Here is a 57,671-nt window from a genome sequence, read left to right on the forward strand (position 1 = left end):
AGAACGGTTTCCGCTGTTTACGTCTATAACGTGAAGAGCTTCAGTATGTTCGATAATAAGATAGGCGCCTTTACTCATGGAAACGGTACGTCCAAATGAAGTTTTGATTTGTCTCTCTATATTGTATTTCTCGAAAATTGGAGTGTCATTTGATTGATAAAACTTTACAATCGATTGTTTTGAAGGTGCAATTTCTTGCAGATATTCCTTCGTTTGATGGTACAACTCTTCGTCATCTATCTGAATACCGCTGAAGGTATCATTAAATACATCTCTTAATATTGAAGAAGCTCTGTTAAGCTCTCCTAATACTTTTGATGGATGATGAGCAGTTGGTAATTTTTTACACATTGCAGTCCATCTGCCAAGCAGGTTCTGCAAATCTTTTTCTAATTCGGCTACGTTTTTGCCTTCGGCTACTGTGCGAACAATAACACCAAATCCTTTAGGTTTGATCGATAGAACAAGTTTTTTTAGACGATCCTTTTCTTTTTTGTCTTCTATTTTTTGAGAAATAGAAACACGGTCAGAAAATGGAACGAGAACAATAAATCTTCCTGCCAATGAAAGCTCAGCGCTTATCCTTGGACCTTTGGTCGATATAGGTTCTTTAACAACTTGAACTAAAACAGATTGATTGGCACTTAAAATATCAGTAATGATGCCATCTTTGTCAATCTCTTTTTCAAACTGAAAGGTTTTTAGGGAGAAATCTTTTATTTTACCTGCGCTTACAAGTTTTATGAATTTCAGTTGGGAAGCTAAGTTAGGTCCTAAATCGTGATAATGTAAAAAGGCATCTTTTTCGAAGCCCACATTTACAAAAGCAGCATTAAGTCCAGCGACTGGTTTTCGTATTTTGGCAATAAAAATATCGCCAACCTGAAAGTTGCTTTTCTCTTCTTCCTTGTGTAATTCAATTAGTTTTCCATCTTTTAATAAGGCAAAATCTACGGCTTCAGAACTAGATCTAATGATTAATTCTTTATTCACACTGTAAATTTTTATCTGTTTTTTCAGAAAATAGAAAAAAGAGAGAAGAGTATAGATTCAAAAAAATCTAAAATCTTAAGTCTAAAGTCTAAAATCTTATCTACAGATGGATTAAACAATATTTTTAACAGGTATTGAACCCGGGGAAAATCAGCTGGCAGTTTGCAGTTGTAAGTAATCAGGGAACTGAATACTAAAATCTGATGACTGAACACTAATTTTCAATTTCAATGAACGTTTAAAAAGAAAAAAGTAGTTTAAAACTACTTTTTCTTTTTGTGACGGTTAGCTCTCGCTCTTTTTTTACGTTTGTGAGTAGCTACCTTATGTCTCTTTCTTTTTTTACCACTTGGCATATCGTGTCGATTTTATGATTAATTAATAGTATTATTTTGCTTCGTTGTTTGTTTTAACTCCTTCTACAAATACTTTTGCAGGTTTAAACGCAGGAATGTTGTGTGCAGGAATTTTAATAGTTGTGTTTTTTGAAATGTTTCTTCCTGTCTTTTCAGCTCTAGTTTTTACGATAAAACTTCCAAAACCTCTTAGGTAAACATTGTCTCCAGTTTCTAGTGAAGTTTTAACTTCTTCCATAAAAGTTTCTACTGTTGCTTGAACATCTCCTTTTTCAAGACCTAGTTTCTCTGAAATTTTCGCTACGATATCTGCTTTCGTCATTTTCTTTCCTATTTTATTTTATAAATGATGTACTATTTTTTTGAGTTTGCAAATATAGGAATTAAAAAAATAATTAATCAAGCTAATTCGTTAAATTTTAATTACATAAACATTTACTTTTGTTTTCTAAGTATTTTACAATGGATTTTCATAACATATTGATAAGTTGGTATTTACAGAACAAGCGTGATTTGCCGTGGCGAAATACGACCGATCCTTACCTAATTTGGCTCTCAGAAATTATGCTTCAGCAAACGCGAGTTGCTCAGGGAATGCCTTATTTTTTCAATTTTACGCAAGAATTTCCTACAGTGTTTGATTTGGCAAATGCCTCAGAAGAACAGGTTTTGAAACTTTGGCAGGGATTAGGATACTATTCTCGTGCCCGAAATCTTCATAAAACGGCTCAATATGTGGCAAATGAGTTAAATGGTGTTTTTCCGGAAAATTATGCAGGGTTACTAAAATTAAAAGGTGTTGGTGAATATACTGCTGCCGCAATTGCTTCTTTTTCTTATAATGAAGCTGTTCCTGTCGTTGACGGAAATGTTTTTAGAGTGCTTTCGAGATATTTTGATATTGAATTGGATATTGGTCTGCTGGCAACAAAAAAGGAATTTACGGAACTGGCTTATGAATTAATGCCAAAAGATAACCCGGCAATCTTTAATCAGGCAATAATGGAATTTGGAGCTCTGCAATGCGCGCCTAAAAGCCCAAATTGCATGATTTGTGTTTTTAACGAAAGTTGTGCTGCTTTGCAAAAAAAGAAAGTAGATGCTTTGCCAGTGAAATCAAAAAAGATAAAAGTCACGAATCGTTTCTTTAATTATTTGGTTTTAGAAGATGCTTTGGGGAATACCTTAATACAGAAAAGAACAGCAAAAGGAATTTGGCACAACCTATATGAATTTCCTCTTTTTGAAACAGACGAAATTGTTGGTTTTGATGTTGTCTCAAAAGCGGTTCAGTTTGATGTTTTTTCTTCCTATACTATTATAGGTATAGAGGAATGTGCGGAAACAACTGTTATTCATAAACTTTCGCATCAACATCTTCATATTCAGTTCTGGAAAGTTAAAATTAAAGAAAAAATAGTGAATGGCGTGAATACCAGTGTTTTAAAGACTTTTCCTTTTCCAATTGTCATTTATAATTTTATAGAAAAGCAGGAAATAATTTGCTAAAAAAATGTATCTTTGGGATAAATACCACTAAAACTATGAACGGAACTTTAAATAAGGTGATGCTGATTGGCCATTTGGGCGATGATGTGAAAATGCATTATTTTGATGGAGGAAACTGCATCGGTCGTTTTCAGTTGGCTACAAATGAAGTATATATCAATAAAACAACCAACGAAAAAATAACTTCAACAGAATGGCATAATTTAGTTGTGCGCAATAAAGCTGCTGAAATCTGTGAGAAATATTTATCTAAAGGTGATAAAATATATGTTGAAGGACGTATAAAATCCCGTCAATGGCAAGCCGAAGATGGGACCACGAAATATACAACCGAAATTCAGGTAACTGAGTTTACTTTCTTGACTACCAAAAAAGAAACAGGAAATCATAAGCCACATCAGGATCAGGAATCCGCAAAAAATACTAACTTTGATGCGTCGAACGAAAGCTTGCCTATAAACGACTTGCCTTTCTGATTGTTTAACTAATCTTTTTTAATTTGGACCCAGAGCCCAGTTTATTTTTTACTACAACTTTAGACATCAATTTAATTATTGGTTTTGTCGGAATATTTATTTTGCTGTTTTTATCGGCAATTGTTTCAGGTGCCGAGGTAGCACTTTTTTCTTTATCTCAAAAAGATATTGATGAAACCTTACAGGACAATCTTCCAAAAGGAAAAATCATTTCTAATCTTTTAGATAAACCCAAAAAACTTTTAGCGACCTTATTGGTAGCCAATAACTTTTTAAACATTGGCGTTGTAATCTTGTTCTCTTTTATAGGGCAAAATATTTTTGATGATATTAGTTCGCCAGTTTTAAAGTTTATTTTAGAAGTAATTCTCGTTACGTTTTTGATTTTATTCTTTGCAGAAGTTTTGCCTAAAGTTTATGCGAGCCGAAACAATATAAAATTTGCAAAATGGGTGGCTTATCCAATTTCCTTTTTAGATAAATTACTATCTCCAATTAGCTTGCCGATGCGCAGTGTTACGTTATATTTGCAGCATAAATTGGGGAAACAGAAAAACAGTTTTTCAATAAATCAGCTTTCTCAGGCGCTTGAGCTTACAGATTCTGAAGGGACATCAAAAGATGAACAAAAAATATTAGAAGGAATTGTTTCCTTTGGAAATACGGATACAAAACAAGTTATGAGTCCGAGGATTGATGTTTTTGGTTTGGAAATATCAGAATCATTTGAAACAATTTATCCCAAGATAATCGAAAAAGGATTTTCAAGAATTCCCGTTTATCGTGACAATATTGATCAGATTGAAGGCGTTTTATTCGTTAAAGATTTATTGCCGCATATTGATAAGAAAGAATTTGACTGGACAACTTTAATGAGAGAAGCTTTTTTTGTTCCTGAGAATAAAAAACTGGATAATTTATTGAAGGATTTTCAGAGTCTTAAAAGTCATTTGGCGATTGTAGTTGATGAATACGGCGGAACATCAGGATTAGTTTCATTGGAAGATGTTATTGAAGAAATAGTAGGGGATATTAGTGATGAGTTTGATGATGAGAATTTGAACTTCTCACAAATTGATGAAAAGAATTTCCTTTTTGAAGGAAAAATTAACATGAAAGATTTTTACAGAATTGTTGATGTTAATGAAGATGTTTTTGAATCACATAAAGGAGAAGCTGAAACATTAGCTGGTTTTATATTAGAAATTCTAGGTAATTTTCCTAAAAAAGATCAAAAAATTGCTTTTGAAAGCTGCGTTTTTACGATAGAAACAGTTGACAAAAAGCGAGTAAAACAAATAAAAGTAACAATAGAATAAAATGTTTAAAAGAATAATTTCAATAACAACCATTTTGCTGACATTAACAGTTGTAAGTTGTAAAGATGATGTCCTGCCTAAGCCATCGAGTTATTTGCGTTTAGATTATCCAGAAGCAAATTATGTTAATTTTGAAAATAATTGCCCATTTTCTTTTGAAATGAATGAGGATGCTATTATTAAAGGAGAGAAGAATTGCGGCTTCGCAATTACGTATCCAAAAATGAAAGCTACAATTTACCTGACTTATAAACCGGTAAATGGTGATATCGAAAAATTACTGAAAGATGCTCAAAAACTAACTTATGAGCACGTCATTAAAGCAGATGATATTTTAGAACAGCCGTATTTAAATCCGGACAAAAAGGTTTACGGGATGTTTTATCAGGTGGATGGAAACGCTGCAACAAACTCACAATTTTATGTGACTGACAGTACAAAGCATTTTATAACAGGCTCGGTTTATTTTTATGCTAAACCTAATTTTGATTCGGTTATGCCGGCAGCGAGTTATATCAAAAATGATATGCAGCGATTGATGGAAACATTGAAATGGAAATAAAAAAAAATCTAATTTGGGTTCTTTTTTTATGATGTAATTTTTTTGAGTACTTAAACGAGATTCTCGAGCAAGCGAAAGTCTTTCGATATTTCTAAACTCTATTTATATTAAAGCCAAACACCCGCTGTGCTTCTTTTTAGAGTAGTTTTATTTTTCTTTGTGAATCACTGAAGTATGTACGAAGTCATCAAAAGTATTTCGGATCTGTCATCCAGGTTATTTCATCATCTTCATGAAATATTAGACAAAGAATTATCTTTTTTTCACCCTTCTCATTAACAATGAACCAATCTGTGGTATCAATTGTTAAATCAAGAAATGTTGTTTCTTCTTCTTGTTCAGCTAAATACATATCATCCTCTTCAACTCCTTCGCCTAATAAAATGCTATATTTTATAGAGAATTTTATATAGTCTGCCAAATGTTTATTTTCAGATGGCTCAGCCAAATAATCAAACTTAAACGAAATATCGCCAGAGCTTCTCATATCCCAGTTGGTTTCAACAATCGATCCGATATGGAGTTCTTTCCAATACAATTCGGATTTCTTCATTTCTTTTGTTTTCTAACAAATATAAATAAAAAGGCGCCTATATTGAGCGCCTTTTGTAATTCTTGAATTTAGAAGTTACGATTTAATATTCGAAACTTTATACGTTTTTCCATCTCCGGTTGCCTGAACAACTTTTGTTAAGTTTTCCTGGTTTTGAACCGTTTTGTCAAATACAACAGTAGCTGTTTTTTTGTCAAAATCAACTGTTGCTTTTTCTACTCCATCAAGATTAGTTAGTTCTTTTTCGATTGTTTTTGCACATCCCATTGCGCAAGTCATTCCTTCGATTTCGAAACTGGCAGTTTGTACATTTTCAGCAGCAATTGCTTTGTGTTCTTTTGGAGCTGTTTCTATAGCTTTGATATTCGCTAAATTTTTATCTTCTTCTTTTTTACAGCTTACCAATACTAAACCAGCGATTGCTAATGTTGCTATTATTTTTGTGAATTTCATTCTATATAGATTTTAAATTTGTCAATAAGTTCGTTGCAAAATTAATAAAATTCGAGAGGCTGGTTCGTAAAATTATTACAAATTTGCAGTAAAATACATTTTATGGATGCAAAACAATTAAAGTGGGCTTATTTATTGGTTCTTTCGCTAATTTGGGGAAGCTCTTTTATTTTAATTAAAAGAGGATTAGTTGGATTAACGGCGGTTCAGGTTGGTTCATTCCGAATTATTTTTGCAGCCTTATTTCTATTGATTATCGGCTTTAAAAGCTTGAAGAAAATTTCCCGCCGTCAATGGAAACTTGTTGCTATAACATCGCTTTTCGGAACTTTTACACCAGCATACCTTTTTGCTATTGCAGAGACTGAGGTTGATAGTTCAATTGTGGCTATTTTAAATTCGCTTACACCTTTAAATACTTTGGTGTTAGGAATTCTTATTTTCGGAATTCAGTTTCAAAAACGCCAGGTTCTAGGTGTTTTTGTTGGGTTGGTTGGGTGTTTGCTACTAGTTTTAAGTGGCGCGTCGGCACATCCGGGGCAGAATTATTACTATGTCCTTTTGGTTGTAATTGCAACACTTTGTTATGCTATAAATGTCAATTTAATTAAGAAGTATTTGTCCGATTTAAATTCATTAAGTATTACGACAGGAAACTTCGCGGTTTTGCTTTTACCAGCGTTAATCATTTTAAGTACAACCGATATTCCGCAAAGAATAAATTTTGACGCCACACAGCATTCGATTTTCTTTGTAATGATTTTAGGGGTTTTAGGAACCGGAATCGCGAATGTTCTATTCTTTAAACTGATTCAAATGTCATCACCTGTATTCGCAACATCAGTAACGTATTTAATTCCCATAGTGGCTTTTTTCTGGGGATTATTAGATAATGAAATGCTAACATCAATTCAGTTTTTTGGTGCCTTTATTATTTTGATTGGCGTTTATTTGTCTGCTAAAAAATAAATAAGCTTTGCCAAAGTTTCAAACTTTGGCAAAGCTTATAGCTTATAAAAAATCTTAGTATCTCAGCACCTTAGTACCTTAGAATCTTTCTTAAAGAAAATCTGCATCAGAAACTCCTTCATTAATCTTAATATCAGTCATCTTAATATCCAATTCGAAACCAACATTCTGAATTAAATTAAAAGGAACTTTTATACCTTTAACTTCTTTATAATCATTGAAGTTTGTTATTTGAGTTGATGATTTTCCATCTTGCTCTCGAACTTTAGATTCGGCTACTTTTAAACCTGATTTAACATCATAGAAATAAGTGGTTTTTCCGTCTTTTATAGCATAAGCATCGCTACCGTTAATTGGTTCGATTGTGTCAACTTTAAGATCAGTTCTTTTTTGTAATTGCAATTCTTCAAATGGAGCAGCGTTTGCTTTCATTTCAGTAAGATCATTACCTTCAAGATTTTTGCGTTGTCCTTGTTGTTCGATATAAGCACCTTTTTCATTTACAACCTGTTTCATTAAATTCATGGTTCCCATTGCAAGCGAAACCATCATTTTTCCTTTTGAATCTAATTTGGAAGTAAAAGTCAAAGGCCCTGGAGCTTGTGGAACAGTAGTTGTTCCGTTCATTGCTAATGTTTTTACAGCTGACACTGCTTTTTCTCCACCAATAGCCTTAAGATAATTTTCAAAAACTGTTTTTGCGGTAATTCCAGCTGGAGCTTCTTTTTTGGTAACTGGTTTTTCAACCGGATTTCCGTATTTATCAAAATAGAAAATCGGAATTTGAAGTTTTTCCAAACCTGAAATAACATCAGAACCTTTTCCGGCAATTACAATTCGCATATGATCCAAAAGGAAATATTTATTTGCGACACGATAAATGTCATCTGGTGTAACATTATTTATGGTCTGAATGTATTTTTCGTAGAAATCGGCCGGAAGTTTCTCAGTTTCGATATTTAGTGCGTAACGCGCAACAGCCTGAGGTTTTTCAACCTGCATTACAAAACGTCCAATGTAACCTGCTTTTACATTTTTTAAAACATCTTCAGAAACTTTTTGAGTTCTGATTCTCTTAATTTCTTCTACAAATTGAACCACAGCACTATCTGTCACGGTATTTCTAACGGCAGATGAAGCTTTGAATTTGGTTACATATTTTCCGCTTCCAATACTTGAACTTGCACCGTATGTCCAGGCATGTTTTTCACGTAAATTCATGTTTAAATAACTATTGAAATCGCCACCCAAAATTTGATTTGCAATTACAGCTGGGAAAAAATCAGGATCGCTCATTTTTAAATTTACTGTATTTACCAGTGAAATTTCAGATTGAACCGCATTTGGGACATCAACAAAATCAATTTGAAGTTTAGAAACATTCACAGGATCCGGATAAGTATTTTTTGGAGCCGCTTGTTTTTTCCAGCCGCCAAAAAGTTTTTCTACAGCTTCCTTTGTTTCTTTAAATTTAATGTCTCCGATAATTACCAAATAAGCATTTTCAGGAACGAAATAAGTAGCGTAGTTTGCCTGAACATCCTCAAGTGTAACATTTTTCACTGTTTCTTCAGAAAGATATTCACCGGCAGGATGATTTTTTCCAAAAGCTAAAACATCGACAACACGATTGGCAATAGCAGGAACACTTTTTTCGTCGGCTTTAAGGCCTTCTAGTAATTTTGCTTTTTCTTTATCAAATTCTACCTGAGTAAAATTTGGCTGTAAAGCGCCTTCTGCCAAAAGTTCTAGAACACGTCCTGAATATTTAGAAAGCGAACTTGCGAATGCGCCTTGAGAGGTGAAATTGATGTTAGCACCATAAAAATCAATTTCCTCGTTAAAAGCTTCTTTTGTGGTTTTTTTAGTGCCATTCCCAATCAAACTGCTGGTTAGTTCATCAACACCTTTTTTGCTTCCTTCTGTAAAAGGAGCGTTATCTAAAGTAAGATTGAAACTTACTCTCGGCAGTTTATGATTTTCAACTATCAAGACCTTCATGCCATTTGCCAAAACAAAAGCTTGCGGTTTTTTGATGTTGACTACTGGCGAATTGCCTGGTTTTGGTTGTGGACGATTTTGTGCTTGCATAATTCCAGTTAGGAATAAAAGGATTAAAACTGTATGTATTTTTTTCATGACTTGGCGGCTCTTAATTTTGAACTTTTGTTGAAGGAATGTATTCTAAAACTAAACGTTGGTTTGGATTTAGGTACTTCTTAGCAACTTCTCTGATTTCTTCTCTTGTAATAGAATGATATAAATCAATTTCTGTATTGATCAAATTTACATCTCCATAAAGTAGGTAATAAGACGCCAGATTTTCAGCAATCCCTTCAACGGTTGCATTTGCGTTTACAAAGTTATTATCGAATTTATTCTGCAATTTTTCATAGTCTTTTTCAGAAATAAGATCTGTTTGAATTTTTACAATTTCTTCATCCATTTCTTTTAAGATGTCGGCCATGGTATAAGTTCCCATTGGCAGGCCGTATAATATGTACATTCCATAGTCTTCCTGGCTAAAGCCAACAGCACCAATTTGAAGTGCCATTTTTTTATCGTCAACTATTTTTTTGTACAATTTTGAACTTTTTCCATCACTCAAATAAGAAGAGATCAAATCTAAAACTCTTGCATCTCTTGTTTTCATTGATGGAGTTCTGTAAGAGGCAACTACCATCGGAATCTGAATATTCGGATCTTCGTAAGTTGCTTTTATTGTTTTATTGATAGGTTCTTCGACAAAAGTTTGTTTTTTAAGTACTTCACCCTTTGGAATTGGACCAAAATATTTCTGAATCCATTCTTTTGTTTTGGTTTTGTCAAAATCTCCGGCAACTACTAAAACGGCATTGTTTGGCGTATAGAATTTTTTATTAAAAGCCTGGAATTCTTCTAAAGTTGCAGCATCCAAATCTTTCATAGAACCAATAGTAGTCCAGCGGTAGGGATGATTTTTGAACATATTCTCTTTAACAATAGGCAAAATGTTTCCATAAGGCTGATTGTCGTAGCGCATTCTTTTTTCTTCTTTAACAACTTCATTCTGAGTATCGACCCCAATTTTGTTGATAATTGGATGCATTAATCTTTCAGATTCCATCCATAAACCCAATTCTAAGCTGTTTGATGGAAAAACTTCGTAATAATAAGTTCTGTCATCTGATGTATTGGCATTGTTAACGCCACCATTTGCGGTAACAATTTTCATCCATTCACCACGTTTTATATTTTGGGTTCCTTCAAATAATAAATGTTCAAAGAAGTGAGCAAAACCCGTTCGGTCAGGACGTTCGTCTTTTGAGCCAACATGATACATTACCGACGTAATGACAACAGGGGCAGAAGGATCGTTATGCAATATTACGTGCATGCCGTTATCCAGATTGTATTCTTCAAAAGCTACTTTTTGAGCATGAGCAACTCCGCCGAGCATTAATGCAGCACTTAACATCATTATTGAATTTTTCATAGAGATTAATAATTTATATTTACCTAAATAATAGGTAGCCAAGACTTGTTTATAGTTACATCAAAAATAAGTTTTTTTAATTATGAATTTAGAATCTGTCCCTGTTTTCATAATACTTTAACAGTCTTTTACTTTAAAAATGGTTTTTTATGCGGTTAAAACGCCTTGAAAAACAGACTTTAAGGTTAAATAAATATTTTTGAAATAAGAGATTGCACAGTAAATTATTAATTGTATATTTGCAACCTTAAAAATCAATAAATCAATTTGGTATGTATGCAATCGTAGAGATAGCAGGGCAACAATTTAAAGTAAGCAAAGACTTAAAGGTTTATGTTAACCGTTTGACTAATGAAGAAGGTTCAAAAGTTTCTTTTGACAAAGTTCTTTTATTAGACGATAATGGAAATGTAACTTTAGGCGCCCCAGCTATAGAAGGTGCTTCAGTAGAAGCTAAAGTGTTACAACACTTAAAAGGAGACAAAGTTATCGTTTTCAAAAAGAAAAGAAGAAAAGGATACAAAAAGAGAAATGGTCACAGACAATATCTTACTCAAATTGTAATTGAAGGTATTACTGCAGCAGGAGGAACTAAAAAAGCAGCAGCTAAAAAAGCGGTTGTGGCAGAAGAAGTAGCTACTGAAGAAGTAGAAGCTCCTAAAGCTAAAAAAGCAGCTCCAAAAGCAAAAAAAGAAGCTACTAAAGAATAATAACAATATTTAAACTCATACGTCATGGCTCACAAGAAAGGTGTCGGTAGTTCGAAGAATGGTAGAGAATCAGAATCAAAACGTCTAGGCGTTAAGATTTTTGGTGGACAAGCTGCTATTGCTGGGAACATCATCGTTAGACAAAGAGGTTCAAAACATAATCCAGGTGAGAATGTTTACATCAGTAAAGATCACACACTACACGCAAGAGTAGCTGGAGTTGTTAAGTTCCAAAAGAAAAAAGATAACAAATCTTATGTATCTATTCTTCCATTCGAAGCATAATCATTAGATTACTTATTATAAAAAACCCGTTCTGAAAAGATCGGGTTTTTTGTTTTACTATAAAATTGAAATTGATTTATCGGCGTATATAAACTAATAAACGGTAAAATTTATTCCTTTATTATAGAAGGTAGTATATAATCTACTATAATTTTATCTGCTTGAGAATGTCCATAAGGTTTGTTGTACGCTTTTGAAGTGATAATAACTACTAGCGGCAGATCATTAAAAATTATAAATTCATTTCCTCCATTACCAGCGCAATAGTAGGCTTCGTAATTTTTTTCTTCGGAAGTGAAGGTCCTGTTCCAAAACAAATAACCATAGAATTGATTCTCTCTTTCCGGGATTTGAATTTGATGTGTTAAAGTTTTTCGAACCCATTCAGTCGGAATAATTTGCTTATCATTCCAGACACCATTATTTTTATATAATTGAGCGTATTTTGCATAATCCAGTGAAGTCATTTGTAAGCTTCCAGCGGTATTGGCTACTTTTTGAGGTGTATATTGCCATTGATAATTTGTGATGTTTAGGGGTTTAAAAAGTTTATTATCTGCATATTTTTCCAATCCATCAGGAACAGATTTGTTTATAATGTCTCCTAATAAAATTGTACCAGCTGTAAAATAATCCCATTTGCCACCATTGGTTTTAGATTTGTCCATGCCTAAATCTAAAGTGAATTTTACCCAATTCTCTGTAGGATACATATTTTCTTCGTTTCCTGGCGAATCACCATCTTGATCAGAACCGTCGAATGCCGAGCTCATTGTGAGTAAATCTTTTATTTTCACACTATCCTTTTTGGCTTCATAATTTTCAAATTCCTTTAAATTATAGAATTTGTTTAAGGGCTCATTTTCGTTTTTTATATGACCGTCTTTTATGGCAATTCCCATTAATGTCGATGCAAAAGATTTTCCTGCTGAGCGAGTGTCATGCAAAGTATTTCTGTCTGCATCATTAAAATACTCTTCAAGTAAAAGCTTTTTATCATAAACGACAACAACACTTGTTATCTCCTTCAAACTATAATTTGCGATATCAGTATTCAGCTTTTCGATTTTCTTTTTATCAAAAGAGAAAGTTGAAATCTCCCAGTCGCTATTTGGCAATATTGGCTGAATTTCAATTTGTTTGGCTGTTAATTTAGGTGTTTTTATAATAAGCTGAATTTCTCCTTTTGCTATTAGATCTCCCGTTTTAACGTCATCTTTATCATTTTTAAGATAGGGACGAATTTCTATTTTTAGTTTGTGTGTACCTTCAATCAAAGCATTTTCGCCGCCATTAAGTTTAAATCTATCCCACATATACATCGCCCACCAGTCCTCTCCTTTTGAACTGGTAAGTGGAACTCTAAATGTTGTTGAAGTGTTTTTGTTTCCGCCTGATCCAAAATTGCATCCGTAATTAATGTTTTCTTTATAGATAAACTTGTTGTCGACATAAAAGGAAAACTGTAAGTTTCCTGTTTGTAAAAGCTTTTCTGCAGTTAAATCAGGATTTAATTGATGTAAATAATTCGTAACCGAATTATTCATGAAAACTCTGATGTTCAGGTCTGATTTACGTTGTAATTCGAAAGATTTTAGAAAATCAGATTCTTTATATTGATCTAAAGGAATGTTTCCATTCATAAAAGTAATTTTGCCGATATTGTTTTTATGTAGCTCGTTTACGATTCCATCGGTTTTAACCAGATCATTGTTTTGTGCCGAAATAATACTGGTCAAAAATAGTATTGATGCTAAAAAGATTCGTTTTATCATGTGATTTTTATAAAAGTTAAAATGTAAAACTACTGCACAGCAAATTCAAAAAATTGTACAGAATTAACATCTTGCTTATTTCTTGAAAAGTAATTTTTTATGTTCAGAAGGATTCAAACCGTTTATTTCTCTAAAAGATCTGGTTAGGTGACTTTGGTCAAAAAAGCCACATTCATAGGCAATTTCAGTAAGAGATTTATTGGGTAATGAAATTAAGGATAGTGCTTTTTCTACTTTTAATTTTCGGATGTATTCGCCCAAATTGCAATGAAAATATTTTGAAAAATCTCTTGAAAGATGAATGGGATGTATGTTTAATGCTTTAGATAAATAATCGAGTGTAATCGTTTCAGTAAATTGATCGTGAAGAATTTCGTCAATCATTACAACCCATTTTGGATTTTTATGTAAAATCGATTGAGAGTCTCCATTCAGTTTTGATAATATCTCGATTAATAAAGTTTGAGTAGAGAGATCAGAATGAATGTCATCAATCTTAGTTGCTCTAAAAATTTTATACATCAGTAGTTTAATATCTGGATTTATGACCGAGGTGCTACCTTGTAAATTATTGCTATTCATTGTCAAATCGTCAAACCATTGTTTTTCAATTTCAAGATGAAAACCTCGCGTAAAGCCTTCTGGTTTAATATTGTAATGTGCTTCCTCCCAATTGTGAAACAATAAACTTCCTGGTCCGCAATTGTAAACTTCTTTTTTATTTCCTTCAATAACATTTCCCTGAAGGATAAATGTAAAATAAGCATGCTCATGATAATGCCAGTCTACTTTGGGATGTGTATAAACGGTATCCGTTAATGTTATTCCATCAAGTAGAATTGTTTTGTTAGTCTGACCGTAAAACTCTCCTTTTTTTGAATGTTTCATGATTATGTTATTTATCGACTCTGTTTTGGATTTGAAAATCAAAGCTATAAATATAATTTGCAATAAAATAAAAAACCTGCTCATTATGAACAGGTTTCGATAATTTATTCTTCGGTATCTTTTGTCTCTTCCAAATCCTGAGATTTTCGTCCCACTTTTATTTTTGGATTATCCTGTGTTCCGGTAACGGTTAGCGGAATTCCAAAGATACCAAGAGGAGGTAAGCCAAGACGCATTTTTAAATTTAATTTTCCGTCTAAACTTGTTGTGCCTTCAATTCTTGGTCTGAAACCGGCAAACTTAAATTTAAAACGTTCAACCGTCATGATATTATTTTTGATTGTTGTTTTAATGTCAACTTTAGAAAGATCCGGATTTTTCATGGCCTCAGAACTTGTTTCCTTGCTTACGGCATTAAACATTTTTAACCCTCTTACTTTTACGTCTTTTACAGAAAGTGTTCCGCCTCCCGTTAATGAAGGATATACGGGTTCCATATTTCCGTTTAAACGACCTTTTAATTGATAATCTAAAGAAACAATTCCCTGTGCTTTTTCGGCAGCGCTGGCCATTTTTCTGAAAACTTCGATTTCGTTATAGGCTCTTTTTATGTCAAAATCAGAAGCTTTGATGTTATAATCGAAATTTGCTTTTTGAGGTGTTACTGCCTGATAATTGGCATTCATAACAACATTGCAGCCAATTAAATTAAAACCGGTATTCTGCATTGTCAATTTGCCTTTGTTCATGTTTAGGTTTCCTGTCGCATTTTTAAGAATCAATTTATCAAAATATACTTTTTGTGCATTTGCTATCAATTGTAAATTCAAATTAGACGGAATGATAATAACTCCTGTTTTTTTTGCTTCGGTTGGAGCCGGAGTTTCTGTTTTTGTTTGTGTAACTGATGTGTTTGCCGGTGTACTCGACATAAATTCATCAACATTAATATATTTGGCCGTAACTTTAAAAGAGCCTCTTAAAACGCCAGTATTTGTGGTTGCATAATTGAAAACATTTTGCAAATAACCATTCATTCTAAAATCAGATTGCCCGTAAGCAGCCAAAAAGTTATTGAATGACATTTTATCCTGATTGATTTTGAAAATCCCCTCCTTAATGATGAATTTCTTTGGAAGGTATTCTGATGTAATACCAATATTTCTCAGTTCTAGAGTTCCTTTGTTGTGTAATTTGCTGTAATTTCCTTTCTCGGCATCACTCTGTTTTCCTTTTAAAACTAAATCTGCTTTTACAAAACCATCTAAATCTAATCCTTTTTGAGAGAAAACTTTATAGATTTTGTTGACATCCAATTCTCCTTTTGCCTTAATATCATAAGTCAAATCATTAAAATTGCTTAAATCAGCTTCTACGAAAACCGGTTTTCCTTCAAATGTAAATTGCGTTGGTTTTAAGCTTACTTTCAAATCATCAAAAGTTCCTTTGTTGTTTTCAATTTTAGATTTAATGGTAATATTTGTAATTGGATTTGGGTAATAGGGGGTTTTTAAATAACCATTTTCTAAATCAATACTTCCTTTTGTAACTGGAAAAAGTCTGTTTTTAGCGTCAAATTTCCCGTTTGTTTTTATATCGCCAACTAAATTTCCTTTTAACTCTATATCTGGAATTCCAAGTGCTTTCATTAATTTTTCAAGATCAATTTGAGCTTTAAACTCTCCGTTAATATCTGGGGTGTTTACGCCTTGTACGTGAAATTTAGATTTTAAATAATCTTTGTTTATGTTTAAAGACAAATTTTTGGCGTCAACGATTACAAGATCCGGATTTAAAGAAGGAACTTTTGTTTTTACATCCAGATATAAGTTCGAAACAGGAAAAGCACTTTTATTATAATTCACAAACCCGCTATCAATTTTGACGTCTAAATTAAGATCTGGTGCTATTTTTTGCGAAGCAATATAGTCTCCTTTTAAAGTCAAAAGTAAGTTCGTGTTTCCTTTTAATTCGGTTTTAGATAACCAGGTTATATATTTTGGAGGGAAAGCCGTAAATACATCATTCAAGTGGCTGTTAGTCGATTTTATAACAAAATCCATATTGTATCCATCTTTCAAGAAGTCAAATTTACCTTTAAAATCGACTAAAAGCTGGTTGATTTTAAGGTTGTTTTGTTGGAAGAAAAAGGATAATGAATTTACATTTACTTTAGTAATTAAATCGGCATCTACTTTTTTGTTCATTAAATAAGGTTCGCCTTCGTAAATAATATTTAATTTTTCAATTTTAGCAACAGAATATAAATCGAAAACGGCTTTATCTAAATTTCCTTTTCCTTTATAATTAAATCCGAGTGCATCAAAATGAACTTTGGTTGATTGATCGTCGTAAATTATTTTACTGTTTAGAATCTCAATTCGCTCCAGTTTCAAGGTTGTTTCCGTGCTGTCTTTTGGGTTTGAAGCTTGGGATGAAGATTTGTAAATGTTGTAATTTGCTTCTCCGTTTGCATTGACTTTTACATTAATAAAGGAATCAGATAGGTAGATCTGGTCAATTTTCACTGTTTTACTAAAAACTAAACTGGCAACATTTATTCCAAAAGAAATCTCTTTTGCAGTAATGAATTTCTCGTTTTTGTAGGGAGCTGATCCGTTAAGGTTCAAGTCACTTAAAGTTAAAGTCAATGAAGGGAAATGATGAAAAAAGGAAACGGAAACATCTGAATAATTCAGTTCAGCGCTTAATTTTTCGTTGGCTGTTTTTTTAATCTGTTCTTTAATGGTGTCTGCAAAAATTATGGGTAGCAAGAAAAGTAATCCCAAGATAACGACGAAAGTTATTCCAAAATATTTGGCTATTTTTAATAAAACGGATTTCTTTTTACTTGCTGTCATAACAAATGGAGGTGTTTAAATAATAAGATAAGATTCGAATAAATAGTAATTATCCGTGAACTGTTTCGCTTTTTCCGTAATTCGTAATGATTGAGCCTTCATATTCTATCCACTCTTTCCAACGCTTATCAACATCAACATTATCTGCATACTTTCTTGCAAATCCTAAAAAGGTAGTATAATGTCCAGCTTCAGAAATCATTAAATCACGATAGAATTTGGCTAATTCTTCATCTTTTATATTTTCAGAAAGTACTTTAAAACGCTCACAGCTTCGAGCCTCAATCATTGCCGAAAACAATAAACGATCGCAAAGTGCGTCTTTTCGGCTTCCATCTTTCTTCATGAATTTAAAAAGCTCATTTACATAATGATCTTTTCTTTCGCGCCCCAGCGTAAGTCCTCTTTTCTTAATAATGTCGTGAACCATCTGCAAATGCTCTAGTTCTTCTCGTGCAATAACTAGCATTTCGGTTACTAATTCCTCTAATTCAGAATTATAAGTAACTAAACTGATTGCATTTGAAGCTGCTTTCTGCTCGCACCAGGCATGATCCGTCAAAATTTCTTCGATATTCGATTCTACGATATTTACCCAACGAGGGTCTGTAGCTAATTTTAATCCCAACATAATTTTATAGAAAAAGTATTCTGCAAAATTAGTGTTTTTTTATGACCGAAAGTCGGCAAATTTGGTGCAAATCCGCGCAAAATAGTATTATTTTGTAACTTGAAACAAATAAAATGAATCAGATCAAAAAACTTTTAATTATAGGTTTTGTTTGGCCCGAACCAAATTCGTCTGCAGCTGGTGGCAGAATGATGCAATTGATTTCTATTTTTAAGCAAAATGGATTTCAAATTACATTTTCAAGTCCGGCTATGGATAGTGATTTTATGGTCAATTTATCTGAATTTGGAGTAGAGAAAAAGTCAATTGAACTGAATAATTCGAGTTTTGATGATTTTGTAATTGAATTAAATCCGGATGTTGTTTTGTTTGATCGTTTTATGATTGAAGAGCAATTTGGCTGGCGTGTGGCTGAAAATTGTCCAAAAGCGATTCGATTATTAGATACTGAAGATTTACATTGTTTAAGAACCGCAAGACAAAAAGCTTTCAAAGAAAACAGAACTTTTGCATTGAATGATTTATTATCAGAAGAAGTAGCTAAACGTGAAATTGCCAGTATTTTAAGATGCGATCTCTCTTTTATTATTTCCGAATTTGAAATGAAAGTTTTGAAAGAGGTTTTTAAAATTGATTCGGATTTATTGTATTATTTGCCATTTTTGGTTTATGAAATGTCCGACTTGGATCTTTTGAAATTGCCTCTATTTGAAGAACGCAAAAATTTTGTTTTCATCGGAAATTTTCTTCATGAACCCAATTGGAATACCGTTCAATATTTAAAAGAATCGATTTGGCCTTTGATCAAAAAACAATTTCCAGAAGCTGTTTTAGAGGTTTATGGCGCTTATCCTTCGCAAAAAGTATTGCAATTGCATCAGCCTAAAAATGGTTTTTTTATCATGGGAAGAGCCGTTGATGCAAATGAAGTGGTAAAAAATGCCAGAATAGTTTTGGCGCCGATTCGTTTTGGGGCGGGCTTAAAAGGGAAATTATTAGAAGCCATGCAATGCGGTACGCCAAGTATAACCACAACAATTGGTTCGGAAGCGATGTACGCGAATTTACCCTGGAATGGTTTTATTGCAGATGATATTGAAACATTTGCGAAAAAGGCTGTTGAATTATATCATGATGAAAATTTGTGGAAACAAGCTCAAAAAAATGGAGTTGCAATCGTGAATGAGTGTTATCAGTTGAGTAAATATTCAACTGCTTTAATAACTAAAATTAATTCGCTGTTTAATGATTCTGAAAGTCACCGTCTGCAAAATTTTATGGGAGGTCTGCTGCAGCATCACACCTTAAAAAGTACCAAATACATGGCAAAATGGATTGAAGCTAAGAATAAAAATTAATCTGCCATTTTTCCAAATCCTACTGTTTCTCTGTACAATTGTGGCGAAACGTCAGCATTGGTTTTAAAAAATCGACTAAAGTAATGCTCGTCATCATAACCTAATTCATAAGCGATTTCTTTTACCGTTTTGTTAGTCATATACAATTCTCTTTTGGCTTCAATAATGATTCTTTCAGCAATTAAATCGGTCAGGGTTTTATTGAAATAATTTTTGGATAATTTGGCTAATGCTTTCGCCGAAATGTTGAGCATATCTGCATAATTCCCGGCAGAATGTTTGATTTTGAAATTGTCTTCGATAGCATCTTTTAAATTTTGAAGAATAAAAGGTTCTTTGGAATTTGGAACCGATTTCATTTCTTCTAATTGCTGATTTTTTAATCGGGAAGCTGTAATCAAAAAGATTTTCAAATAAGAAACCAGAGATTCATATTGCGCCAAATCAGTATTCTGAATTTCAGTTTTCATCTGATCCAAAACCATTTTAAAAGTAGTAGAAGCTTCATCAGTAATTTTGACAAATGGCGGCTGGTAGACATTATTAAATAAAACACCACTGCAGGAAACCTCTTTTTGATGCATGTGAATACAATAGAAATCCGGATGAAAGTGAATAGCAATTCCTTCAATTGGTTCACTTACACAAAGCATAAAAGGCTGATAAGGAGAGAAGGCAAGGAGGGAGTTTTCTTCAAAATGATGTTCAGCAAAATCGGCTTTTACCTTTCCTTTTCCTTTAGTAACCCAAATCAAAGAGAAAAAATTATTGCGTTGCAAATGATCGAAATGGCTGTTATCTCCAAAAGGAAGTAGTTTGAAAGCCAAATTACCAGTTTGCGGGTTTATTAATGTAAAAACATTTTGATTGCTCATAATCGATGACATTTTTAAACTATAAAGATAGTCATGAAAGAATTCACAACTATCTTTACAGCTTTGTTTTTTGGTGAGTTAGTTTTGTAATTCTAAACTTGGAACTGCCGGGAAATCAATTTCGGTATTGGCTGTGTTGTTGAAATAGTTGGTTAAAACATTCAAAGCGACATGAGCGACAGTTTCTGCAATTTCAGGATCTGAAACTCCTGCAATTTTTGCTGCATCTACATCTTCGTTGTTTACTAAACCATTTTTACTTACTAATGTTTTGGCGAATTGAAGAATGGCGTTGGTTTTGGTATCTGCAGAATTTCCTGTTCTTGCAGCTTGTAAAACTTGTTCGTCTGTTTTTAATAGTTTTCCTCCAATGAAAGTGTGAGCTGCAACACAGTAATCACATGAATTGCTTTCTGAAACTGCCAAAGCGATTAATTCTCCTGTTCTTGCACTTAATTTTCCGTGGCTCAAAGCACCGCTTAAGTTTAAATATCCTTCTAGTACTGCCGGAGAATTTCCCATTGTTCTCATCATGTTCGGAACAACTCCTAGTTTAGCTTGTACAGCGTTGAATAAATCTTTTGTTTTTCCTGTTACTTCTTCTGGGTTTAATGCTGTTAATCGTGTCATTTTATTTGATTTTTTATATTGTTATTTATTTGTTGTCTTTTGACATTACAAAGGTGCGACGATTACAGATTTTAGAGCATGGAGAATTAACGCTATGTAATGGACAATTTTCCCTGAGTTGCCCTGGATGAAAAAAATCTTAATTATAGGAGAAAATCAAGGATTTGAGTTTTATAGATGCGCAGTTTGTAATGGAAAATGTATTCGTTTTAGCCAGATTTTTAATTTTTTATCCGGGAGGGATTTTATGTTGGTAGAAAAAGAAAAAAGCATTTTTATTGTCCCGTTAGGGACTACAAAAATTTGCAATAACATGTAGTCCCTAACGGGACAAATAATCATAATACTTGACATTACTACCAACATAAAATCCCTCCGGGATAAAAAAATCCCCGATTATGTGAATAATCGGGGATGTAAACTATAAACTGTCACTGAAAACTGCGACTGAAAACTATTTTAATAAGTCTCCAACTGCCTGTACAGTTGTCGCATGGTACCCAGATTTTGCTTTTTCAAAAATCTGTTTGGCCCAAACTTTTCCTTCCGGAGTTTTCACCAACTCTTTATAAAGTGACATTAGTGATCCGGTTCTGCTTGTTGCAATCATAAATTGTTCAATCGCTGGATAAGCTGTTTTGTATTGATAACGTATTGCCTGAATAAACCATTGACGCTTAATCACGAAGTTTCCGTTTTTAGTAAAACTGAATTCAGTATCGATTGCGGTCATTTCTTCAATAGTAATATCAGCAGGTAAATAGTCTATAAAATGTTGTTTTTCTGTAGTTGATTTTATTTTATCGCTTAATCCTTTAACGCCGGTTGTTCTCCAGTTTTTCTGAATATTATCTATTGTTGTAAAATCTTCAGAAGAAACAGCAGTAATGTTTGATGGAATTCCTGGTTTGTAAATCCAGTCGTCTAATTTGATTTTTTCAGCCAGCGCTTTGTCATCTTTAATAAGATTTTCTTTTAGGTATTTTACGAAATCTTCTGTCGTAATAGATTGAAAAGCATGCGCATCAAAGTAGTTTTTAATAAACGGATCGAATTTTTCGCGACCAACAGCCGCTTCAATTACTTTTAAGAAGTTATATCCTTTTACATAAGGAATTTGACTGATTCCGTCATCAGGATTTCTTTTGGTAAGACTTACTTTTAATCTTGTGTCAGGATTCGTTGTGCCATATTCTGTAATATTATCATCTAAGTCTTTGCGAGTTAAAACATCTTGCATTTCAGCTTCTTTCTTTCCGAAAATTTCTTCTCCAATTCTATGCTCAACATAAGTCGTAAATCCTTCGTTTAACCAAATATCGTCCCAGGTTGCATTGGTAACTAAATTTCCGCTCCAGCTGTGGCCTAATTCATGGGCCAACAAACTTGTTAATGAACGGTCGCCGGCAATAACGCCCGGAGTCAAGAAAGTCAGGTTTGGATTTTCCATTCCGCCGTAAGGGAAACTTGGAGGTAAAACCAAAACATCATAACGTCCCCAACGGTATGGACCGTATAATTTTTCGGCTGCGCCAACCATTTTTCCTAATTCAGCAAATTCCCATGCTGCTTTTTTTAATAAAGAAGGTTCGGCATATACACCGGTTCTGTTATCGATAGCTTGAAATTCAATATCTCCAACTGCAATAGCCATCAAATAAGAAGGAATTGCTTTGTCTTGTTTAAAAGTATAAACTCCGGTATTATTCTTATTCTGTGGATTTACAGAAGCGCTCATTACGGCCATTAAATCTTTAGGAACCGTAACTTTTGCATTATAAGTAAAACGAATTCCCGGCGAATCCTGACAAGGAATCCACGTGCGTGACCAAATACTTTCTCCTTGAGAGAAAACAAATGGTTTCTTTTTATCTGCCGTTTGTTGCGGATTTAACCATTGTAAGGCTACTGCATCTTTTGTTGTGCTATAGTAAATGTTTACTTTGGTAGTGTTTGGTTCAATAGTAATATGAAGTGGTTTTCCGTGAAATTCAACTGCTGCACCCAACTCAAATTTGGTTTCCTTTTCTTCGTCTCCCAAAGTTACTTTAGTGATGTTTAATGTATTCTCATCGAAGATAATTTCATTTCCTTTACTTACATTGTCAATTGTCCACGAAGCTTTTCCTGAAATAGTTTGCGTATCAAAATCAACTTTGATGTCGAGATCTAAATGTTTTGCTACAGCAAGTTCTGGTTTAGAGAAAGTGTGTTCGTCTTTAACAACTGCTGGTTTTTCGGTTTGCTCTTTTTTCTGGCAGGCAATCGCTGTCAGGAATAAAGTTGCAAGGATTAGTTTTTTCATTTTATGAAGTATTGAATTTTGAGGATGAAATTAAATAAAAAATCCCGTTTTGAATAAACAAAACGGGATTTAAATATAAAATTAACAGCGACTATGCCAACATTGTAACCGGGCTTTCGATGTATTGTTTTAATGTTTGTAAGAACTGAGCGCCAGTTGCACCATCAATTGTTCTGTGATCACATGCTAATGATAACATCATTGTGTTTCCAACTACAATCTGACCGTTTTTAACTACTGGTTTCTCAACAATTGCACCTACAGAAAGGATAGCAGAGTTTGGTTGGTTGATAATTGAATTGAATTCAGTGATACCAAACATACCAAGGTTAGATACTGTAAAAGTACTTCCTTCCATTTCTTGTGGTCCAAGTTTTTTGTTTTTAGCTCTTCCTGCAAGATCTCTTACTGAAGCACCAATTTGAGATAAACTCATAGCATCTGTAAATTTCAATACAGGAACTACTAAACCGTCTTCAACTGCTACAGCAACTCCAATATTAACGTGGTGGTTGATGATGATAGCATCTTCTTTCCACTGAGAGTTAATTTTTGGATGTTTTTTCAAGGCTAAAGCACAAGCTTTAATTACCATATCGTTGAAAGATACTTTTGTATCAGGAACAGTATTGATTGTCGCTCTTGCGCCCATCGCTTCGTCCATGCTTACTTCGATCACCAAGTTGTAGTGAGGTGCAGTAAATAATGATTCGGCAAGACGTTTTGCGATAATTTTACGCATTTGAGAGTTTTTGATTTCTTCTGTGAAAACTTCTCCGGCAGGAACAAATACCTTTGGAGCAGCAGGAGCAGCAGCTTCTTGCGGTTTAGTAGCAGAAGTTGCAGCAGGCTGAGCTTGCGCAACTGGAGTAAAGTTTTCGATATCGCTTTTTACGATACGTCCGTTTTCTCCGGATCCTTTAACCTGAGTTAATTGGATTCCTTTATCAGAAGCGATTTTCTTCGCTAAAGGCGAAGCTAAAATTCTTCCTCCGTTTGATGAAGTTTCAGCAACAGCTTCAGTCGCTTTTTCAGCAGCAGGAGCAGCTTTTTCTTCAGTTGCAGGGGCGCTTGCAGTTGAAGTACCTCCGGCAGTATAGTTTTCGGCAATTCCGGAAATGTCAGTTCCGGCAGGTCCGATGATAGCTAATAAGCTGTCAACAGGAGCTGTATTTCCTTCCTGAATTCCGATGTATAATAATGTTCCGGCATTGAAAGACTCAAACTCCATAGTAGCTTTGTCAGTTTCAATTTCTGCTAAAATATCACCTTCAGCAACAGCATCACCTACTTTTTTCAACCAGGTTGCAACTGTCCCTTCTGTCATTGTATCACTCAAACGAGGCATAGTTACAACTATAACACCTTTTGGTAATTCAGTTGCAGCTTTTGCAGGAGCAGCAGTTTCAGTTTTTGCTTCAGCGGCCGGAGCAGCTTCAGCTTTTGGTGCTTCGGCAACAGGAGCGTCACCACCAGCTAATAAAGCTGAAATGTCTTCTCCTTCGTTTCCGATAATTGCTAATAATGAATCGACAGGAGCAGTTTCTCCAGCTTGAATTCCAATATGTAAAAGAGTCCCTTCGTTAAAAGATTCGAACTCCATTGTTGCTTTGTCTGTTTCAATTTCAGCAAGGATATCTCCTTCGCTAATTTTGTCGCCTACTTTTTTTAACCAAGTCGCTACCGTTCCTTCCGTCATAGTATCGCTCAAACGAGGCATTGTTACTTTTATCGCCATAATATATTATAGTTTATGAGGTGTGAATGGATAGTCTTCTTGTGCGTATACTACATCGTATAATTGTTGTAATTCAGGATATGGAGATTCTTCAGCGAATTTCACACACTCTTCAACCAAATCTTTAACTCTTTGGTCAATTACTTCAATTTCTTCTTCTGTAGCATATTTTTGATCCATAATTACATCTAAAACTTGTGTAATAGGGTCAATTTTTTTGTACTCTTCAACCTCTTCTTTAGAACGGTATAATTGGGCATCAGACATAGAGTGTCCTCTGTAACGGTACGTTTTCATTTCAAGGAAAGTTGGTCCGTCTCCACGACGAGCTCTTTCAATTGCTTCTGTCATCGCTTCAGCAACTTTCACAGGATTCATTCCGTCAACTGGTCCACAAGGCATTTCATACCCTAAACCAAGTTTCCAGATGTCAGTGTGATTTGCAGTTCTTTCAACAGAAGTTCCCATTGCATAACCATTGTTTTCAACGATAAATACAACTGGAAGTTTCCATAGCATAGCCATGTTGAAAGCTTCGTGTAATGAACCTTGTCTTGCAGCTCCATCACCAAAGTAAGTCATGGTAACACCGCCAGTTTCAAAATATTTATCAGCAAAAGCTAAACCAGCTCCTACCGGAATTTGTCCACCTACGATTCCGTGACCTCCGTAAAAACGGTGTTCTTTAGAGAAAATGTGCATAGAACCTCCCATACCTTTAGACGTTCCTGTTGCTTTTCCTAAAAGTTCAGCCATTACGCGTCTAGGATCAACTCCCATACCAATTGGCTGTACGTGGTTTCTGTAAGCAGTAATCATTTTGTCTTTGGTCAAATCCATAGCGTGCAAAGCGCCCGCTAATACAGCTTCCTGACCATTATATAAGTGTAGAAAACCTCTAACTTTTTGTTGAATGTATAATGCTGCAAGTTTGTCTTCAAACTTTCTCCAAAGCAGCATGTCTTCGTACCACTTTAAATATACTTCTTTTGTAACTTCTTTCATCTGAATTCTTTCTTTTGCTAAAGTTGTTTGTGTTATCAATTGTTGCCTATAACGCAAAATAGTTTCCTCCCACAAATTTGCGCCCGAAAGGTCGGGATGCAAAAATAAGACATTAGATTTAAGAACTAAAATTTAAACGCTACTTTTTGGCTTTTTTTTACAAGAACTTTTTATCAAACATAAATGGAAGCAAATTTTTCAGGGATGCTGATTTGTAAACTTCACCTATTTCGCCCATAAAATAGATTTCTATAGGGGTATCTTGCTTGATTTCATATTCGGCAATTGACTGACGACAAGAACCGCAAGGTGGAATAGGAGCTTTTGTTTGGTTGTTGTCTGAAGCGGCTGTAATGGCCATTTTTAAGATCTTCGCTTCCGGATATACACTCCCTGCGTGAAAAATCGCTACACGTTCTGCGCATAAACCCGACGGATAGGCCGCATTTTCCTGATTTGATCCCAAAACTATTTTTCCATTATCTAAAAGTAATGCAACGCCAACTCTAAATTGAGAATAAGGAGCGTATGCTTTTTTGCGAATTTCAACAGCCTGATTCATTAGATCCTGGATTTGGGCTGAAATTTCTTCTAAGTTATTGTATACTATAAATGATGATGTAACGCTTATTTCTTTCATTGTTTTTATGGGAAAAAAAATCCAAATTCCTAAAAAATAGAAATTTGGATTGTTATTGTTTTTTTATTTAATCTCTTTAATAAGTTTCGTATTTGTCGCCAAAGTTAAAGGTTAAAGAAAAACGAAGTGTATTTTCTAACGGATTTTTAACTTTTGAAGTTGAGAATAAATAAGAAACATCGATTTTTACAATGTTATATTTGAAACCTGCTCCTAATGAAAAGAATTGTCTTGCTCCTTTTTCAGGGCTTTCGTGGAAATAACCTGCACGAACTGCAAAAGCATCCTGATACATATATTCTCCGGAAACACTGTAGGTAACTTCTTTTAATTCTTCACTAAAACCGTCCGGTGCATCTGTAAAAGATTTAAAAATACCTTCAACCCATCCAATGTCGTTATAATTATTGTAATTAATGGTATTCGCTTGTTCTTGCGAAATGTCACCTGGGTCAGTAAAATCACCATCTCCATTAGCGTCTACTGGAGTTCCGGGTCCCGGAGGAGTAGGAACTAATAATTTGGTAAATTCGACACTAAGGTTTACTTTATTATAATCGTCTAAAATAAAATCAAAACCTCCACCAAGTCTTAAGTTGGCTGGTAAAAAGTTTGCGCTTATGTCATCATTGTCATAGCTGATTTTTGGCCCCAGATTTTGCATATTAAAACCTGCTCTCCATCTTCCGTTGAAATCAGTATAGGCAATTTCTTCTGATTGATAAAATCCGGCAACATCTACTGCAAAAGATCCTGCAGCAGAAGCATCAATATCTTCTGATGCAATTTTTAAATTGGAGCGAATATATCTTCCTGCAACTGCCATGGAGAATTTCTCACTTAATTTCAAAGAATAGGATCCATCTAATGCAAATTCGTTAGGTGATACTATTCTTGCAGCTTCATTTGGGTCTCCCGTCGTTCTTAGTTCAATATCTCCAAAGCCAAAATAACGAAAGCTTCCTGCAAAAGCACTTTTGTCGTTGATTTTGTTGTAATACGTTAACTGACCAAGTGAAATATCATTGGCCAAATCGGTTAAATAAGGAGTGTAACTGATCGATAAACCTTGCTTGTCTTCTGAAAAAGCATATTTTGCGGGATTCCATTGCTGAGAAAAGGCGTCTGCAGAAGTTGCTACACCCTGATCTGCCAAACCTGCTGCTCTGGCATCAGCGGCTACTAATAAAAAAGGAACTCCGGTGGTTATTGCTCGTTCTTGTGCTTTTGCATATGAAACAATTAAAAAGCAAATTAGTAAAAGTGATATTTTTTTCATTTATAGGAATAATGGTATTTATTATACAAATATATATATAATTATAAGATGACAAGCTTTTCGTATTTTTCTGCCTTTTTATTTGTTAAATTGGATTTAACTGTTAACTTGTAAATGTAAACTCCTTTTCCGATTCGGTCTCCAAAATCGTCTTTTCCGTCCCATGTTATCTCTCTAGATAAAAAACCCTCAGTAGTAATGATTTGATTTTTTGTCCATACTACTTTTCCAGTTATGGTCATTACCTGAACCTGAACATCTAAAGGTTCGTAAGGTCTGTTATGTGAAAACCAGAACTGTGTGTAGGTTGAAAACGGATTGGGGTAATTAAGAACATGTGTTAATGTTAATGATTCATCTCCCACTACGACAAACTGTATTTCACTTGTTACCGGATTGTTGTAAACATCCCACGCTGTGAAGCTTATCGTATGCATTCCTGGGGTTAAATCTCGTAATGGAAATCGTAGATTTCCATTGGCATAATCGTCTAGTTTTGTTTGATAATAATCATTCAAAATATAGGGATTACTTACATCTCCATCTAAAATTGCAACAATATCATGACCAATTCCACTGGCAGTATTTATACCATTTTCATCTTCTAATAGCGCCAAAAGAAATGGGGAGCTATTTGTTATACCACCAGAAACAAAAGTTTCATCGTTCATATATAACTTCACTTTTGGACTAATATTGTCCTGAGGTGCATTTTCATTTATTCCGCCTATTTTAATTACGCTGCTATAGCCCGATTGGTTTTCTAAAAGCTGATTTTTTTTCGAATAAAAGCTGATTTTTCCGTAGTCAACAGCGATCCTAATATCTCTTGGAACAACAAAGCTAAATTCAAACTGACCGTTGGTCACAGTTGCATTTCCTCTAAAAATAGTCTCTCCAAGAGTTTTAAATAACATTGCAGGGCTATATCCATCATTATTTAACGTTGAAGTTGTAATTAATTTGTCAAAAATAGCAGTGGCTAATTCGCCATTATAATTGCTTAATAAGGTGTTGTTCTCGTCTGTAATTTCTCCTGAAATTTTAATTTTTGAAAGTGATTTAAGGTCAGGAATTGGTTGTGAGATCACAACATCATTTACTTTTGTTAAATTTATTCGAGGTTTCGGAATTGCTAACATCAAAGCAGGATCTCCAATATAAAAAATTACGTTACTGGAATAACTTGGGTTTTCATTTTTTGAAATTCTAAGTGCTTCTGCAATTGTTGTGTATTGGTTTGAACCGTATGAGAGCAGATTTTTACTTAAATTATCATTGAAATTTTCAGCATTAAACTGACCGATTGCACGAATGGTAGTTAGCATAGAAATAGCGCCTCCTTTTGGATTCCAAAAAGTGTATTCGCCGGCTGTTGGTCTTGTTGGGTCGTCAAATCTTGAAAACTCACATGTAATAGTGATGAATAGAGGATATTTATATTGATTGTTTAAGTTTTGACCATCTGATTTTTCCCAAATTCTTTCACTTGCCAAGCCATCTTCGCCACCATGTCCTAAATAATTAAAGACTAAAGCTCCTTTTTCAAAAGCATTGAAAAAGTCGCTTCTTGCTTTTGGGTATCTTGATCCTCCGGCTGAAGCTTCTTGCGTGTAAGAGTCCAGAATAATCTTGTCGATATTGAAAAATGGCTTTTCAGTAGCAATAACATCTGCTAAACTGTTTTGGCGCGACTGTAACGAGGCATCAGAACTTTGGTCGGAATCATCACTGATCAAAACAAAATTATTTCTCCAGTTTCCATACGATTTTATATCATGGTATTCCAACACTTTATTGACCATTTCTCCAGCCTGAGCATTGTCTGAAACAAGCATTCTTCCAACGGCTATGTCAATGCCGCCAAAAAACGAGATTACGTTTCCTTCGTCCGGATCCATAAGTCCGTAAAAGTCATCAGAGGCAAACGAAGATTCTCCAATTGTGTTGCTATTTAGCGAGTGATATATAGGTACAATATTAGTGTTGTTTGAAATTCTGTCTTTATAATCATAGGAGGCGTCACCAAAAAGATTTACGTATTTTATTTTTTTCTCCGGAGCCGATGCATTTTCGTAAATGTATTGAATACAATTTCGAATGGCAGCAATATCTTGCTTTCCGGAAGAAAATTCCTGATAGATATTTTCTAACGCTATTACTTTTGTGTTCAAATTAAAGTAGGAACGATGAAAATTAGCTAGTTTTTCGGCTTGAGAAACTAACGATTTTGGTGCAATAATAATATAGTCTATATCCTGAAAGCTATTTTGTGCATTTTTAAAAAGGGTTCCTTTTAAATTTTGATTGGCAATTTTTGATTGGTTTTCTTTTAAAGGAGTAAAATAATCAGTGGGATCAATAGCGATATATCTTCGAATTTCGCCTAAAGAAGCTTTAAAACTAAAAGTGGCCTGATTAGGATTTTCTACTTTTGATACATTATATAGGTCTGTGACGTCCCAAATCTGAGAAATTCCTGTGGCGTTTCCAACAGTATAATTTACGATTCCAGCTGTAGAGCCGGCTAAATCGTATTGAAACTTGAATTGTTTTCCGGTTCCCAGAAGTTTTCTTTTCGCAATTATATTAATATAATCCAGATATCCTTTCGATCCCGGGACGCCGTTGTTATTATAGGTAAGTTTTATTTTTACGCTTTCGGCTCCGGTAAACGTAGTGTTTGTAGGTAGTTTTCCGGTATAAAATTTGGTTTCTGAACTTTGTACCAATGCATTGAAGTTAATAGTGCCGATATTTTGTCCGTTGGCGGCAATTGTAAATGAAGTAGGAGTGTAAGCGGCTGAAGCGGTGTTGACTTCAATTTTTAATGGTACTGAGGTTTCGAGATTTGGAAATGCGAATGTAAATTCTTGTTCCTGATTAATGTCAAATGATTCTCCGAACCATTGACGTCCTAAGTGTGCAATGTTTGTTTGGTCAATTTCGTGAAATTGATAGTCATCAAACGTGTTTAGTTCAATCGTGGTATTTGCAGAAGGCTGATTCAGGTTAGAAATTCTTTTACCATCTCCACCGCTTACCGTTACATAATAATAAGATTTGTTGTCAAATAAATTGAGATTTGTCTGGCTCTCAGAGCTCCAGCTATCTGTTCCTTCGGCATAAAAAAGAATATAATCCTCATTGTCGAAAATGCCATCGGATTCGCCAACAATTTGAATAGCATTCTCTGTTAGGTCATCCGGATAATAAGTGTTGTTCATTAAAGGCAGCATTCTGCCTCCGTTTCCATAGATTTTAATTCTTTTAGGGTCTGCTTTAGAGGCGTCAAATCCTAAACTTTGTAAAAATGCTTTTGAAATTTTATAAACACCTGATTTTTCGATATAAAAACGGTACCAGTCTCCACTTGCTAATATAGAATTTTGAATAACACTCGATTTTTGTGTGACAGAAGCAGTGCTGTTTTTGGATGTGCTATTGTTTACGTTATATGAGAATGACCGAATCCGTTTAATGCTATTTCCTTCTTTAATGAGGGGCGAAAGAGAAAGAAAAAATTGTCTTTTGTCTCTTGATGAAGCGATTTTTAACGTTTCATTTGGTTTTGCGGGGATGTTTTCAAGAGATAAATCACCTAAGTCCGATAGTAAGACCGATTCATAAATAATGTTGGAAATTTGAATCGATGAAGAGTTGGAATAGTCAGTTTGATTCAAATTGAGCAGTAATGTTATGCTTTTTTTTGAATTATCGTACCTGAAACTGTTGCCTGAAAAATAGGGAATGGTTATTTTTAAATCTCCAAAACTCATTTCTTTTTTAGTTTTCCAATCTATTGTGAAGCCCCCATTTATTTGGGAAAATACCAAAATTGGAAAAAGAAAAAGAGATAAGATTAGGCGCTGTTTCATAAGTTGAAGACTAGATATTATTTTTTAATTATTTTACTAAGTAAAAATATAGTATTTCATGTTACAGTAAATAATAAAAAGTATATTTTTGCGTTCGTAACTATAGGTTATTTTCTGGTAAAAAAAACAGTGAAATAAAATTATTAGAACAGATGTTGCTAATTAAATGTTAATTATTATATTGCAGCACCTAAATTTATCACCTAAGAATGAGTATGAAAGTAAACAAAATTGTAGCCTTGCAATTAATGATGTCAATGGTATTGATGTTGGGCACGGCTAGTTGTAGCAAAAAATCGAGTTCCAGTCACGCTTCTCGAGCAACAGGTTGGGACGTAGATAGTCAGAATGGAACTTCTGCCAGAAATGCAGGGAAAAAACAACAGGCTGGTCCTGGTTTAGTTTTTGTTGAAGGAGGTACATTTACTATGGGTAAAGTACAGGATGATGTTATGCACGATTGGAATAACACGCCGACTCAACAACACGTTCAATCATTCTACATGGATGAAACTGAAGTTACGAACGGTATGTACTTAGAATACCTGGAGTGGTTGAAGAAAGTTTTTCCTCCAACAGAAGAAAATTACAAGAATATTTACGAAGGAGCATCGCCAGATACTTTAGTATGGAGAAATCGTCTTGGATACAACGAAACGATGACTAATAACTACTTAAGACATCCTTCATATGCAAACTACCCTGTGGTTGGTGTAAACTGGATTCAGGCAGTTGAATTTAGTAAATGGAGAACAGACCGTGTAAACGAAGCTGTTCTTGAAAAAGACGGATACCTTAAAAGAGGTGCTAAAACTAATGATGTAAGTGCCGAAAGTTTATTTAACACTGAAGCTTACCTTGCTTCACCTTCTACTACTTATGGTGGTAACGAAGAATTGGTGTTAAAGAAAAATCCAAACGGAAGAAAATCTAAACCTAATAAAGATGGTGTCGTAGAAGAGAAAAATGTATACGCACAACGTTCTTCTGGAGTTATTTTACCTGAGTACAGACTTCCTACTGAAGCAGAATGGGAGTATGCAGCTGCAGCTGATGTAGGACAAAGAGAATATAACATATACAAAGGACAAAAGAAATATCCTTGGTCTGGTGATTATACACGTTCATCAAAACGTAAAAATAAAGGAGATCAATTGGCTAACTTTAAACAAGGAAACGGTGATTACGGTGGAATTGCAGGTTGGTCTGATGATGGAGCTGATATTACAAACTCTGTAAAAAGTTATGCACCAAATGATTTCGGATTATACGATATGGCTGGTAACGTTGCAGAATGGGTAGCCGATGTTTACAGACCTATTATTGATAATGAAGCAAATGATTTTAACTACTACAGAGGAAATCAATATGCTAAAAACAAAATTGGTAAAGACGGTAAAATTGAAATCGTTTCAACTGCTAACATTAAATATGATACTTTAAGTAACGGAAAAGTTGTAGCAAGAAATCTTCCGGGAGAAATCGCACAGGTTCCAGTTGACGAACAAGAAACATATTTGAGAACAAATTTTAGTACAAGCGATAATATCAATTATAGAGATGGTGATAAACAATCTTCTAGATATTTTGACTTTGGAGATTCTGAGTCAGGGCCAAAAGCAGATCAGACAATGTATAATTCTCCTAAACATAATATCACTACTGATAGTTTAGGTCAGATGACTAGAAAATATGATAACTCAAGTAAACGTACTACTTTGATCGATGACAAAGTAAGAGTTTATAAAGGAGGTTCTTGGAGAGACAGAGCGTATTGGTTAGATCCTGCTCAAAGAAGATATTTCCCTCAGGATATGGCAACTGATTACATAGGATTCAGATGTGCAATGTCTAGAGTAGGTTCAAAAGCTGAAAAAAGAAAATCGCCTAGAAACTAAGTTTTAGAAATTCAATAACAAAAATTCCAAATTCCAAGAGCTGAACATTTCAGTGTGGAATTTGGAATTTTTTGTATTTATTTTTTTCTACTTTTACGATCTATAAAAAATTTATAAATGAATATTCAGGAAATTCATAAACTGTTTTTACAATGTAAATCTCTTTCAATTGACACACGAAAAATTGAAAAAGATTCCCTGTTTTTTGCTATTAAAGGCGAAAACTTTGATGCAAATACTTTTGCTAAACAAGCACTTGAGTTAGGAGCTTTATTTGTTATCATTGATAATGAATCTTATCTGGTAGATGAAAGAACTATTCTTGTCCAAAATAGTTTAGAAACTTTACAGGAATTGGCAAAATTTCATCGTGCTTATTTAAAATTGCCAATTATTGCCCTGACCGGAAGTAACGGAAAGACAACAACAAAAGAACTTATTAATGTAGTTTTATCTAAAAAGTACAAAACGAAAGCGACAGTTGGAAATCTGAACAATCATATTGGAGTTCCATTGACATTGTTAAGTTTTAATACAGAAACTGAAATTGGAATTGTTGAGATGGGAGCGAATCATAAAAAAGAAATTGAATTTTTATGTGAAATTGCTCAGCCTGATTATGGATACATCACCAATTTTGGAAAAGCGCATTTAGAGGGTTTTGGAGGTGTAGAAGGTGTAATAGAAGGGAAAAGCGAAATGTATCAATATTTAGCCAAGAACGATAAAATTGCCTTCGTTAATCTGGAGGATCCAATTCAGATCCAAAAATCTGTAGGTATAAAATCATTTACTTTTGGCGTAAAAAATGATAAAGCTGATGTAAAAATTGAAAATATTGCCGCAAATCCTTTTGTGGTGGTAGATTATGACAATTTCACTGTTGAATCACATTTAATTGGCCTGTACAATTCAAATAATATAAATGCTGCAGTTTCTATCGGTCGTTATTTTAAAGTGGATAATTTAGCTGTAAAAGAGGCTGTTGAAAATTATATTCCGGAAAATAACAGATCTCAATTATTAAAAAAGGGATCGAATCAAATCATTCTTGATGCTTATAATGCTAATCCGAGTAGTATGGCAGTGGCTATTGCAAATTTTCTTCAATTGGATAGTCAGAATAAAGTGATGGTGCTAGGCGATATGTTTGAATTAGGAAAGGAGAGTCAGCAAGAACATAAAATAATCGTTGAATCTTTACTAAATCAAAATAGATCAATTTGCTATTTGATTGGAAAGGCATTTTATGAAAATAAGATTGCTAGTGAAAATATTCAATTTTTTGAAACATTTGGGGATTTTTCAAACCATCTAAAAACTATGCACTTTGAAAATAATGCCATTTTAATAAAAGGTTCCAGAGGAATGGCGCTCGAACGTACTTTGGAATATATTTCATAATAAAAAGCCATTCGTTGCAACGAATGGCTTTTTAATTTTTAGATACTCATAAGAAAACCTATTAGGTTTTCTTTTTTATTTAAGCCTAATTTTTTTCTTAAGCGATATCTCGCCAGCTCAACTCCACCAGTCGAAATATTCATGATTTCTGCAATTTCTTTGGTTGACATATTCATTAACAAATAAGTTGATAAGTCAAGTTCTCGCGGTGATATAGTTGGGTATTTTTCCTTTAAGCGCTTCAAAAACTCAAAGTGAACGTTCTTGATGTGTTTCTCAAGATCTTTCCAGCTTTTGTCTGTATTCACTTCCTTTACAATACTTTTATTTAGTTTGCTGACTTGAAATTTTGTTGAATCGTCAAGCGCATCAACGTCAATTTCTTTTAGTTTGTGAATAATTCCGTTTAGGATTTTATTTTTCTTTACAACCTGCAAAGAGTTATTTACTAATTCTTTGTCTTTTGCCAGGATTTTGATCTGAAGTTTATCATTTTTCAGTTTTTCAATTTCTTTTTCAAGGTCGTATTGCTCTTGCCTGATTCTTGATTCTTTTTCAAGATACAATCTTCTTTGTTCTATCGTTTCATAATATTTGTTTTTCCTGATCTTCATTTTGATTCGGTTCGAAATAACATAGATCGCAATGATGATTAAAACAAAATAAATTATAAGTGCCAAAAAGTGTCTGTACCAAGGTGGAGAAACAGTAAATAAAAGTGTTGACGGCTCGGATTGAATTCCGTAGCTGTTTCTAACTTTTACATTCATTTTGTAATCTCCTTCACGAAGATTTGTGTATTCTTTGATCGAGATGGTTGACCAATTGCTCCATTTGTCATCAAAAGGTTCCAGTTGATAAGAGAATTCTACATTTTCAAGGTTTTCATATGTAGGTGATGAAAATGTAAAACGCACATGGTTTGACGAATATGGAATTCGAATGTTCTCAATTTTATTTTGGTTGTTTCCTAAGACAATAGTGTCGCCTGGAAAAGAAAAGCTTCGAATAAAAGCTTTTGGTTTTGTTACATAATTATTCAACAGTTCAGAATCGTAATGGGCTAACCCGTCTGTCAATCCAATAAAAATATTCTTAGAGTCAATGGTGCTGACAGACAAATAATTACTAACCAAATTCCCTGTTAAGTTTGAAAAAGGAGCGACGATATTAGTGTAATACTTGTTTCGCTTCATTAATACACCGAGAGATTCGTCAAAGGCATACCATAAGTTCGATTGAGAATCTTCACTCAATGCATTTATATTTGGTATATTCCTGAATAATTTAGATAAGTTCTTGTCCTCATAAAATAAATCCTGCTCCTGAGAGTATTTATAAAAATGGTTATTCGTCTGGAAGTATAATTGATTGTCAATTTTCTGGATGCTTCCAATATTTTTATATTGAGTGCTTAATTGATCTATCTTTTTGATGGATGAAAATCTTGTTAAATCATTGCTCAGAGACATTCTGTAAATTGATTCGTCTTTTTTTAGCCATAAAAACGATTTATCAAGCTCAAAACTATTTGATGATTTGTCAAAGCCAATAACCTGATTCTTATAGATTAATCCGCCAGATGTCTTTTGAAAAATGGCAAATCCGTCATAATTTGAACCTATAAAAAAGCCAGGTCGGTTTGGGATGTTTTTAAAACCAAAATAACCTTTGGAATCGATTGTATTGGTAACTCTTCCACCTTTTATAACTAGAGCTCCTCTGTTGTTTGAACAAATTAATTCATTATCAATGACCTGAACATTCCATGATTGAGCAGTAGTTCCTTCGACAAGTTTAAAAGTATCTTCTTTGAAGCTGTTGTTCCACGCATGATAAAAAACACCCTGGTTTGTTGCGACGTATAAATTTCCTTCATGAATTACGGAGGCATAAACAGTACTAATGTCATAGCTGAAACCAAAATAGGTAAAAGGAGATCCTTCGTTTACAAAGGCAATACCATTGTCAAGACCAAGCCATAGGTTGTTTTTATTGTCAATAAAGGATGTTAAAACAGTATTGTTTTGTAATCCTTTTTTTCGATTGAGATGTTGGATTATTTTACCATTGAAATCACAAATAGCAATACCATCTAGTACAGAGTTTAAAACAATGAAATTATTTTCTATTGTAGCTCCTCCCAGTGAGTTGTTCTTTTTTACAAAATTATTGGCTTCAGTATCCCATGGCTTTACGGTATTGTTTTCGTAGATAAACAACCCTTTTTCAAGAGTTATAATTAAGATTTTACTTTTGTCTAGAGCATACATTCCCCATACTTCGGTGTTATTAAGGCTGGTTGTGTTTGGAAGAGCGTATAGTTTTCCATTTCGGTATTCTAATATTCCTTTATCTATATCCTGAAAATATAGTTTGTTGTTGACTACAAATGAAAATTGAAATCGTTTTGGAGCTTTTAAAATAGTAAGTTTTCCATCTTTAAAGATGTATGCTCTGGCAAAAGACTGAAAAATGGTTTGCTTGTTTAAGGTGTGAATCTTCCATATGAAATCAATTATTTTGATTTTGTTTTTATCTACACTTTTGGCTAACGATGTGTATTTTAGTTTTCCTTTTTCATTTGGCTGGAAGTAACCAAATTCATTGTAGCCGCCTACATAAATTTTTCCTGAGTCATCAATTTTTAAACAGCGTACAGAGGTTAAATTAGGTAAGGGATATTTTCTCCAGGATGAACCGTCGAATTGCAGAAGACCATTGTTATTAGCAAAATACAGGTTTCCATTCTTATCCTGTCCAATGTTCCAATTTTGGGTTCCTCCTTTATATTCGTTTCGCTTGTAATTTCTTACATCGGGCAAACCTATACTTTTGACTTGTCCAAAAAATGCTGTTGTGAATAATGTAAAAATAATAATAATAAAATATGATTTTATCAATTTCATGAATTTTTTAATTTATTTCAATTTTATATGTATAACTATTTGTATTTCAGTAATTTGATGTGTTTTTATGATTACTATAACGAGGTAGTAGAGCATTTTATTGATAAAAATAAGCATTCTTATACAACTGTAGTGTTTATTTTTACAATTAACATTTTCATAACATCTTAAATTTTAATTTTAAAATATTGTAAATTAGATAATTATAAAAAAAATGATGTGTTTTTGTAACGTTGTAAATTTTACTTTGATGTGTTTTTGTAGGGAATTTAAATTGCCGATAGTAAAAAATTAAGATTATTATTGCATCAAATTACTAATTAATTAACCAAAATTTTTAGAAAAATGAAATTAACAAAATTACTTATTTTTTGTATTTCGTCTTTGTTATTCTCGGTTATAGCTGTGGCTCAGGATGTCACAGTAAATGGGATGATAAACGATGAGAGTGGAATGCCGGTTCCGGGTGCAACTATTGTATTAAAGGGTACAACAAAATCAGCGGCATCAGATTTTGACGGAAAATTCCAAATTAAAGTGCCGTCAAATGGTGTTTTGACAGTTACTTTTATTGGTTACACTACAGTTACAGAGGCTGTAAACGGAAGAACAAATATTACAATTCAATTAAAACCAGAATCACAATCATTAAATGAGGTTGTGGTCGTAGGATACGGTACTCAAAAGAAAGCAGTTGTTACAGGAGCAATCTCCAGTGTAAAAGCTGCAGATCTGGAAAAAGTTCCAAACGGTCGTGTTGAGCAGGCTTTGCAAGGTAGAGCAGCAGGTGTTTCTGTGGCTTCAACATCAGGTCAGCCGGGCTCTGCTGCGAAAGTACGTATTAGAGGTATAACTACTTTTAGAGAGGGGGGTAATGATCCTCTTTGGGTAGTTGATGGAATTGTAATTGATGCTGGAGCGACTGGTTTTATTAATCAATCTGATATTGAGTCTATTGAGGTTCTTAAAGACGCTGCTTCTGCTGCAATTTACGGTACTCGTGCAGCAACAGGGGTTATCATTGTAACCACTAAAAAAGGTAAATCTGGAAAAATCAGTGTAAACTATAATGGTTTTGCTGGAATTTCGACCCCAGCTAAAAAACTAGATTTATTAAATGCACAGCAATATGCTACATTAATAAATGAAAAATTAGCAGCTGACGGAAATGCTATCAGATATGCAAATCCTGCTGCTTTAGGAAAAGGAACTGATTGGCAAGATGCTATTTTTAATAATCAGGCATTCAGATACAATCACGAATTAAGTATAAGTGGTGGTGGTGAAAAATCTACATTTTATGCTTCATTTGGTATTCAGGACCAGGAAGGTATTGTTACAACAGATATTTCTGGTTATAACAAAAAGAACTTTCGTTTAAATTCAACTCATAAAATATCTGACTATTTTACTTTTGGTCAAACTTTTGGGTTCACAAGACAAAAATCAAAGAGTCTTGGAAATACTAACAGTGAGTTTGGAGGACCGTTAAGTTCTGCAATTAACTTAGATCCAACAACTCCATTAGTAGTAACGGACCCGGTCCTTGCAGGTCAGGCTCCTTATAACAATCCATTGGTTATTCGTGATGCAAATGGTAACCCTTACGGTATTTCACCATGGGTGGGTCAGGAGATGACAAATCCATTAGCATACACTCAAACAAGATTAGGCGGTTATAACTGGTCAGATGATTTTGTTGGTAATGCTTATCTTGAAGCAAACATCACAAGCCATTTAAAGTTTAGAACAACTATTGGAGGTAAGATTGCTTACTGGGGAAGCCAAGGTTTTACACCTTCATTCTTTTTAAGTAATAACGTTAATGCTGCTAGAAATAATTATACTCAAAACAATGAGAAATCATTTGCATGGACGTTGCAAAACACGCTTAATTATTCAAATAAATTCGGGAATCACAATGTAAATGTTCTACTTGGTCAGGAAGCATTGGCTGAAAACATTGGAGGTGTAATTGGAACTACAATGTATGGTCTGCCAATTTCTGATTATCGTGATGCTTCTTTTAGTTTTGATGTGCCTCAAACAGACAGACTAAGTTGGTCTAGTGATAAAGCCGTGCACAAATTAGCCTCTTTATTTGTACGTGCCAACTATGATTACATGGAAAAATATCTTTTTACAGGTATAGTTCGTCGTGATGGTTCTAATCGTTTTGGTGACAATAAAAAATGGGGTGTTTTTCCTTCATTCTCTTTAGGATGGGTCCTTTCAAAAGAAGGATTTTGGAAAGAAAACGAAGTAGTTAATACCTTGAAATTACGTGGAGGTTATGGTGTTGTTGGTAATGATAATATTGATCCTGACAAATATCTTCCTGTTGTAGTTGGAGGTTACAATTATACTATTGGAAATTCAGGGAATATCACTACAGGTTATGGAAACTCAACTTTACCAAATCCTGATTTAGGATGGGAAGAAACTTCTCAGGCAACAGTTGGTCTTGATGCAAGATTGTTTAACGATTTTACGCTGACTTTAGATTACTTTAAAAAGAAAACCAGCGGAATTTTAAGAGATGTTGTAATCCCTGGATATGTGGGTGTTGTTGACGCTCCTTCGGCTAATATTGCCAACATGGATAATACTGGTTTTGAAATTGAATTGGGTTATAAAAAGAGATTAGGAGATTTCAATTTAGGTGTTAATGGAAATTTTGCAACACTTAAAAATGAGGTAACTTATATTAATACAAATACTGATTTTATTCAGGGTGATGCAAGTTTTCAATCAATGGGTCCTGTTACAAGAACTAAGGTTGGACATTCTTTCAATGAGTTCTATGGTATGAAAACTAATGGAATTTTTCAAAATGAAGCAGAAGTTGCGGCTTATACAAATGCAGCTGGAGGTTTAATTCAACCAAATGCAAAACCAGGAGATTTCCGTTGGGTTGATACAGATGGAAATGGAAGTATTACAGAAGATGATAAACAATTTTTAGGCACTAGTGTACCTAAATATACATTTGGACTTACTGTAAATCTGGATTACAAAAACTTCGATTTCATGGCATTTGCTCAAGGTGCAGCAGGTAGCAAAATTTTCCAGGGATTAAGAAGATTAGATATTTTGAATGCCAACTATCAAACAAATGCTTTAGGTCGCTGGACAGGTGAAGGTACATCAAATGATTATCCTAGATTGACAAATACTGATCCAAATAAAAACTTTAGTTCGATGTCAGATTTTTATCTTGAAAGCGGTGATTATGTACGTTTGAAAATTGTTCAATTAGGGTACACTTTACCAGTAAAAATATCATCTAATATTGGGGCTGATAAAATTCGTTTTTATTTAAATGGAGAAAATCTTTTCACATTTACTAAATACACAGGATATGATCCGGAAATTGGTGGACAGGTATATGGTGTAGACAAAGGAGTTTATCCACAAGCGAGAACGATCATGTTTGGAGCGAACTTTCAATTTTAATAAACAATAAGATTATGAAAACAATAAAATTTAAATATATATTCTGTGGAATAGCTTTGGCTATAATGGGATCTTGTTCGGAAGATTTTGTAACCACTGCCCCGAAAGGAAAATTAGATTCAGATAGCTATTACTCAAACGAATCACAAACTTATGCTGCATTGGTAGGAGTTTATGATCCTATGAGAAAAAACACAGGAGGTTTTGAAAATATGGTAGCGATGTTGAATGCCGGTTCAGATGATTTCTGGGCAGGAGGAGGTAGTTCGACTGACGGTCAGGGAATTCAAAATTTCTCTAGCCATTCACTTTCTTCTATTTTAATACCAGCGAGTTACTGGAATGATCATTATCAGGGTATTTACAGAGCGAATGTTTTAATATCTAAATTACCAACTGCTTCAATGTCTGATGCTGTACGAGCAAGATTTGCTGCGGAAGCTAAAGCATTGCGTGCATTGTATTACTTTAACCTGGTTAGGATGTTTAAAAACATTCCTTTGATTTTAGAACCATTAGTGGCCAATGATATCTTTACTCCTGAGCAGGCTAAGCCAGAAAATGTGTATGCTCAAATCGAAAAAGATTTAAAAGAAGCTATTCCGGTTTTACCAGGAACAGTTCCTGCTACTACAGAAGCTGGACGTATGACTAAAGGTGGTGCACAGGCATTATTAGGAAAAGTATATCTATTTAATGGTAAAAAAGCCGAAGCAGCTGCAGTTCTTGCAGAAGTTAATGGTACTCCAGGCGGTACAAACCAATATGGCAATAAATTGTTAGCAAAGTTTAGCGATTTATGGGTAACTGCAAATAAATATAATACAGAATCTTTAATTGAAGTTGGTCACAGTAGTGCAGGTAACTCTGATTGGGGCTTCTGGGGATCTGGTCGAGACGAAGGAAACTCATTAAACGTTATGGTTGGACCACGAAGCTATACAAAAACAGCAAATTCAGATGCACCAGACCTTCCTTCAGGATGGAGTTTTAGTGTTCCTACTCAAAAATTGTACGATGCAATGAAAAATGATCCAAGATTTGCTGCTACTATCTTAGACATAAAAGCATTAAAAGCAGCTGGGAAGGCAGATTATATTGCAGCTAATCAGGATACGGGATATTTTTTAAACAAATTTTTACCAAGAATGTCTGATGTTCGTACAGGTGGTGGAGCAGCAGAATTGAATTACAGACAAAATTCATATATCATCAGACTTGCAGATACTTACTTAATGGAAGCTGAAGCATTAGGTTCAGGTGCCAGAGCACAAGCGTTATTAGATGCTGTAAGAGCGCGAGTTGGATTAACGTCTGTTCCTGTAACATTGGCTGCTATTAAAAATGAAAGAAGAATGGAACTTGCGGGTGAAGGACACAGATTCTTTGACTTAGTTAGATGGGGTGATGCTGCTACAGCTTTAGCCGATAGAGGTTTTGATGCCGGTACCGATGAAATTTTTCCAATACCATTTGTTGAATTAACTGGTACTAAATTGAAACAAAATCCTAACTACCAATAACCAAAAACCAAAAAAAAATGAACCTAAATATAAATTTGAAAAAAAATGTTTTCCTAATGTTTGCATTAGCATTAGGAATACTAACTAGCTGCGATGATGAAGCTGGAAATGGAAATGGCTTAACTGCGACTAATGTCGATGCTGCCTTTACCATAACTCCAGTTGCGGGAGCTGTAAATACTTATCTTTTAACTGCGCAAACCAAAGGCGTTATTGGATCTAAATGGAATACTGGTGATGGTGCATATTCAGGTAAGATGAATGAAACTATCAATTTGCCGGATGCAGGAACTTACACTATTACTCATACAGCGATTGGTGCTGGAGGAGCGACAGGTACAGCTTCTCAACAAATTGTTGTAGCTACAACAGATCCTTTAAAAGGCAATTTAGTTCAGGGGGGGTCTTTTGAAACTGCAGCTGATCAGGCAAAATGGACTGTATTGAATCTTAGTGCAAATGGATCTGCTTTTTGGTCATATGCTAATAAAAGCGCAACAATTCATTCTCCGGGCGGATGGGCTCAGGAAGGAATCTATCAGGCAATTGATGTGATCAAAGACAAAGAATATACTATCGATATGTTGGTTTCTAGTCCTAGCGGATCCGATGAGACTTGGTTCGAAGTGTATGCTGGTACATCAGCTCCTGCTTCAGGAGTAGAATACAAAGACAATAAAGTGATGGGATTAAGTACTTGGGATGGTTGTGCCAAAGATGCATTCTCTGGAAAATTGTCAACTGTAGGTTGTGTGAAAAACGATAAAACAGGTACCGTTTCGAATGTCGTAAAATTTGCTCAGAGCGGTAAAATTTATCTTCTAATCAGAAGTGGCGGAAATACGTTTACAAAAGACGGAATTACAGTTACTAAAATCGAGTTTAGAGGAAAATAAAAAGATTAAGTTAAGTTTAAGTTTGGTTGTAAATAGCCCATAATCGTTATGAGTATGGGCTATTTTTTAAAACCTTAAACTACGTCAGAGAAAGAGTTTCTGAAAAAATATACTTCAATTTAGAATTTAAATAATAAAGGAAGAATGAAAAATAATAGTTTTAAAATTCTATGTTTTTTGTTTTCGGTGGCTTCTTTTGCCCAGCCTAAAACAAAAAAAGAATTTACAACCAATGGAAAAAAAATAACGGTTTATACTACCGCTGAAAATTCAAATCTAAGAATTACTTCTACAGACAATTTAACTTTTTCAGCAGCAAAACAACCTCTTGAAATCGAAACATCGGTTTTTGTAGAACCATCAAAAAAATTCCAGACTTTTATGGGAATTGGTGGGGCTATTACTGACGCAAGTGCCGAGATTTTTGCTAAACTTTCAAAAGAAAAACAAACAGAATTCTTAAATGCCTATTACGATAAAAATAAAGGGATTGGCTATTCTTTGCTAAGAACAACGATACAAAGTTCTGATTTTAGCAGTGGAAGCTATTCTTATATCGAAGAAGGAGATAAAGATTTAAAAACGTTTTCTATTGATCATGACAGACAATATCGCATTCCGTTAATAAAGCAGGCCATTCAGACTGCTGGAGGAAAACTGTTAACTTATGTTGCACCCTGGTCGCCAAATGCTTTCATGAAAAGTAACAAGAATGTTTTGAAAGGCGGAACTTTATTGCCAGAATATTATCAGACTTGGGCAAATTTTTACGCCAAGTTTATAAAAGCATACGAGAAAGAAGGAATTCCAATTTGGGGAACTTCAACTCAAAACGAGCCAATGGCGGTACAAACATGGGAGTCATGTATCTACACTGCTGAAGCAGAAAGAGATTTTATTAAAAATTTCCTAGGGCCAACATTGAAAAAAGAAAAATTAGGTGATGTGAAAATTATTGCATGGGATCATAACCGTGATTTAATGAATTACAGAGCTAATGTTATTTACTCTGATCCTGAAGCTTCAAAATATGTATGGGGAATGGGTTTTCACTGGTATGAAAACTGGTCAGGGGGATCTTCAATGTTTGATAATGTTGCCAAAGTAAATGAAGCTTATCCTGATAAAGGTTTATTATTCACAGAAGGTTGTGTTGAAAAGTTTGATGCCAAAAAATATCAATTTTGGGGTAACGGCGAGAGATACGGTATTTCTATGATTAATGATTTTAATAATGGAACTGCAGGGTGGACAGACTGGAATATTCTTTTAGACCAAAATGGTGGGCCTAATCATGTTGGAAATTTTTGTTTTTCACCAATCCACGCTGACACTACAACGGGCGAGTTAATTTATACACCTTCTTATTATTATATCGGACATTTTTCAAAATTCATTCACTTAAATGCAGTTAGAGTTAGCTCTGCTGTGAGCAGAAGTGCTTTATTAAGTACCTCATTTTTGAATACTGACGGAACCATGGCAACTATTGTTATGAACCAAACCGATAAAGAGGTTACATATAATTTAATAATAGCTGCTGAAAAAACAGTAGTAAAAATTCCTGCGCATGCTATACAGACACTTGTATATTAATATTTTATAGAAGAGTACGAGGGTTGATCTGAATCATCCATTTTGGCCCTCGATTACTTGAATTTTAAATTAAATAGTTTTTTTGAAAAGTAACAATGAAAGCCATAAATAAAATATTAATAGCTCCAATACTAGTGCTGCAATTAAGTTGTGCTTCATCAAAGGTTGTGGACAACACTACTGTTTCTGCATCCAAATCAAACAAAAAAATTAAGGTTTATACTACGGCCGAAAATACTAATTTGAGATTATCATTATCTAATAATTTAATTTCAAATTCAACTTCACAACAAACAAATTCAACAATATCTATTGTTATTGATGCTGAAAAAACAGATCAGACTTTTTTAGGAATTGGAGGTGCTATTACAGACGCAAGTGCTGAAGTTTTTGCCAAATTATCTCCTAAAAAGCAGCAGGAATTCCTAACCGCTTATTACGATAAAAATAAAGGAATTGGCTATTCCTTAGCCAGAACTAACATTCATAGTTGCGATTTTAGCAGCGGCAGTTATACTTATATTTCTGAAGGAGACAAGGAATTAAAAACCTTCAATATTGATCACGATAGAAAATATCGAATTCCATTAATCAAAAAAGCAATTGAAACTGCCGGCGGGAAATTAACGTTATTTGTTAGTCCTTGGAGTCCCCCAGCTTTCATGAAAGACAATAATGATATTTTGCACGGCGGCGTTTTATTGCCTGAATTTGCACAATCATGGGCAAATTATTATGCCAAATTTATAAAAGCATACCAAAAAGAAGGTATATCTGTTTGGGGATTGACCATTCAAAATGAACCAATGGCCAAACAGAGATGGGAATCTTGTATTTATACTCCGGAAGCCGAACGAGATTTTCTGAAAAATTTCCTCGGACCAACTTTAGAAAAAGAAGGACTGGGCTCTAAAAATATTATTATTTGGGATCACAATCGTGGTGATCAGTTAGAAACCAGAGCCAATCTTGTTTTTTCAGATCCTGAAGTTTCAAAATACGCCTGGGGAATTGGATTCCACTGGTATGAGACCTGGAATGGCGGACCGCCGCAATTTCAATCTGTAGGTAATGTACATAAAGCTTTTCCAAATAAAAACTTACTTTTTACAGAAGGCTGTGTAGAAAAATTTGATGCCACAAAATTTCAATTCTGGGGAAATGCAGAGCGTTATGGTCTTAATATGATTAATGATTTTAATAACGGTACGGTTGGCTGGACAGACTGGAATATTCTTTTAGATCAAAATGGAGGACCTAATCATGTTGGGAATTTTTGTTTTGCTCCAATCCACGCAGATACCACAAAAGACGAATTGATTCTTACTCCAATGTATTATTATATTGGTCATCTTTCAAAATTTATTCAGCCAAATGCTAAGAGAATAAATCAAACCATTAGTGATCAAACCCTTTTAAGTACGTCTTTTAAAAATTCTGACGGAAAAATTGCCACTATTGTTATGAATCAATCCGATAAGGAGGTTGTTTATAATTTAATAAATAACACATCTAGAACCATTATAACTATACCGGCACACGCTATGCAGACAGTTGTATACTAAGTGTCACTATTAACTAAAAAACCATAAAAAATGAAACTAAATTTTTTAAATACTATAAAAGCATTGTTTTTTGCGATTGCCATATTCGCACAGGTAAAATGCTCTTCATCAAACGACACCACTGATCCTGTTCCGCCGCCGGTTACACCTCCTGTAACACCTCCGGTTGTTGTCACAAACGATGTCGATTTTTGGCTTACAAAAGGAGATCAAAGCGTTTTATTAGCGAAACAAACCGGAACTTTAGGATTTGGAACTGTTTCTAATACTTATACCAATATCGAAGTAAATGCATCTCAAATGCATCAGACTGTAGATGGTTTTGGTTACACTTTAACAGGAGGAAGTGCTGAAATGATTAATCAATTAACAGCATCAAAAAAGAGTGCTTTATTGAAGGAATTATTTGGTACAGGAGAAAATTCTATTGGCGTAAGTTATCTTAGAATCAGTATTGGTGCGTCAGACTTAAATGCTAGCCCTTTTACCTATGACGATCTCCCAACGGGAGAAACAGATTTAGAATTGGCAAAATTTAGTTTAGCTAAAGATAAAGCTGGAGTAATTGCTCTGTTGAAAGAAATTTTGGTAATCAATCCTAAAATTTTGATTATGGCAACACCATGGTCTGCTCCAGTTTGGATGAAAGATAAAGACAGTTTTATGGGAGGAAAATTACAAACAAAATATTATGATGTGTATGCAAAGTATTTTGTAAAATACATTCAGCAAATGAAGGCTGAAGGAATTACAATTGATGCCATAACGCCTCAAAACGAGCCTTTGCATGACGGAAATAATCCTAGTATGTATATGTCTGCCCCAGATCAGGCTTCTTTTATTAAAAATAATTTAGGGCCTGCTTTTAAAGCTGCAAATCTTAAAGTTAAAATTATTGCATACGATCATAACTGTGATAATCCTAATTACCCAAAAGCAATTTTGGCTGATGTAGACGCTAATCCATTTGTGGATGGATCTGCCTTTCACCTTTATGGTGGAGATATTAGTGCACTTACGAATGTGTACAATTCTTACCCAACTAAAAATGTCTATTTTACAGAGCAATGGACTTCTTCTGCAGCCAGTTTTGATGGCGATTTAAAATGGCATCTTAGAAATGTAATCATTGGTTCTATGAGAAATTATAGTAAAAATGCGCTTGAGTGGAATTTAGCCAATGACGGCAATTTTCAACCTCATACTGATGGTGGATGTTCTATGTGTAAAGGTGCTTTGACAATAACTTCAAGCGAGGCTTTTCAACGTAATGTTGCTTATTACATCATTGCCCATGCTTCAAAATTTGTTCCAATGGGTTCTGTTAGAATTGGAAGTAATTCAGGTGGTAGCTTGCAAAATGTAGCTTTTATAACGCCTTCCGGATCAAAAGTATTAATTGTTGAAAATGATGGAGATGCAACCGAAAGTTTCAATATCAAGTTCAATGGTAAATGGACTACCACATCTTTACCTGCAGGAGCGGTTGGCACATATACCTGGAAATAGTCACATAATTTTTAACGGAGAGAAATCAGTTTTCAGATGAAAAAAATATTTATAACAGTACAGCTTTTACTTTCAGTTGCTTCTTTTAGCCAAGGTTTTTTGCATAGAGACGGACAAAATATTGTTGACGGAAATGGAAAAAATATAATATTAAGAGGTCTAGGTCTAGGCGGCTGGATGGTGCAGGAAGGCTATATGTTACAAACGCAGCCTTTTGCGAGTCCACAATATCAAATTAAACAAAAAATTCAGGAAGTAGCCGGAGAAAAAGGAACAAAAGAATTTTATGCCGCTTATAAGGCAAACGGAATTACAAAACGAGATATCGATTCATTAGCAGCCTGGGGTTTCAATTCGGTTCGTTTGCCAATGCATTACAACTTGTACACACCATCAATTCAGGAAGAAAAAAATGGTGAAATAACCTGGATTGAAGAAGGTTTTACCATGACAGATAATTTATTGAAATGGTGTGCCGAAAACAAAATGTATCTGATTTTAGATTTGCACGCAGCTCCGGGCGGACAAGGAAACGATGCGGCAATATCTGATTATGACACGACTAAACCTGCGTTGTGGCAAAGTGAAGCCAATCAGAAAAAAATGATTGCTTTATGGAAAAAATTAGCTTCCCGTTATAGAGATAATCAATGGATTGGAGCTTACGATATTATCAACGAACCAAACTGGAATTTTACCGGAACCAATAAAAACGGTTGCGATGAAAATTCTAATGGGCCATTAAGAGAGTTGATGGTTGCAGTTACAAAAGCAATTCGAGAAGTTGATCCCAATCACATGGTTATTATCGAAGGGAATTGCTGGGGAAATAATTACAACGGCGTTTTTCCTTTATGGGATGAAAATATGGCATTGAGTTTTCATAAATATTGGAATTACAATGACAAAGAATCCATCCAGAAAATGTTGGATTACAGAACACAATATAACGTTCCGATTTGGTTGGGAGAAAGTGGAGAAAATTCTAATGTTTGGTTCAAAGACGCACTTACGCTAATGGAAACCAATAATATTGGATGGGCTTTTTGGCCAATGAAAAAAATAGAAAATATTGCCGGCGTGACTTCGGTTACAAAAATTCCTGAATATGATATTTTACTAAAATATTGGAAAGATGGAGGGCAAAAACCATCAGAAGATTTTGCCAAAAAAACGTTGATGAAAATGGCAGATAATTACAAAATGGAAAATGTAACGGTTAAGCCAGATGTTATTGATGCAATGTTCAGACAAGTTCAGACAAATGACACTAAACCATATAAAAAACAGGTGATTCCTGGAAAAATTATTGCAACGCAATATGATCTGGGAACAAACGGATATGCTTATTCGGATAAAGATTTTGTGAATTACAGAGTGGCAACAGGAACTTTTGATCAATGGAACAAAGGCAATACCATGAGAAATGATGGTGTTGATATTTTACCATGCAAAGATTCAGGATCAAACGGTTATCAGGTTTCTTTTATTGAGGATGGAGAATGGCTGCAATTTACTTCAGAAGTTAAAAAACAGAATGATTATAAAGTTGCTATTCATTATTCAAGTGAAAGTTCTGAAGGGAAACTTCATTTAGAAACAGAGGGTGGAAATAAATCAGAAACCATCACACTTCCTGCAACTGGCGACAGTAACAAATGGAAAACTATTATTTTATCAGGAGTAAAGTTAAATGCCGGAACAAACAAAATTAAAGTGGTTTTCGAAAAAGGAGGTTTTAATCTGAATTACTTGGATTTTTCACAAGCTAAAAAAGGTGCATCAAAAAAGTAAAAACTAATTCAAATTAATAATGATGAAAATAAAGAATTACATGAAAAAAGTAGGGACTTTTACTTTTTTATTATTGTTTGGCTTCCAGTCTTGTAGCAGCGGTAGCGACGCAGGTGATGGAACTCCTGTATTGCCAGCACCTTCAAATCTTACTGTTAAAATGGAAGTAGTTGGTAAAACGAATGATAAACCTGATGGAGATGGAAGTGGGAAAGTGCATTTTACCTTTAATGCAGCAAATGCAATTTCATATAAAGTCTTAATTGATGGTCAGGCAAAAGAACTGAAAAATGGCGATTTAACTTATGAATTCACAGCTTCGGGAACTAAAAATTATCCCATAATTGTTTCGGCTTATAATGCTGCAGGGCAATTTGTGAGTAAAATTACTTCTGTCACTGTTTTTGTTGCGCGAAAAATACTTTGGGCTGATGAATTTGATGTTAATGGTTCTCCAAATACCTCAAAATGGGGATATGATTTAGGAACAGGAAATGGTTTTGGTAATAATGAATTGCAGTATTATACCAATAGGCCAGAAAATGTAATTATCGAAAATGGTATTTTAAAAATAAAAGCGATTAAAGAAGAGTACATGGGAAGTCACTATACTTCATCGAGAATGCTTACAAAAGGGAAGTTTTCATTTAAATATGGAAGAGCTGAAGTTCGTGCAAAACTGCCTGTTGGCGGCGGAACATGGCCTGCGTTCTGGATGTTAGGCGCTAATATTGACACTGCTGGCTGGCCATTATGTGGAGAAGTAGATATTTTAGAATCTGTTGGAAACAATCCAAATGTAAATCATTCCTCTTTGCATTCGCCTGGGCGTTCGGGAAATACCCCTGACACTGCTATTATAACCGTTCCAAATTCAGCAACAGAATTTCATGTTTATGCCGCTGATTGGTCTGCAGATAGTATTAAGTTTTATGTGGACGATCAATTGTTCTACACATATGTAAATAGCGCTTCAACACCATTTAATCAAAACTTTTTTCTGATTTTGAATTTAGCCATGGGAGGTAATTTTGGAGGAACAGTTGATCCAAATTTCACCAATGCAACTTTCGAAGTTGATTACGTCAGAGTGTATAATTAACATAAGTTTTAAATTGATTTTTTTCAGTAAAGCCTCGGAAAGCCTAGCTTTACAAGATTAAAATTTTTTAAATATGAAAAAGATAAATTCAATTGTTTTAGTGGTAATGCTGCTTTTGGTAAGCGGTTCATTTTATGGTCAAAATTTAAAAATTATGACCTACAATATTCGTTTAGATGTGGCTTCAGATGGAGAAAATGCATGGTCAAACCGAAAGGATTATTTTACTTCTCAAGTACAATTTTATAGTCCGGATATTTTTGGGGTCCAGGAAGCACTGCCAAACCAGGTTATAGATATTGCTTCGGCTTTTCCAAAATACAACAAGTTTGGAATAGGAAGAGAAGAAGCAGGAACAGGTGAAGCCTGTACGATTTATTATAAAAAAGATCGCTTTAAAGTTCAGGATTCTAATACATTTTGGTTGTCAGAAACACCAAATGTAGTTTCAAGAGGATGGGATGCGGCTTGTAACCGAGTTTGTACCTATGGCCTTTTTACCGATTTGAAAACAAAAAAAATATTTTGGGTTTTTAACCTGCATTTGGACCATATGGGTGAAGAAGCAAGAGTAAAGGGAGTGCAGTTAGTACTTTCAAAAATTGCAGCGATTAACAGCAAAAAATATCCTGTTTTTTTAATGGGGGATTTTAATTCGGAACCAGATACTAAACAAATTGTAGCCATTAAAAAAGTAATGGACGATACCAGAGATGTTTCTAAAGAAAAACCATTCGGGCCATCAGGAACTTTTAACGGTTTTAAACAGGATCAACCAGTAACATTATTAATAGATTACATTTTTGTGTCTAAAAATAGTGGTCTAAAAATAGAAAAACACGCAGTGCTAAGCGATTCTAAAGATTTAAAATATCCTTCAGATCACTTACCTGTCTTAATAGAAATAGATTAAATATGAAAAATAGTATGAAAAAACTCCAGATTTTACTTTTACTGCCACTTATTGCAGTTCAGATAAAATGTGGATCTTCAAAAAATGCTGCTGCCAATTTCGGTAAAGCTCAATCGTGGATCACGACTACAGATGAATCATCAAAATTGCTAAAGCAAAATGATTTGGTTTTTAATTCAGAAACGAATTCGAACCAAACCATTACAGTCGACGCTTCTCAGAAATTTCAAACTATTGAAGGTTTTGGATTTTCTTTGACAGGAGGAAGTGCTCAGGCAATTTTAAAATTGGATAAAGCTAAAAGAGCAGCATTGCTTCAGGAGCTTTTTTCAAGAAAAGAAGATGCCATTGGTTTGAGTTATTTAAGAATTAGTATTGGTGCTTCAGATTTGAATGAAACTGTTTTTTCGTATGATGATATGCCGGAAGGCCAAACCGATTTAAAACTGGAACATTTTAACCTTGGTCCGGATTTAAAAGATGTAGTGCCGGTTTTAAAAGAAATTTTAGCTATAAATCCGGATATTAAAATTATGGGTTCTCCATGGTCTCCACCAGTATGGATGAAAGACAACGGAAGCTCTAAAGGAGGAAGTTTACAACCTAAATATTATCAGGTTTACGCCGAGTATTTTGTAAAATATATTCAGGCAATGAAAGCGGAGGGAATTGTAATTGACGCAATCACACCTCAAAATGAACCTCTTCATCCTGGAAATAATCCAAGTTTATTGATGCTTGCAGAACAACAGGCAGATTTCATTGGGAATCATTTAGGTCCCGCTTTTGCGAAAGCAAAAATTAAAACCAAAATTGTGATTTACGATCATAATTGCAATAAACCAGAATATCCTCTCACAATTTTAAAAGACGCAAAAGCAAATCCTTTTATAGCCGGTTCTGCATTTCATTTATATGAAGGAGATATCAGCGCAATGTCTACAGTTCACGATGCTTATCCAAACAAAGATTTATATTTTACAGAGCAATACACAGGATCAGGAAGTAATTTTGAATCGGATTTGAAATGGAGTGTAAAAAATGTAGTAATTGGTTCGATGCGTAACTGGAGTAAAATTGCGCTTTCGTGGGGATTAGCAAATGATGAATTCTACAAACCTTTTACACCAGGTGGTTGTTCGACTTGTAAAGGCGCTTTAATGATTGATAAAAATCAAAATATCAAAAGAGAAGTTGGATATTATATTATCGGACACGCTTCAAAATTTGTTCCGGAAGGATCAGTAAGAATCGGAAGTAATATTAGTGGAAATCTTTATAATGTCGCTTTCAAAACGCCATCAGGACAAATTGTTCTCATTGTAGAAAATGACGGAACTGCAGCAGAAACATTCAATATCAAATGCAATCAAAAACAAATTTCAACTACTTTAAACGCAGGTGCAGTAGCCACTTACGTTTGGTAATCAAAATTAAATTCATGAAGAAATTAACCACATTTACCTTGTTGATGGTCTCGTTTTTTGCGGCCGCACAACAAGAAACAATCGATCAGAAAGTAAATGCCTTACTGAAGAAGATGACTATTGAAGAAAAAATTGGTCAGCTAAATCAGTATACAGGAGATAACTCAGCAACGGGACCAATTACGATTAATCCAAACAAACAAGCCGAAATTAAGGCAGGTTTAGTGGGTTCGATGTTAAACATCATCGGAACAAAATATACACGACAATATCAGGAATTGGCGATGCAGTCACGTCTTAAAATTCCGTTGTTGTTTGGTCAGGACGTTATTCACGGTTACAAAACTACATTCCCAATTCCGTTAGCCGAGGCTGCAAGCTGGGATTTAGCAGCAATCGAATTGGCTGCCAGAGTTGCGGCGACAGAAGCTTCTGCAAGTGGTATTCACTGGACATTTGCTCCAATGGTGGATATTGGACGTGATCCGCGTTGGGGTCGTGTAATGGAAGGTGCCGGAGAAGATACTTACCTGGGATCTAAAATTGCTTATGCCAGAGTAAAAGGTTTTCAGGGAAATAAATTAGGAGATTTAAATTCTGTTATGGCTTGCGTAAAACACTTCGCGGCCTACGGTGCAGGTGTTGGAGGGAGAGATTATAACTCAGTTGATATGAGCGAGAGAATGTTGCTTGAAACGTATTTACCTCCGTTTAAAGCGGCTTTAGATGCTGGTGCAGCAACTTTTATGAATTCATTTAATGATTTAAACGGAATTCCCGCAACTGGAAATTCTCATTTGCAGCGTGATATTTTGAAAGGAAAATGGAACTTTCAGGGATTCGTAGTTTCAGATTGGGGTTCAATTGGAGAAATGGTAGCACACGGTTATTCAAAAGATCTTAAAGAAGCCGCTTATTCGGCAATTACGGCCGGAAGTGATATGGATATGGAAAGTAATGCTTACCGTTATAATCTAGCAGAATTGATTAAAGAAGGAAGAGTTTCTGTTGATTTGGTTGATGATGCTGTAAAACGTATTCTTCGCAAAAAAATCGAATTAGGTTTATTTGATGATCCTTACCGATATTCAGATGATAAAAGAGCTGAAAAAGCATTAAGCAATCCTGAAAACAGAAAAGCAGCACTTGAAGTAGCGCAGAAAAGTATTGTTTTATTAAAGAATGAAAACCAGACTTTACCGCTTTCTAAAAGTGTAAAAACAATTGCATTTATTGGACCAATGGTAAAAGAATACAAAGCCAATATGGGATTTTGGTCAGTTGAATTACCAGAGGTAAATTATGATAAATGGGTAGTTTCGCAATGGGATGGTTTACAAAATAAAGTGAGTAAAAACACTAAATTATTGTACGCAAAAGGTTGTGAAGTTGACGGAGACAATAAAGATGGTTTTGCCGAAGCGGTGGCAACAGCAAAACAAGCTGATGTTGTTATTTTGAGCATTGGTGAAAGACGCGATATGAGCGGTGAAGCAAAAAGCAGAAGTGATCTTCATTTGCCAGGTGTTCAGGAAGATTTAGTAAAAGCGATTCAGGCAACAGGAAAACCAGTTGTGGTTTTGGTAAATGCAGGAAGACCTCTTATTTTTAACTGGACTGCAGATAATGTGCCTGCAATTGTGTACACTTGGTGGTTAGGAACCGAAGCTGGAAATGCAATCGCAAATGTTTTATTTGGTGATTATAATCCGTCTGGAAAATTGCCTATGACTTTCCCAAGAGAAGTAGGGCAGGTGCCAATTTATTACAATCATTTCAGCACGGGAAGACCAGCTAAAGATGAGGATTCAAAAAATTATGTTTCAGCTTATATCGATTTAAAAAACTCTCCGAAATTTCCTTTCGGATATGGTTTGAGTTATACAAAATTTGATTATTCAGGTTTGAAATTATCTTCAACGAAAATCAAAAGTAACGAAACAATTAAGGTCTCTTTTCAATTATCAAATATTGGAAAAGTGGCTGGAGAAGAAGTGGTACAATTATATTTAAAAGACAAATTCGGATCTGTTGTAAGACCGGTTTTAGAACTGAAAGATTTCCAAAAAGTGAAATTAAATGCTGGAGAATCTAAAACAATTGAATTTACAATTGACAAAGAAAAACTTTCTTTCTACAATAATAAATTAGAATGGGTTGCTGAGCCGGGAGATTTTGAAGTAATGATTGGAGCTTCGTCAGCAGATATTAAACTAAAATCAGATTTTGAATTAGTACAGTAATATAGAATGTCAATTAAAATTGGCGTTATGGATTTTATAAAGGTTTTGAATTATTTCAAAACGGTATTTATAAAATCCATAGCGCCAATTCCTTTATAAGATGCGTATAAGGCTTTATCAAAAGCTTCGCGTTTTGCCTTCTTGTCTTTCGCTTCAGTTTCAATAATCATTTGATTGAAAATTTTTTCCTGTTGCTCACTATATTTTATTGATTCTTCTAAAAGATACGTTTTAGAAACAAACCCGAATGAGGTCCAGATTTTGGTTCTAATTTTTTCATTGATATTTTTTAACGGATTGGTATTCATATCTCTTGCATTGACTTTCTTTATTTTGTAAACGAAGCTTAAAAATAGAATTATTCTTACTTTTACGCTTCAATAATAACAAATGATTTAATTAATGTGTTATTATGACGCAATGTACTTATTTTTTTTATATTGCATTTTAATTTTAAGTTAAAATTGTGATCCATACACTTCTTTATTAAGGTTTTATTTCTGTACTAATTCTTTTGAATTGGATCAAAAGTGTTTTCGTTTTATAAAAATGAATTACATTGCAAGATAATTTGACACTGAAAAAGGGGATTTAATTGAAAAACGAATGCTAAAAGACATTATAGAAAATAATGAAAATTATCAGCCCGGACTGTCGATCGACTGTGTTATTTTTGGCTTTCATGACAATCAGCTAAAGGTTTTATTGATCAAAATTCCGCATCGTGAAACGTGGTCTTTGCCGGGTGGATTTATTCCGGTAGATCAGGATATTGATGTTGCGGCAGTTACCGTTTTAAATGAAAGAACTGGTGTAGAAGGTATTTTTTTAAGGCAATTTGCTACTTTCGGAAAAGTAAAACGAAACGATCAGCATTTTGATAAAAAGATCTTGGAGTATTTAAAAATTGAAGAAGAAAAAGGGAAATGGCTGATGCGTCGTTTTGTGACGATTGGCTATTATGCCTTAGTCGATTTTCTAAAAACTATTCCAAAACCAGCTAATAAAGACGAAGTAATTGAGTGGATCGATCACAAAGAAGTACCCGAACTTATTCTGGATCACAAAGAAATTCTGGATAAAGCTTTAGATACTTTAAGAATGGAATTAAACTTAATGCCAGTTGGATACAATTTATTACCAGAGAAATTCACCATTCCGGAACTTCAGAAATTATACGAAACAATCTTAGATAAAAAACTGGACAGAAGAAATTTTCTTAGAAAAATAACCAACATCGGAATCTTGACGAAATTAGACGAAAAGAAAAGCAATGTCGCTCACAAAGCGCCAAATTTGTATACTTTTGATAAAGATAAATATGAAGAAGTCTTGAAAAACGGACTGAATCAAGGCTGGTAAAATTAGAATTAATTTTAAATTTAGCGATTATGGTCTCAATTGAAACTTTTAGAAAATTAGCCATGTCATTTCCCAATGCTACAGAAGAACCACATTTCGAGAAAACTTCTTTTCGTGTCAATAAGAAAATATTCGGCACATTTGATGAAAAGAACAACAGAGCGGTTTTAAAATTAAATGAAATCGATCAATCTGTTTTTTGTGCTTCAAGTGAAAAGATTTTTTATCCAATTCCAAACAAATGGGGAAAACAAGGCTGGACGATAGTTGAATTTTCAGAAGTAAGACCCGAAATGTTTGAAGACGCTTTGATACTATCTTATGAAAATGTAATTTCAAAAAAGAAATAAGTTCTATCTGACAATCGTTCTAAAAGTCAAATTTACTCTCGGTTTTGAAGTTGTTTTGGTTGGCGGCAAACGATGAAGCCAATGTGTTTGTGTTTCATCTTTCATCACTAATAAACTACCGTGTTCCAGAATTAAGGAAACAACTTCTTTTGTTTCTTTGTGTTTGAAACCAAATTTACGTTCCGCTCCAAAACTGACAGA

Annotated in this window: 44 protein-coding genes (2 of these 44 cut by a window edge); 23 read left to right on the plus strand and 21 right to left on the minus strand. The window is 34.3% G+C overall.

Features of this window, described 5'->3' with window-relative positions; translation table 11 throughout:
* A protein-coding gene (locus tag Q7C23_RS18135; protein WP_375033827.1) for an Rne/Rng family ribonuclease crosses the window boundary here: on the minus strand, window positions 1-993 show its 5' portion. It extends 552 nt beyond the left edge of the window; only the first 993 of its 1,545 coding nucleotides appear in the window; its start codon is at window positions 991-993; its stop codon lies beyond the left edge, outside the window.
* 387 nt (window positions 994-1,380) lie between these two features.
* Window positions 1,381-1,671 (minus strand): HU family DNA-binding protein, encoded by a 291-nt coding sequence (locus Q7C23_RS18140; RefSeq protein ID WP_007805026.1) that lies wholly within the window; start codon window positions 1,669-1,671, stop codon window positions 1,381-1,383.
* 140 nt (window positions 1,672-1,811) lie between these two features.
* On the opposite strand from Q7C23_RS18140, the gene mutY reads away from it, so the two are divergent.
* Genes mutY through gldD form a run of 4 tightly spaced genes read left to right on the plus strand, consistent with a single transcriptional unit; the run spans window position 1,812 to window position 5,215 of the window.
* A complete protein-coding gene (gene mutY / locus Q7C23_RS18145; protein ID WP_375033828.1) occupies window positions 1,812-2,858 on the plus strand; it encodes an A/G-specific adenine glycosylase in 1,047 nt (348 codons plus the stop codon).
* 35 nt (window positions 2,859-2,893) lie between these two features.
* Window positions 2,894-3,334, plus strand: coding sequence for a single-stranded DNA-binding protein (locus Q7C23_RS18150; protein WP_026983816.1), 441 nt, complete (start codon window positions 2,894-2,896; stop codon window positions 3,332-3,334).
* Window positions 3,335-3,357: 23 nt separating this feature from the next.
* The gene (locus Q7C23_RS18155; RefSeq protein WP_375033829.1) at window positions 3,358-4,653 is read left to right on the plus strand and encodes a gliding motility-associated protein GldE; all 1,296 of its coding nucleotides are present in this window, start codon (window positions 3,358-3,360) and stop codon (window positions 4,651-4,653) included.
* A gap of 1 nt (window position 4,654) precedes the next feature.
* Window positions 4,655-5,215 (plus strand): gliding motility lipoprotein GldD, encoded by a 561-nt coding sequence (gene gldD / locus Q7C23_RS18160; protein WP_375033830.1) that lies wholly within the window; start codon window positions 4,655-4,657, stop codon window positions 5,213-5,215.
* Window positions 5,216-5,402: 187 nt separating this feature from the next.
* On the opposite strand, the gene Q7C23_RS18165 is transcribed toward gldD, so the two are convergent.
* Window positions 5,403-5,768: a hypothetical protein gene (locus Q7C23_RS18165; protein ID WP_375033831.1), complete on the minus strand. Its 366-nt coding sequence runs from the start codon at window positions 5,766-5,768 to the stop codon at window positions 5,403-5,405.
* Window positions 5,769-5,843: 75 nt separating this feature from the next.
* Window positions 5,844-6,221, minus strand: a complete 378-nt coding sequence (locus Q7C23_RS18170; protein WP_072970444.1) for a heavy-metal-associated domain-containing protein — start codon at window positions 6,219-6,221, stop codon at window positions 5,844-5,846.
* Window positions 6,222-6,323: 102 nt separating this feature from the next.
* On the opposite strand from Q7C23_RS18170, the gene Q7C23_RS18175 reads away from it, so the two are divergent.
* Window positions 6,324-7,190, plus strand: coding sequence for a DMT family transporter (locus tag Q7C23_RS18175; protein ID WP_375033832.1), 867 nt, complete (start codon window positions 6,324-6,326; stop codon window positions 7,188-7,190).
* A 90-nt stretch (window positions 7,191-7,280) separates the two neighbouring features.
* Here the strand turns inward: Q7C23_RS18175 and Q7C23_RS18180 are convergent, their stop codons facing one another.
* Window positions 7,281-9,329 (minus strand): M16 family metallopeptidase, encoded by a 2,049-nt coding sequence (locus Q7C23_RS18180; protein WP_375033833.1) that lies wholly within the window; start codon window positions 9,327-9,329, stop codon window positions 7,281-7,283.
* A gap of 13 nt (window positions 9,330-9,342) precedes the next feature.
* A complete protein-coding gene (locus tag Q7C23_RS18185) occupies window positions 9,343-10,665 on the minus strand; it encodes a M16 family metallopeptidase (RefSeq protein ID WP_375033834.1) in 1,323 nt (440 codons plus the stop codon).
* Between the two features lie 272 nt (window positions 10,666-10,937).
* On the opposite strand from Q7C23_RS18185, the gene rplU reads away from it, so the two are divergent.
* Both rplU and rpmA read left to right on the plus strand, forming a co-directional pair.
* The gene (rplU, locus tag Q7C23_RS18190; RefSeq protein WP_194658520.1) at window positions 10,938-11,375 is read left to right on the plus strand and encodes a 50S ribosomal protein L21; all 438 of its coding nucleotides are present in this window, start codon (window positions 10,938-10,940) and stop codon (window positions 11,373-11,375) included.
* Between the two features lie 24 nt (window positions 11,376-11,399).
* Window positions 11,400-11,660 (plus strand): 50S ribosomal protein L27, encoded by a 261-nt coding sequence (gene rpmA, locus Q7C23_RS18195; RefSeq protein ID WP_017497241.1) that lies wholly within the window; start codon window positions 11,400-11,402, stop codon window positions 11,658-11,660.
* Window positions 11,661-11,770: 110 nt separating this feature from the next.
* Here rpmA and Q7C23_RS18200 read toward each other — a convergent pair whose 3' ends face one another.
* The 4 genes from Q7C23_RS18200 to Q7C23_RS18215 form a co-directional block, all read right to left on the minus strand.
* The gene (locus Q7C23_RS18200; protein ID WP_375033835.1) at window positions 11,771-13,435 is read right to left on the minus strand and encodes a serine hydrolase domain-containing protein; all 1,665 of its coding nucleotides are present in this window, start codon (window positions 13,433-13,435) and stop codon (window positions 11,771-11,773) included.
* A 75-nt stretch (window positions 13,436-13,510) separates the two neighbouring features.
* Window positions 13,511-14,323 (minus strand): helix-turn-helix transcriptional regulator, encoded by an 813-nt coding sequence (locus Q7C23_RS18205; protein ID WP_375033836.1) that lies wholly within the window; start codon window positions 14,321-14,323, stop codon window positions 13,511-13,513.
* Window positions 14,324-14,427: 104 nt separating this feature from the next.
* Window positions 14,428-17,184, minus strand: coding sequence for an AsmA family protein (locus Q7C23_RS18210; protein WP_375033837.1), 2,757 nt, complete (start codon window positions 17,182-17,184; stop codon window positions 14,428-14,430).
* A gap of 49 nt (window positions 17,185-17,233) precedes the next feature.
* Window positions 17,234-17,815, minus strand: coding sequence for a tRNA-(ms[2]io[6]A)-hydroxylase (locus Q7C23_RS18215; RefSeq protein WP_375033838.1), 582 nt, complete (start codon window positions 17,813-17,815; stop codon window positions 17,234-17,236).
* Window positions 17,816-17,928: 113 nt separating this feature from the next.
* Between Q7C23_RS18215 and Q7C23_RS18220 the strand changes: the two genes are divergently transcribed.
* A complete protein-coding gene (locus tag Q7C23_RS18220) occupies window positions 17,929-19,173 on the plus strand; it encodes a glycosyltransferase (protein WP_375033839.1) in 1,245 nt (414 codons plus the stop codon).
* Here Q7C23_RS18220 and Q7C23_RS18225 read toward each other — a convergent pair.
* From Q7C23_RS18225 to porU, 8 genes are all read right to left on the minus strand, one after another.
* Entirely contained in the window at window positions 19,170-20,048 is an 879-nt protein-coding gene (locus Q7C23_RS18225; protein ID WP_375033840.1) for a helix-turn-helix domain-containing protein, read from the minus strand. The two genes, Q7C23_RS18220 and Q7C23_RS18225, sit on opposite strands and share 4 nt — an antisense overlap.
* A gap of 78 nt (window positions 20,049-20,126) precedes the next feature.
* Window positions 20,127-20,678, minus strand: coding sequence for a carboxymuconolactone decarboxylase family protein (locus Q7C23_RS18230; RefSeq protein WP_375033841.1), 552 nt, complete (start codon window positions 20,676-20,678; stop codon window positions 20,127-20,129).
* Window positions 20,679-21,132: 454 nt separating this feature from the next.
* Window positions 21,133-22,983 carry a leukotriene A4 hydrolase C-terminal domain-containing protein gene (locus tag Q7C23_RS18235; protein ID WP_375033842.1) on the minus strand — a complete coding sequence of 617 codons (1,851 nt, stop codon included), beginning with the start codon at window positions 22,981-22,983 and terminating at the stop codon, window positions 21,133-21,135.
* A 91-nt stretch (window positions 22,984-23,074) separates the two neighbouring features.
* Complete coding sequence (locus tag Q7C23_RS18240; RefSeq protein WP_375033843.1) at window positions 23,075-24,721, minus strand: 2-oxo acid dehydrogenase subunit E2; 1,647 nt, start codon at window positions 24,719-24,721, stop codon at window positions 23,075-23,077.
* 6 nt (window positions 24,722-24,727) lie between these two features.
* Window positions 24,728-25,726, minus strand: a complete 999-nt coding sequence (pdhA, locus tag Q7C23_RS18245; protein ID WP_134147759.1) for a pyruvate dehydrogenase (acetyl-transferring) E1 component subunit alpha — start codon at window positions 25,724-25,726, stop codon at window positions 24,728-24,730.
* 157 nt (window positions 25,727-25,883) lie between these two features.
* Window positions 25,884-26,366: a cytidine deaminase gene (gene cdd / locus Q7C23_RS18250; protein WP_375033844.1), complete on the minus strand. Its 483-nt coding sequence runs from the start codon at window positions 26,364-26,366 to the stop codon at window positions 25,884-25,886.
* Between the two features lie 76 nt (window positions 26,367-26,442).
* Complete coding sequence (gene porV, locus Q7C23_RS18255) at window positions 26,443-27,645, minus strand: type IX secretion system outer membrane channel protein PorV (RefSeq protein WP_375033845.1); 1,203 nt, start codon at window positions 27,643-27,645, stop codon at window positions 26,443-26,445.
* A gap of 41 nt (window positions 27,646-27,686) precedes the next feature.
* A complete protein-coding gene (gene porU / locus Q7C23_RS18260) occupies window positions 27,687-31,523 on the minus strand; it encodes a type IX secretion system sortase PorU (RefSeq protein ID WP_375033846.1) in 3,837 nt (1,278 codons plus the stop codon).
* A 215-nt stretch (window positions 31,524-31,738) separates the two neighbouring features.
* Here porU and gldJ point away from each other — a divergent pair, with 215 nt between their 5' ends.
* Window positions 31,739-33,421: a gliding motility lipoprotein GldJ gene (gene gldJ / locus Q7C23_RS18265; RefSeq protein WP_375033847.1), complete on the plus strand. Its 1,683-nt coding sequence runs from the start codon at window positions 31,739-31,741 to the stop codon at window positions 33,419-33,421.
* A 117-nt stretch (window positions 33,422-33,538) separates the two neighbouring features.
* Entirely contained in the window at window positions 33,539-34,825 is a 1,287-nt protein-coding gene (gene murF, locus Q7C23_RS18270; protein ID WP_375033848.1) for a UDP-N-acetylmuramoyl-tripeptide--D-alanyl-D-alanine ligase, read from the plus strand.
* A 38-nt stretch (window positions 34,826-34,863) separates the two neighbouring features.
* Here murF and Q7C23_RS18275 read toward each other — a convergent pair whose 3' ends face one another.
* On the minus strand, window positions 34,864-37,734 hold the full coding sequence (locus Q7C23_RS18275; protein WP_375033849.1) for a triple tyrosine motif-containing protein: 2,871 nt from the start codon (window positions 37,732-37,734) through the stop codon (window positions 34,864-34,866).
* A gap of 345 nt (window positions 37,735-38,079) precedes the next feature.
* Here Q7C23_RS18275 and Q7C23_RS18280 point away from each other — a divergent pair, with 345 nt between their 5' ends.
* The 11 genes from Q7C23_RS18280 to Q7C23_RS18330 all read left to right on the plus strand — a co-directional run bounded on the left by Q7C23_RS18280 (window position 38,080) and on the right by Q7C23_RS18330 (window position 55,758).
* Window positions 38,080-41,190, plus strand: coding sequence for a SusC/RagA family TonB-linked outer membrane protein (locus Q7C23_RS18280; RefSeq protein ID WP_375033850.1), 3,111 nt, complete (start codon window positions 38,080-38,082; stop codon window positions 41,188-41,190).
* Between the two features lie 14 nt (window positions 41,191-41,204).
* A complete protein-coding gene (locus Q7C23_RS18285) occupies window positions 41,205-42,713 on the plus strand; it encodes a RagB/SusD family nutrient uptake outer membrane protein (RefSeq protein ID WP_375033851.1) in 1,509 nt (502 codons plus the stop codon).
* 17 nt (window positions 42,714-42,730) lie between these two features.
* Window positions 42,731-43,609 (plus strand): hypothetical protein, encoded by an 879-nt coding sequence (locus tag Q7C23_RS18290; protein WP_375033852.1) that lies wholly within the window; start codon window positions 42,731-42,733, stop codon window positions 43,607-43,609.
* Window positions 43,610-43,753: 144 nt separating this feature from the next.
* A complete protein-coding gene (locus tag Q7C23_RS18295) occupies window positions 43,754-45,205 on the plus strand; it encodes a glycoside hydrolase family 30 beta sandwich domain-containing protein (RefSeq protein ID WP_375033853.1) in 1,452 nt (483 codons plus the stop codon).
* Between the two features lie 95 nt (window positions 45,206-45,300).
* A complete protein-coding gene (locus Q7C23_RS18300) occupies window positions 45,301-46,770 on the plus strand; it encodes a glycoside hydrolase family 30 beta sandwich domain-containing protein (RefSeq protein WP_375033854.1) in 1,470 nt (489 codons plus the stop codon).
* Between the two features lie 30 nt (window positions 46,771-46,800).
* The gene (locus Q7C23_RS18305; RefSeq protein ID WP_375033855.1) at window positions 46,801-48,279 is read left to right on the plus strand and encodes a glycoside hydrolase family 30 beta sandwich domain-containing protein; all 1,479 of its coding nucleotides are present in this window, start codon (window positions 46,801-46,803) and stop codon (window positions 48,277-48,279) included.
* Window positions 48,280-48,315: 36 nt separating this feature from the next.
* Window positions 48,316-50,073 carry a cellulase family glycosylhydrolase gene (locus Q7C23_RS18310; protein ID WP_375033856.1) on the plus strand — a complete coding sequence of 586 codons (1,758 nt, stop codon included), beginning with the start codon at window positions 48,316-48,318 and terminating at the stop codon, window positions 50,071-50,073.
* A 40-nt stretch (window positions 50,074-50,113) separates the two neighbouring features.
* Window positions 50,114-51,175: a glycoside hydrolase family 16 protein gene (locus Q7C23_RS18315; protein ID WP_375033857.1), complete on the plus strand. Its 1,062-nt coding sequence runs from the start codon at window positions 50,114-50,116 to the stop codon at window positions 51,173-51,175.
* Between the two features lie 73 nt (window positions 51,176-51,248).
* A complete protein-coding gene (locus tag Q7C23_RS18320; RefSeq protein WP_375033858.1) occupies window positions 51,249-52,088 on the plus strand; it encodes an endonuclease/exonuclease/phosphatase family protein in 840 nt (279 codons plus the stop codon).
* 2 nt (window positions 52,089-52,090) lie between these two features.
* Window positions 52,091-53,515, plus strand: a complete 1,425-nt coding sequence (locus Q7C23_RS18325) for a glycoside hydrolase family 30 beta sandwich domain-containing protein (protein ID WP_375033859.1) — start codon at window positions 52,091-52,093, stop codon at window positions 53,513-53,515.
* 14 nt (window positions 53,516-53,529) lie between these two features.
* Window positions 53,530-55,758 (plus strand): glycoside hydrolase family 3 N-terminal domain-containing protein, encoded by a 2,229-nt coding sequence (locus Q7C23_RS18330; protein ID WP_375033860.1) that lies wholly within the window; start codon window positions 53,530-53,532, stop codon window positions 55,756-55,758.
* Between the two features lie 50 nt (window positions 55,759-55,808).
* On the opposite strand, the gene Q7C23_RS18335 is transcribed toward Q7C23_RS18330, so the two are convergent.
* Window positions 55,809-56,066 carry a hypothetical protein gene (locus Q7C23_RS18335; protein WP_375033861.1) on the minus strand — a complete coding sequence of 86 codons (258 nt, stop codon included), beginning with the start codon at window positions 56,064-56,066 and terminating at the stop codon, window positions 55,809-55,811.
* A 298-nt stretch (window positions 56,067-56,364) separates the two neighbouring features.
* Here Q7C23_RS18335 and Q7C23_RS18340 point away from each other — a divergent pair, with 298 nt between their 5' ends.
* Both Q7C23_RS18340 and Q7C23_RS18345 read left to right on the plus strand, forming a co-directional pair.
* Complete coding sequence (locus Q7C23_RS18340; RefSeq protein ID WP_375033862.1) at window positions 56,365-57,120, plus strand: NUDIX domain-containing protein; 756 nt, start codon at window positions 56,365-56,367, stop codon at window positions 57,118-57,120.
* 29 nt (window positions 57,121-57,149) lie between these two features.
* Window positions 57,150-57,470, plus strand: coding sequence for an MmcQ/YjbR family DNA-binding protein (locus Q7C23_RS18345; RefSeq protein WP_375033863.1), 321 nt, complete (start codon window positions 57,150-57,152; stop codon window positions 57,468-57,470).
* Window positions 57,471-57,473: 3 nt separating this feature from the next.
* On the opposite strand, the gene Q7C23_RS18350 is transcribed toward Q7C23_RS18345, so the two are convergent.
* Window positions 57,474-57,671, minus strand: the 3' end of a protein-coding gene (locus tag Q7C23_RS18350; protein ID WP_375033864.1) for an alpha-ketoglutarate-dependent dioxygenase AlkB. The gene runs 411 nt beyond the window's last position; the window shows 198 of its 609 coding nt (coding positions 412-609); the start codon falls outside the window, past its right edge — the gene reads right to left on this strand; its stop codon occupies window positions 57,474-57,476.

Source organism: Flavobacterium sp. LAR06, assembly GCF_041946075.1.
Taxonomy (GTDB): Bacteria; Bacteroidota; Bacteroidia; order Flavobacteriales; family Flavobacteriaceae; genus Flavobacterium.

Bases quoted from the DNA above. Each gene is read 5' to 3' on its own strand.
- Q7C23_RS18140 (WP_007805026.1), bottom strand. From the start codon at position 1,671: ATGACGAAAGCAGATATCGTAGCGAAAATTTCAGAGAAACTAGGTCTT.
- mutY (WP_375033828.1), top strand. From the start codon at position 1,812: ATGGATTTTCATAACATATTGATAAGTTGGTATTTACAGAACAAGCGT.
- Q7C23_RS18150 (WP_026983816.1), top strand. From the start codon at position 2,894: ATGAACGGAACTTTAAATAAGGTGATGCTGATTGGCCATTTGGGCGAT.
- gldD (WP_375033830.1), top strand. From the start codon at position 4,655: ATGTTTAAAAGAATAATTTCAATAACAACCATTTTGCTGACATTAACA.
- Q7C23_RS18165 (WP_375033831.1), bottom strand. From the start codon at position 5,768: ATGAAGAAATCCGAATTGTATTGGAAAGAACTCCATATCGGATCGATT.
- Q7C23_RS18170 (WP_072970444.1), bottom strand. From the start codon at position 6,221: ATGAAATTCACAAAAATAATAGCAACATTAGCAATCGCTGGTTTAGTA.
- Q7C23_RS18175 (WP_375033832.1), top strand. From the start codon at position 6,324: ATGGATGCAAAACAATTAAAGTGGGCTTATTTATTGGTTCTTTCGCTA.
- Q7C23_RS18180 (WP_375033833.1), bottom strand. From the start codon at position 9,329: ATGAAAAAAATACATACAGTTTTAATCCTTTTATTCCTAACTGGAATT.
- Q7C23_RS18185 (WP_375033834.1), bottom strand. From the start codon at position 10,665: ATGAAAAATTCAATAATGATGTTAAGTGCTGCATTAATGCTCGGCGGA.
- rplU (WP_194658520.1), top strand. From the start codon at position 10,938: ATGTATGCAATCGTAGAGATAGCAGGGCAACAATTTAAAGTAAGCAAA.
- rpmA (WP_017497241.1), top strand. From the start codon at position 11,400: ATGGCTCACAAGAAAGGTGTCGGTAGTTCGAAGAATGGTAGAGAATCA.
- Q7C23_RS18200 (WP_375033835.1), bottom strand. From the start codon at position 13,435: ATGATAAAACGAATCTTTTTAGCATCAATACTATTTTTGACCAGTATT.
- Q7C23_RS18205 (WP_375033836.1), bottom strand. From the start codon at position 14,323: ATGAAACATTCAAAAAAAGGAGAGTTTTACGGTCAGACTAACAAAACA.
- Q7C23_RS18210 (WP_375033837.1), bottom strand. From the start codon at position 17,184: ATGACAGCAAGTAAAAAGAAATCCGTTTTATTAAAAATAGCCAAATAT.
- Q7C23_RS18215 (WP_375033838.1), bottom strand. From the start codon at position 17,815: ATGTTGGGATTAAAATTAGCTACAGACCCTCGTTGGGTAAATATCGTA.
- Q7C23_RS18220 (WP_375033839.1), top strand. From the start codon at position 17,929: ATGAATCAGATCAAAAAACTTTTAATTATAGGTTTTGTTTGGCCCGAA.
- Q7C23_RS18225 (WP_375033840.1), bottom strand. From the start codon at position 20,048: ATGAGCAATCAAAATGTTTTTACATTAATAAACCCGCAAACTGGTAAT.
- Q7C23_RS18230 (WP_375033841.1), bottom strand. From the start codon at position 20,678: ATGACACGATTAACAGCATTAAACCCAGAAGAAGTAACAGGAAAAACA.
- Q7C23_RS18235 (WP_375033842.1), bottom strand. From the start codon at position 22,983: ATGAAAAAACTAATCCTTGCAACTTTATTCCTGACAGCGATTGCCTGC.
- Q7C23_RS18240 (WP_375033843.1), bottom strand. From the start codon at position 24,721: ATGGCGATAAAAGTAACAATGCCTCGTTTGAGCGATACTATGACGGAA.
- pdhA (WP_134147759.1), bottom strand. From the start codon at position 25,726: ATGAAAGAAGTTACAAAAGAAGTATATTTAAAGTGGTACGAAGACATG.
- cdd (WP_375033844.1), bottom strand. From the start codon at position 26,366: ATGAAAGAAATAAGCGTTACATCATCATTTATAGTATACAATAACTTA.
- porV (WP_375033845.1), bottom strand. From the start codon at position 27,645: ATGAAAAAAATATCACTTTTACTAATTTGCTTTTTAATTGTTTCATAT.
- porU (WP_375033846.1), bottom strand. From the start codon at position 31,523: ATGAAACAGCGCCTAATCTTATCTCTTTTTCTTTTTCCAATTTTGGTA.
- gldJ (WP_375033847.1), top strand. From the start codon at position 31,739: ATGAAAGTAAACAAAATTGTAGCCTTGCAATTAATGATGTCAATGGTA.
- murF (WP_375033848.1), top strand. From the start codon at position 33,539: ATGAATATTCAGGAAATTCATAAACTGTTTTTACAATGTAAATCTCTT.
- Q7C23_RS18275 (WP_375033849.1), bottom strand. From the start codon at position 37,734: ATGAAATTGATAAAATCATATTTTATTATTATTATTTTTACATTATTC.
- Q7C23_RS18280 (WP_375033850.1), top strand. From the start codon at position 38,080: ATGAAATTAACAAAATTACTTATTTTTTGTATTTCGTCTTTGTTATTC.
- Q7C23_RS18285 (WP_375033851.1), top strand. From the start codon at position 41,205: ATGAAAACAATAAAATTTAAATATATATTCTGTGGAATAGCTTTGGCT.
- Q7C23_RS18290 (WP_375033852.1), top strand. From the start codon at position 42,731: ATGAACCTAAATATAAATTTGAAAAAAAATGTTTTCCTAATGTTTGCA.
- Q7C23_RS18295 (WP_375033853.1), top strand. From the start codon at position 43,754: ATGAAAAATAATAGTTTTAAAATTCTATGTTTTTTGTTTTCGGTGGCT.
- Q7C23_RS18300 (WP_375033854.1), top strand. From the start codon at position 45,301: ATGAAAGCCATAAATAAAATATTAATAGCTCCAATACTAGTGCTGCAA.
- Q7C23_RS18305 (WP_375033855.1), top strand. From the start codon at position 46,801: ATGAAACTAAATTTTTTAAATACTATAAAAGCATTGTTTTTTGCGATT.
- Q7C23_RS18310 (WP_375033856.1), top strand. From the start codon at position 48,316: ATGAAAAAAATATTTATAACAGTACAGCTTTTACTTTCAGTTGCTTCT.
- Q7C23_RS18315 (WP_375033857.1), top strand. From the start codon at position 50,114: ATGAAAAAAGTAGGGACTTTTACTTTTTTATTATTGTTTGGCTTCCAG.
- Q7C23_RS18320 (WP_375033858.1), top strand. From the start codon at position 51,249: ATGAAAAAGATAAATTCAATTGTTTTAGTGGTAATGCTGCTTTTGGTA.
- Q7C23_RS18325 (WP_375033859.1), top strand. From the start codon at position 52,091: ATGAAAAATAGTATGAAAAAACTCCAGATTTTACTTTTACTGCCACTT.
- Q7C23_RS18330 (WP_375033860.1), top strand. From the start codon at position 53,530: ATGAAGAAATTAACCACATTTACCTTGTTGATGGTCTCGTTTTTTGCG.
- Q7C23_RS18335 (WP_375033861.1), bottom strand. From the start codon at position 56,066: ATGAATACCAATCCGTTAAAAAATATCAATGAAAAAATTAGAACCAAA.
- Q7C23_RS18340 (WP_375033862.1), top strand. From the start codon at position 56,365: ATGCTAAAAGACATTATAGAAAATAATGAAAATTATCAGCCCGGACTG.
- Q7C23_RS18345 (WP_375033863.1), top strand. From the start codon at position 57,150: ATGGTCTCAATTGAAACTTTTAGAAAATTAGCCATGTCATTTCCCAAT.